Source organism: Bradyrhizobium diversitatis (assembly GCF_016031635.1).
Taxonomy (GTDB): domain Bacteria; phylum Pseudomonadota; class Alphaproteobacteria; order Rhizobiales; family Xanthobacteraceae; genus Bradyrhizobium; species Bradyrhizobium diversitatis.
Genome location: NZ_JACEGD010000045.1, coordinates 1 through 48653 on the forward strand (window position 1 = coordinate 1; position 48653 = coordinate 48653).

48 protein-coding genes and 1 pseudogene are annotated in these 48653 nt (G+C 64.5%); 30 read left to right on the forward strand and 19 right to left on the reverse strand.

The window, feature by feature from the left end; all coding sequences use genetic code 11:
• On the forward strand, window positions 1-503 hold a 503-nt coding region (locus tag H1B27_RS34265; protein WP_197969075.1), incomplete at its 5' end, for a transposase.
• A 92-nt stretch (window positions 504-595) separates the two neighbouring features.
• Here the strand turns inward: H1B27_RS34265 and H1B27_RS34270 are convergent.
• Both H1B27_RS34270 and H1B27_RS34275 read right to left on the reverse strand, forming a co-directional pair.
• Window positions 596-964 carry a hypothetical protein gene (locus tag H1B27_RS34270; protein ID WP_197969076.1) on the reverse strand — a complete coding sequence of 123 codons (369 nt, stop codon included), beginning with the start codon at window positions 962-964 and terminating at the stop codon, window positions 596-598.
• Between the two features lies 1 nt (window position 965).
• The gene (locus H1B27_RS34275) at window positions 966-1115 is read right to left on the reverse strand and encodes a hypothetical protein (RefSeq protein ID WP_197969077.1); all 150 of its coding nucleotides are present in this window, start codon (window positions 1113-1115) and stop codon (window positions 966-968) included.
• A gap of 1100 nt (window positions 1116-2215) precedes the next feature.
• Between H1B27_RS34275 and H1B27_RS34280 the strand changes: the two genes are divergently transcribed.
• Together H1B27_RS34280 and H1B27_RS34285 are read left to right on the forward strand one after the other, a co-directional pair.
• Window positions 2216-2899 carry a response regulator gene (locus H1B27_RS34280; RefSeq protein WP_061882693.1) on the forward strand — a complete coding sequence of 228 codons (684 nt, stop codon included), beginning with the start codon at window positions 2216-2218 and terminating at the stop codon, window positions 2897-2899.
• Window positions 2896-4833 carry a sensor histidine kinase gene (locus H1B27_RS34285; protein ID WP_197969078.1) on the forward strand — a complete coding sequence of 646 codons (1938 nt, stop codon included), beginning with the start codon at window positions 2896-2898 and terminating at the stop codon, window positions 4831-4833. The genes H1B27_RS34280 and H1B27_RS34285 overlap by 4 nt, the downstream gene beginning before the upstream one ends.
• Window positions 4834-5092: 259 nt before the next feature.
• Here the strand turns inward: H1B27_RS34285 and H1B27_RS34290 are convergent, their stop codons facing one another.
• A complete protein-coding gene (locus H1B27_RS34290) occupies window positions 5093-5383 on the reverse strand; it encodes a hypothetical protein (protein ID WP_197969079.1) in 291 nt (96 codons plus the stop codon).
• 414 nt (window positions 5384-5797) lie between these two features.
• Here H1B27_RS34290 and H1B27_RS34295 point away from each other — a divergent pair, with 414 nt between their 5' ends.
• Window positions 5798-6022 (forward strand): hypothetical protein, encoded by a 225-nt coding sequence (locus tag H1B27_RS34295; RefSeq protein WP_061882453.1) that lies wholly within the window; start codon window positions 5798-5800, stop codon window positions 6020-6022.
• A 269-nt stretch (window positions 6023-6291) separates the two neighbouring features.
• Here H1B27_RS34295 and H1B27_RS34300 read toward each other — a convergent pair whose 3' ends face one another.
• On the reverse strand, window positions 6292-6714 hold the full coding sequence (locus H1B27_RS34300; protein ID WP_036040263.1) for a GFA family protein: 423 nt from the start codon (window positions 6712-6714) through the stop codon (window positions 6292-6294).
• Between the two features lie 91 nt (window positions 6715-6805).
• Window positions 6806-7594, reverse strand: a complete 789-nt coding sequence (mddA, locus tag H1B27_RS34305) for a methanethiol S-methyltransferase (RefSeq protein ID WP_197969080.1) — start codon at window positions 7592-7594, stop codon at window positions 6806-6808.
• A gap of 133 nt (window positions 7595-7727) precedes the next feature.
• On the opposite strand from mddA, the gene H1B27_RS34310 reads away from it, so the two are divergent.
• Window positions 7728-9275 (forward strand): winged helix-turn-helix domain-containing tetratricopeptide repeat protein, encoded by a 1548-nt coding sequence (locus H1B27_RS34310; RefSeq protein ID WP_197969081.1) that lies wholly within the window; start codon window positions 7728-7730, stop codon window positions 9273-9275.
• A 9-nt stretch (window positions 9276-9284) separates the two neighbouring features.
• Here the strand turns inward: H1B27_RS34310 and irr are convergent, their stop codons facing one another.
• Together irr and H1B27_RS34320 are read right to left on the reverse strand one after the other, a co-directional pair.
• Entirely contained in the window at window positions 9285-9770 is a 486-nt protein-coding gene (irr, locus tag H1B27_RS34315) for a Fur family transcriptional regulator Irr (protein ID WP_197969082.1), read from the reverse strand.
• A complete protein-coding gene (locus tag H1B27_RS34320) occupies window positions 9736-10158 on the reverse strand; it encodes a hypothetical protein (RefSeq protein WP_197969083.1) in 423 nt (140 codons plus the stop codon). Before H1B27_RS34320 ends, irr begins: the two co-directional genes overlap by 35 nt.
• A gap of 127 nt (window positions 10159-10285) precedes the next feature.
• Between H1B27_RS34320 and H1B27_RS34325 the strand changes: the two genes are divergently transcribed.
• The 11 genes from H1B27_RS34325 to H1B27_RS34375 all read left to right on the forward strand — a co-directional run bounded on the left by H1B27_RS34325 (window position 10286) and on the right by H1B27_RS34375 (window position 22510).
• Entirely contained in the window at window positions 10286-11836 is a 1551-nt protein-coding gene (locus tag H1B27_RS34325; RefSeq protein WP_061882457.1) for an ABC transporter substrate-binding protein, read from the forward strand.
• A 205-nt stretch (window positions 11837-12041) separates the two neighbouring features.
• Complete coding sequence (locus tag H1B27_RS34330; protein ID WP_061882458.1) at window positions 12042-13013, forward strand: ABC transporter permease; 972 nt, start codon at window positions 12042-12044, stop codon at window positions 13011-13013.
• Window positions 13010-13849 (forward strand): ABC transporter permease, encoded by an 840-nt coding sequence (locus tag H1B27_RS34335; protein WP_061882459.1) that lies wholly within the window; start codon window positions 13010-13012, stop codon window positions 13847-13849. Before H1B27_RS34330 ends, H1B27_RS34335 begins: the two co-directional genes overlap by 4 nt.
• A gap of 1 nt (window position 13850) precedes the next feature.
• Window positions 13851-15470: an ABC transporter ATP-binding protein gene (locus H1B27_RS34340; RefSeq protein WP_197969084.1), complete on the forward strand. Its 1620-nt coding sequence runs from the start codon at window positions 13851-13853 to the stop codon at window positions 15468-15470.
• A gap of 363 nt (window positions 15471-15833) precedes the next feature.
• Window positions 15834-16001 carry a hypothetical protein gene (locus H1B27_RS34345; protein ID WP_197488797.1) on the forward strand — a complete coding sequence of 56 codons (168 nt, stop codon included), beginning with the start codon at window positions 15834-15836 and terminating at the stop codon, window positions 15999-16001.
• Between the two features lie 6 nt (window positions 16002-16007).
• Entirely contained in the window at window positions 16008-16217 is a 210-nt protein-coding gene (locus H1B27_RS34350) for a hypothetical protein (protein WP_197969085.1), read from the forward strand.
• Between the two features lie 277 nt (window positions 16218-16494).
• Window positions 16495-17436: an AEC family transporter gene (locus tag H1B27_RS34355; RefSeq protein WP_197969086.1), complete on the forward strand. Its 942-nt coding sequence runs from the start codon at window positions 16495-16497 to the stop codon at window positions 17434-17436.
• 182 nt (window positions 17437-17618) lie between these two features.
• Window positions 17619-17939 carry a helix-turn-helix domain-containing protein gene (locus H1B27_RS34360; RefSeq protein ID WP_131872177.1) on the forward strand — a complete coding sequence of 107 codons (321 nt, stop codon included), beginning with the start codon at window positions 17619-17621 and terminating at the stop codon, window positions 17937-17939.
• Between the two features lie 226 nt (window positions 17940-18165).
• On the forward strand, window positions 18166-18891 hold the full coding sequence (locus tag H1B27_RS34365) for an outer membrane protein (protein ID WP_061882695.1): 726 nt from the start codon (window positions 18166-18168) through the stop codon (window positions 18889-18891).
• A 164-nt stretch (window positions 18892-19055) separates the two neighbouring features.
• The gene (locus H1B27_RS34370; RefSeq protein ID WP_197969087.1) at window positions 19056-21212 is read left to right on the forward strand and encodes a methyl-accepting chemotaxis protein; all 2157 of its coding nucleotides are present in this window, start codon (window positions 19056-19058) and stop codon (window positions 21210-21212) included.
• 236 nt (window positions 21213-21448) lie between these two features.
• Window positions 21449-22510 (forward strand): MBL fold metallo-hydrolase, encoded by a 1062-nt coding sequence (locus H1B27_RS34375; protein WP_061882465.1) that lies wholly within the window; start codon window positions 21449-21451, stop codon window positions 22508-22510.
• Between the two features lie 178 nt (window positions 22511-22688).
• On the opposite strand, the gene aroQ is transcribed toward H1B27_RS34375, so the two are convergent.
• Window positions 22689-23120: a type II 3-dehydroquinate dehydratase gene (gene aroQ, locus H1B27_RS34380; protein ID WP_197969088.1), complete on the reverse strand. Its 432-nt coding sequence runs from the start codon at window positions 23118-23120 to the stop codon at window positions 22689-22691.
• A gap of 336 nt (window positions 23121-23456) precedes the next feature.
• Between aroQ and hemA the strand changes: the two genes are divergently transcribed.
• On the forward strand, window positions 23457-24686 hold the full coding sequence (hemA, locus tag H1B27_RS34385; RefSeq protein ID WP_061882696.1) for a 5-aminolevulinate synthase: 1230 nt from the start codon (window positions 23457-23459) through the stop codon (window positions 24684-24686).
• A 358-nt stretch (window positions 24687-25044) separates the two neighbouring features.
• Window positions 25045-28554 (forward strand): PAS domain-containing hybrid sensor histidine kinase/response regulator, encoded by a 3510-nt coding sequence (locus tag H1B27_RS34390; protein ID WP_197969089.1) that lies wholly within the window; start codon window positions 25045-25047, stop codon window positions 28552-28554.
• Window positions 28555-28564: 10 nt separating this feature from the next.
• Here the strand turns inward: H1B27_RS34390 and H1B27_RS34395 are convergent, their stop codons facing one another.
• From H1B27_RS34395 to H1B27_RS34410, 4 genes are all read right to left on the reverse strand, one after another.
• Window positions 28565-29389: an SDR family NAD(P)-dependent oxidoreductase gene (locus H1B27_RS34395; protein ID WP_061882468.1), complete on the reverse strand. Its 825-nt coding sequence runs from the start codon at window positions 29387-29389 to the stop codon at window positions 28565-28567.
• Between the two features lie 18 nt (window positions 29390-29407).
• The gene (locus H1B27_RS34400) at window positions 29408-29971 is read right to left on the reverse strand and encodes a cytochrome P460 family protein (RefSeq protein WP_156505421.1); all 564 of its coding nucleotides are present in this window, start codon (window positions 29969-29971) and stop codon (window positions 29408-29410) included.
• A gap of 72 nt (window positions 29972-30043) precedes the next feature.
• Entirely contained in the window at window positions 30044-31072 is a 1029-nt protein-coding gene (locus tag H1B27_RS34405) for an alpha/beta fold hydrolase (protein WP_061882469.1), read from the reverse strand.
• A gap of 35 nt (window positions 31073-31107) precedes the next feature.
• Window positions 31108-31527, reverse strand: coding sequence for an organic hydroperoxide resistance protein (locus H1B27_RS34410; RefSeq protein ID WP_061882698.1), 420 nt, complete (start codon window positions 31525-31527; stop codon window positions 31108-31110).
• Between the two features lie 198 nt (window positions 31528-31725).
• Here H1B27_RS34410 and H1B27_RS34415 point away from each other — a divergent pair, with 198 nt between their 5' ends.
• Window positions 31726-34566: an ATP-binding protein gene (locus tag H1B27_RS34415; protein WP_197969090.1), complete on the forward strand. Its 2841-nt coding sequence runs from the start codon at window positions 31726-31728 to the stop codon at window positions 34564-34566.
• Window positions 34567-34571: 5 nt separating this feature from the next.
• Here the strand turns inward: H1B27_RS34415 and H1B27_RS34420 are convergent, their stop codons facing one another.
• The 4 genes and pseudogenes from H1B27_RS34420 to H1B27_RS41310 all read right to left on the reverse strand — a co-directional run bounded on the left by H1B27_RS34420 (window position 34572) and on the right by H1B27_RS41310 (window position 38254).
• On the reverse strand, window positions 34572-35252 hold the full coding sequence (locus tag H1B27_RS34420) for a response regulator transcription factor (protein WP_061882471.1): 681 nt from the start codon (window positions 35250-35252) through the stop codon (window positions 34572-34574).
• Window positions 35253-35437: 185 nt separating this feature from the next.
• Window positions 35438-36949: a DUF294 nucleotidyltransferase-like domain-containing protein gene (locus tag H1B27_RS34425; protein WP_246515893.1), complete on the reverse strand. Its 1512-nt coding sequence runs from the start codon at window positions 36947-36949 to the stop codon at window positions 35438-35440.
• Between the two features lie 162 nt (window positions 36950-37111).
• Window positions 37112-37573 (reverse strand): annotated as a pseudogene (locus tag H1B27_RS41305) (3'-5' exonuclease); the annotation flags it as partial.
• A gap of 72 nt (window positions 37574-37645) precedes the next feature.
• Window positions 37646-38254, reverse strand: a complete 609-nt coding sequence (locus H1B27_RS41310) for a hypothetical protein (RefSeq protein WP_197969092.1) — start codon at window positions 38252-38254, stop codon at window positions 37646-37648.
• A 268-nt stretch (window positions 38255-38522) separates the two neighbouring features.
• On the opposite strand from H1B27_RS41310, the gene H1B27_RS34435 reads away from it, so the two are divergent.
• The 6 genes from H1B27_RS34435 (at window position 38523) to H1B27_RS34460 (ending at window position 43983) form a co-directional block, all read left to right on the forward strand.
• Window positions 38523-38810 carry a DUF4212 domain-containing protein gene (locus H1B27_RS34435; protein ID WP_061882699.1) on the forward strand — a complete coding sequence of 96 codons (288 nt, stop codon included), beginning with the start codon at window positions 38523-38525 and terminating at the stop codon, window positions 38808-38810.
• Window positions 38811-38812: 2 nt separating this feature from the next.
• The gene (locus H1B27_RS34440) at window positions 38813-40798 is read left to right on the forward strand and encodes a sodium:solute symporter family protein (protein WP_061882474.1); all 1986 of its coding nucleotides are present in this window, start codon (window positions 38813-38815) and stop codon (window positions 40796-40798) included.
• 201 nt (window positions 40799-40999) lie between these two features.
• Window positions 41000-41320, forward strand: a complete 321-nt coding sequence (locus H1B27_RS34445) for a YggT family protein (protein ID WP_061882475.1) — start codon at window positions 41000-41002, stop codon at window positions 41318-41320.
• Window positions 41317-41640 (forward strand): hypothetical protein, encoded by a 324-nt coding sequence (locus H1B27_RS34450; protein WP_061882476.1) that lies wholly within the window; start codon window positions 41317-41319, stop codon window positions 41638-41640. Before H1B27_RS34445 ends, H1B27_RS34450 begins: the two co-directional genes overlap by 4 nt.
• Window positions 41641-41742: 102 nt before the next feature.
• Window positions 41743-42111, forward strand: a complete 369-nt coding sequence (locus H1B27_RS34455; RefSeq protein WP_061882477.1) for a hypothetical protein — start codon at window positions 41743-41745, stop codon at window positions 42109-42111.
• Between the two features lie 246 nt (window positions 42112-42357).
• Complete coding sequence (locus H1B27_RS34460) at window positions 42358-43983, forward strand: MFS transporter (protein ID WP_376709019.1); 1626 nt, start codon at window positions 42358-42360, stop codon at window positions 43981-43983.
• Window positions 43984-44144: 161 nt separating this feature from the next.
• On the opposite strand, the gene H1B27_RS34465 is transcribed toward H1B27_RS34460, so the two are convergent.
• Genes H1B27_RS34465 through H1B27_RS34475 form a run of 3 tightly spaced genes read right to left on the reverse strand, consistent with a single transcriptional unit; the run spans window position 44145 to window position 45426 of the window.
• Entirely contained in the window at window positions 44145-44618 is a 474-nt protein-coding gene (locus H1B27_RS34465; protein WP_061882479.1) for a secondary thiamine-phosphate synthase enzyme YjbQ, read from the reverse strand.
• 8 nt (window positions 44619-44626) lie between these two features.
• Window positions 44627-45142 carry a hypothetical protein gene (locus H1B27_RS34470; RefSeq protein ID WP_061882700.1) on the reverse strand — a complete coding sequence of 172 codons (516 nt, stop codon included), beginning with the start codon at window positions 45140-45142 and terminating at the stop codon, window positions 44627-44629.
• Between the two features lie 41 nt (window positions 45143-45183).
• Entirely contained in the window at window positions 45184-45426 is a 243-nt protein-coding gene (locus H1B27_RS34475) for a hypothetical protein (RefSeq protein WP_197488799.1), read from the reverse strand.
• Between the two features lie 75 nt (window positions 45427-45501).
• Between H1B27_RS34475 and H1B27_RS34480 the strand changes: the two genes are divergently transcribed.
• From H1B27_RS34480 to H1B27_RS34500, 5 genes are all read left to right on the forward strand, one after another.
• Window positions 45502-45876 (forward strand): AtpZ/AtpI family protein, encoded by a 375-nt coding sequence (locus H1B27_RS34480; RefSeq protein ID WP_061882480.1) that lies wholly within the window; start codon window positions 45502-45504, stop codon window positions 45874-45876.
• A gap of 111 nt (window positions 45877-45987) precedes the next feature.
• A complete protein-coding gene (locus H1B27_RS34485; protein ID WP_061882481.1) occupies window positions 45988-46737 on the forward strand; it encodes a F0F1 ATP synthase subunit A in 750 nt (249 codons plus the stop codon).
• A 53-nt stretch (window positions 46738-46790) separates the two neighbouring features.
• Window positions 46791-47021, forward strand: coding sequence for a F0F1 ATP synthase subunit C (locus H1B27_RS34490; RefSeq protein WP_007599451.1), 231 nt, complete (start codon window positions 46791-46793; stop codon window positions 47019-47021).
• A gap of 65 nt (window positions 47022-47086) precedes the next feature.
• Window positions 47087-47653: a F0F1 ATP synthase subunit B gene (locus H1B27_RS34495; RefSeq protein WP_061882482.1), complete on the forward strand. Its 567-nt coding sequence runs from the start codon at window positions 47087-47089 to the stop codon at window positions 47651-47653.
• 5 nt (window positions 47654-47658) lie between these two features.
• A complete protein-coding gene (locus H1B27_RS34500) occupies window positions 47659-48144 on the forward strand; it encodes a F0F1 ATP synthase subunit B family protein (RefSeq protein WP_061882483.1) in 486 nt (161 codons plus the stop codon).
• Window positions 48145-48653: the final 509 nt, after the last annotated feature.

The following is a 48653-nucleotide window of genomic DNA, read 5'->3' on the forward strand; positions in this document are numbered from 1 at the left end:
AAGCAGGCATCACAGTAACTCTGCCCAAACCGCTAACGTCCGGCGCTAAGGCAGACGGACGCTTCGGTAAACAGGACTTTGCCTATTTGCCAGAGGAGGACGCCTATCGCTGCCCGGCCGGGGAGCGGCTGTCATATCGCTATACGAATGAAGAAGACGGCAAGGTGCTGCGGCGCTACTGGACGACGGCCTGTCAAAGCTGTTCGCTCAAGACCCAATGCACGCCTGGGTCAGAACGGCGGCTTACGCGATGGGAGCATGAGCATCTGCTCGAGGCTGTGCAGCATCGCCTTGATGCAAACCCGCACGCCATGCGTCAGCGTCGCGAAACAGTCGAACATCCGTTCGGCACCATGAAAGCCCGCATGGGAGCGACACACTTCCTGACCAAAACGCTTCCGAAAGTGGCGGCCGAAATGGCGCTCTCCGTCCTGGCCTACAATCTGACACGGGTCATGAACATCGTCGGGATCAAGCCGCTGATGGCTGCGATCGCGGCCTGACACCAAGCGATCATGACTTCCGCTCGACTGCCTAGCGACCGGCGTTTTTACACGACCAAGACCCAAAGGAGACATGGGCGTTCGGCTCCCGCCTAAAGGCGCTTCCACTCACGAACTACGATCTGGAAGTCGTCCTCATAGATAATCTTTCCTGGGTTCTTCGATCTGAGAAGGCGCACTGCGGTGCCATGCTCCTCGAGCAGAACCGCGATTTCCCACATTTTTTTGATCGAGGGTTCGGCCGTGTCCTTAAACCAAGAAACCGCTTCTGGTCCCCAGTTGCTCGTTGAGAATGGCGGACAAGGTAGATGGGCATTCAGCCACGCATACGCATCTTCCAGCCAAGCCGCTTGATAAGGGGCGAGTTGCCCGCCATCGCGAAGCAGGCGCGCCTCAGTGATGATACCCGTCAGCCATCGGTGATTCTCACGGTCGGTGCCAACTACGAAACGGACAAACATGCTAGTTCGAGAAATCGCCGCCGGGACCTCCACCGGAAAACCTCTCTGGGGTATCATCCGGTTTGACGCTGTCGCCTTTGACGAACCCTACAAAAATGATGGCTAACAAAGCGATCCCACCGAGAACCACTAGCCCTTGGAAGAGCGTCATCGAGCCTCTCCGATAGCAAGACCCAAATCCTTTTAGCCCACTCAAGCTTAAGCTTGTATCCGCTGAGCAATCTCAAGTTTATCTAAAAACTGGACGGCAGATTGTGGCCCGAAGGCGAAGCTCGGTTCCGCTCAGATATATGGTCCCCTGATCGGGCAGACCGGAAGTGATACGGCGCCGGTCAAACCGGCGCTGTTGAGCCATTGCCGCCCACCAGCATCTAGCCTGGGGGCGGGTGCAGATTATGCCATTTTTCGCGAGCGGTTTCCGCTGATCCGCCGCGTCGTATTTCATCTTCTCTAAAATCTTTCCAATATCGGTAGGTGCAATATAGCCCGTAGAGCCAAAGCAAGACGAGCACCAGAACAAGCGGACCAATCGAGCTTTTCACGAACTCGGTTGGACCGAGAATCTTCAGCAAGAAAATCAACGCGAGACATAGAGCTCCAGCAACTGCAAAGCCTCGCGCTCGCAACCGCCAAACTCGGACTTCCTCTGAAACCGTCATCCCTCGTCCTTAGGAGTACGTATGCGCTCGCGCCTAACTGGCTCTGCGGCTTTCGTCTTCGAACCGGGGACGACTGAGGTGTCTCGTGAGCCGCCCTTCAGCGCCCCACCCGCGCCATCTCGCGATCGGGGCCCACAGCAGGCAGGCCAAGTTTAACGCAATCAGTGCGATCAGTAGATAGAGGCCGAAAAACACGTAAATGCAGGACGTGCCCCCAACGATAAGGACGAGCAGAACGGTGGGCGGGATTCTGAAGCGAAACATGCTAGCCATGGTAACACAACGTCGTCTAGGTTCGTGCCTCTCCAGGAATGAGGTTTGCAGACCGTTTAAGTCTGCTGATGTGACAACTCGGACATCTGGTGAGATGCCGTCATGGGCCGGTGTCGGAGGCAGAGTGGATTCATCCGCGCCCTGAGTGCGGCGCGGATGAGTACGCGCTCTAGCCTCGGCGCAACCAACGACCGTCCATCCGCGCCTGACCTCGGGACCAAGTTGTCGCCGCCCCCATGATTATGGGTGTCGCGGCATCCGCGCTGCGGTTAAACTTGCCTCGCGCCGCGGGGGACACGCGGGTCGCGGGACGATGATCATGACCGAACAGGGCGAGACGGGTGAGGCCATCACCATCCTCCTCGTCGAAGACGACGCGCCGACCTGCTGGCGGCTCCAGGATGCGCTGGTCAAGGCCGGTTACGAGGTGCGTAGCGCCGGCACGCTTGCGGAGGCGCGGCAGGCTCTGGGCGTCGGCGCGCCGCGCGTGCTGCTGACCGACCTGCGGCTGCCCGACGGCCACGGCGTCGAGCTGATCCGCGAAACCCGCCAGCGCTTCCCCGACACCGAGATCATGGTGATCTCCGCGCTCGGCGACGAGGAGAGCGTGATCTCAGCGATCACGGTCGGCGCCACCGGCTATCTGCTCAAGGACGCCTTCCCCACCGACATCGCCACCACCGTGCGCGACCTGGTCGCGGGACATTCGCCGATCTCGGCCTCGATCGCCCGTTTCATCGTGCGCAGAACGCAAGGCGTCGCACAGAATTCGGCCGAACCGCCGCCCGGGCCCGCGCTCAATACGGCGAGGCTCACCCCGCGCGAGATCGACATCCTCTGGGGCATCGCGAAGGGCTTCAGCTATGCCGAGATCGCGAGCCATCTCGGCCTGTCCAGGCAGACCGTGCCCGGCCACATCAAGAACATCTATCGCAAGCTCGAAGTGCACACGCGCAGCGAAGCGGTGTTCGAGGCGGTGCAGCAGGGCCTGATCAAGCTGTGAGCGAGACCGCGGCCAAAGCACCGACGGAGGCACCGGCCAAACCCGCGCGGCGCCGGCTGCTGGCCTCGCGCCTCGTGCCCTATCTGCTGTTCCAGGCGCTGATCGTGATCGCCACCATTCTCGGCTTGCGGCTGCTCCAGCCGAGCGACCCCGAGGATTTTGCGCTCGGCGGATTCGCGCTACGGGAGGACGGCGTCACGCGCCCCGTGACGCTGCCGCATTTCACCTCGTCGCGCTACTCCCTGGCCGACCCGCCGTTCTACACCGGCGCCTTCACCTTCCAGAGCGGCGATGCGGCCTCGGGCTGGTCGGTGTTCCTGCCGCGCTTCAGCAACGCGGTCGAGGTCGCCGTCAACGGCGTCGTCGTGCTCGACTCCCGGCGCGACGCCAATGCCAACCGGCCCGACCGCAACACGCCGCAGATCGCATTCATCCCCGCTTCGCTGCTGCGCGAGGGCGGAAACGAGATCACGGTGCGGCTGTTCGTGTGGGGACCGCTCAAGGGCTTCCTCGACACCGTCTATGTCGGGCCGGATGCCGCCTTGCGCCCGGCCTACGAGACACGCACGCTGCTGTTCGTCACGCTGCCGGTGGTGTTCTCCGCCTGGCAGGCGATCCTGGCCGTCATCCTCGCGATCATGTGGCTGATGCGGCGCCGCGAGCCGGTCTATGGCGTGCTGGCGGTGGCGATGGTGCTCGGCGTGGTGCAGGCGTTCGCGCAGGCGCCGGTACCGCCGGCCACCGCATCCCGGCTCGCCGCGGTGCTGCTGGCGTCCGCGCCGATCGAGAGCGCGCTGGTCGTCGTGTTCGGCGTGCTGTTCTTCGGCTGGCGCTGGCCGCGCTACGGCACGCTGCTGTTCGTGCCCGGCATCCTCGTGTTCGTGGTCGGGCTGATCGGGGGCCCGCCGCTGCCGCGGATCCTCTTCCTGGTGCTCGGCATTCCCACCGTCGGGCTCTGCCTGTTCCTGATGGCCTGCGTCACGGCTGCCGCGGTGGTACGGCGGCAGGACGCGGCGAGCTTCATGATCGGCTGCGCGGTGACCATCGTGCTGGTCTGCTGGATCCAGGACATGCTCACGGTGCTCGAGATCGAGACCAACGATCGCATCTTCGTCTCGCGCCTGTCCTATTCGGCGATGCTGGTCGCGATCGGCGCCGGGCTGACCTGGCGCTTTGCCCGCGCGTTGAACCAGGTCGACAGCTTTGCCGGGCAGCTCGTGACGCGGGTGCGCGAAGCCGAGGAACGGCTGAAGGCGAGCTTCGCCCGCGAGGAGGAGCGCGCCCGCGCCGCCGCGCTCGCCAACGAGCGCACGCGCCTGATGCGGGACCTGCACGACGGCCTCGGCGGCCAGCTCGTGAGCATCGTCGCATTGTCCGAGCGCGGCAGTGAGGGCGCGACCATCACGGACGCGGCCCGCGCGGCGCTGAAGGATCTGCGCCTCGTCATCGACTCCATGGACGACATCGGCGGCGACCTGATGCTCGCGCTCGGCTCCTGGCGCGAGCGCGCGACCGCGCAATTGCGGCCGCACGACATCGCGCTCGACTGGCGCGTGGCGACGCCGCAGGGCCTGCCGCTGCATCCCGAGCTGAGGCCATGGCACGTCATCCAGATCGTGCGCATCCTCGACGAGGCCGTGACCAACGCGGCCAAGCACGCACAGGCCCGCCACGTCGCGGTCACCATCGAGACGCATGACGGCGGCCTGGGGCCTTACGGCGTGATCAGCGTGACGGATGACGGCCGGGGCTTTGCGCTGGCCGGCGATTGCGAGGCCGCGGGCACGGGCCAAACCGCGCGCGGCCTGCGCAACATGAGAAGCCGTGCCGCGCGTTGCGGCGCGGTGCTCGACCTGAGCTCGGATGCCTCCGGCACGCGCGTGCGGCTGCAATTGCCGCAGCGTTTTCCCGACAGCGACATGGCTGCGGGCTGAAAAGCCCCCTCTCCGGACGTGTGGGGCGCACGGAGAGAGGGGACGGGCCGGGTGATTGCCTGCGGAGGACGGGGGGTTCTTCCGCAGGCTCCGTTGGCCCGAACTCTTCTCCCTCGCGCCGCTTGCGGGGAGAGGGTCGGGGTGAGGGGGTCTCCGCGAGGACGGACGCAGTTGGACTCGTGGAGAGTCCCCCTCACCCGAATTCGAGCTACGCCCGAATTCGACCTCTCCCCGCAAGCGGGGCGAGGTGAAAGACAGGTCAGCGCACGCCGACGCGATTGACCGGCCCGCCGCGATTCATCGGCGTACCTGCGCGCACGCCGACGCCGGGCGCGCCGACACCGGGGGTCGCCACCGCAGCCCGCGCAACCGGAGCTCCCGGCGCGACCACCACCGCCGCAGTCGGCCGCACCACGCAGCCCTTGGGCACCCCGACGGTCTTGCAATAGACCACCGCTTGCGCCGGGTTCGTGCCCAGCGACACCATCGCCGCGCCCGCCAGGGCCATGATCGTCAGCCCGGCGCTCAGCGCTCCAGCTCTCTTCGACATCTTGTTCTCCTGCTTCCCGTTCGGCGTCCCGATGCAATCACCGGTTTTCGCAGCCGAGGTGCAGCCTGAATGGCAAAAGTCGGTGCTGGGATACATGCCATGAAGATGGGGGTACCGCGGTCGGGCGGGGCTATCGCATATGAGCAGCACACTTTTGGGCACGATAGTCTCCACATCGTCATGGCCGGGCTTGTCCCGGCCATCCACGCCTTGCCACGCAGCACAAGAACGTGGATGCCCGGGACAAGCCCGGGCATGACGACCTCTGGTGAAGGCGCAAATGCGATAGCCCTGCCCGGCCGGAAGGGCTCGCCGCTGCCATGAACATGGCATGGACCGGCGCCCGGCCTTTGCGGAATGGTCCGGCCCGATTGATCCCGGTCGGGACCAACGAGAATTCCAAAGAGGTGCTTTATGAAAATTTCGGTTCTTGCCGCGCTGCTGCTCACTGCTGCCGCCCTGCCGGCTGCTGCACAGTCCGGCCCATCGATCCAGGAGCAAATGGCCTGCCGCGGCGACGCCAGCAAATTCTGCGCCGAGCATATCGGCAAGCCGCCGCAGATGAACGCCTGCCTGCGCGAGAACAAGTCGAAGCTCTCGGATTCCTGCCGCAAGGTCGTTGAATCGCGCGGAGGCTAAAGCGCGATGCGATGAGGCTTGATCGTTGCAACGACGGAGCTGCGCTCCCTCTCCCGCTTGCGGGAGAGGGTTGGGGAGAGGGTTGGGGAGAGGGTGCTTCCGCAATGGGACAGTCCTCAAGAGGAGGAAGCCCTCACCCGGCGCGCGGGACGATGCTTCGCATCGCCCGGACGCGCCGACCTCTCCCGCAAACGGGGGAGGTGACACGAACCGCGGCAGTCGAGTCAACCAAGGATGGCCGCAAGGATCGCCTCCAGATACAGGCGCCGCTACTCCTGCATCATCTCTCCGCTGCCGCCGAACTCGGCCGGAAAATCCTTCAGCTTGGGCAGGCCGTCGCGCATCGGCAGCACGGTCTCGGCATAGTTGACGTGGACGCCGGGCGTGAACGCGAGCGTCGGGATGGTGGCGGCGAAGACGTCGACCAGACCGAGCGGCGGATGGTTGGTCATGAGATGACCACCGCACTTCCTGCAATATTTGCGCTGGCTGAGCGGCGTCTTGACGAAGGTCTCGACATTCTGAGCGCCTTCGGTGATGCGCACTGCCTCGGGCTTCCACAGGCTGAAGGCGTTGACCGGACCGCCCGACCAGGAGCGGCAGGAGCGGCAATGGCAATAGCCCATCGCCTCCGGTGCACCCGTGACCTCGACCGTGACCGCGCCACAGAAGCAGTTTCCGACATGTTTCATTTGGGCGTCTCCGTTCTTTTTTTGGGATCATCATTGCGCGTCGGCGCCCCGCGCGTTCTCCTTTCGGTGGACGCGCGGGGCGAGGCCGAGACTATACCGACCGGCGCCAGGGGATAAGCATGGAGACGCGTTGCCTGTACTGCCGATACTCCTCGCCGAAGAGATCGACGAGATCGTTCTCCTCCAGCGCGATGCCGACGAAGATGTAGAGCGTGGTCACGGCCGCGAACAGCAGGTGGCCAGCGGTCATGGTCGGCGCCGCCCAGAACGCGATGATGAAGCCGAGATAGATCGGATGGCGGACGAACTTGTAGAGCAGCGGCGTCTTGAAGCGCGGCGGCGCCGCCTCCTTGCCGGCGAGATGGTCGGTCACCTGATGCAGTCCGAACAGCTCGAAATGGTTGATCATGAAGGTCGAGGTGAAGACCAGCACCCAGCCGGCGAAGGACAGCGTGACCAGTGTCACGGCAACATCCGGATTCTCGACGCTCCATATGACCGACGGCAGCGGGCGCCATTGCCAGAACAGGAGCAGCAATGACAGGCTCGCGAACAGTACATAGGTCGAGCGCTCAACCGGCTTGGGCACGAATTGCGTCCACCAGGCCTTGAACTGCTTGCGTGCCATCACGCTGTGCTGAAGGGCGAACAGCGACATCAGGAGGAGGTTGACGATGAGGGCCTCGACCGTCGACGAGTCGCTTCCGGTGTCGATGGTCTTGGGCACCATCACCCCCATGACGAAGCCGATGGCGTAGAGAATGGTGACGAAAAACACGAGATATGCCGCAATTCCGTACAGAAAGGCGATGAACTTGAAAATGCGAGAGCCCGTCACCTCCGGGCCGATAGAATGAACCTGTTGATCAAGTTGGGTCATGAAATGCTCCGTTGTGCCGAGACATCGACACAGTTTGGTCGTCGCACCATGCCGGATCGGTCGTCCCGGAACTTTCGCGGAGGGTTGATTTTCGCCTGAGACGACTTTGATTTTTGCTTGAGACGACGGAAACGTGCGATTTTTCTTTGAAAACAACGTGCTGGACGGCGATCTGCGCGAATTGACCTGCGCCGGAGCAGCCGTTCCATTGCAGCCGCAAGTGTTCGATCTCTTGCTTTATCTGGTCACGCAACGCGCGCGTGTGGTCAGCAAGAGTGACCTGATCAGCCAGATCTGGGGCGACCGCATCGTCTCGGATTCCGCCCTGAACAGCCGGATCAACGCCGTGCGCAAGGCGATTGGCGACGACGGCGCGGCCCAGCGGCTGATCAAGACCATTCCTCGCAAGGGCTTTCGTTTCGTCGGCGAGGTCCGGGAAGAAGCGGCAGCCTCGCCCGCCCGGACGGAAGGAAAGCCGGCTCCCCCGCACGTGACGGACCGCCCTGGAATCGCGGTGCTCGCCTTCGAGAACATGAGCGGCGATCCCGCGCAGGACTATTTCGGCGACGGGATCAGCGAAGACATCCTCACCGCACTGTCGAAGCAGCGCTGGTTCATGGTGATCGCCCGCAACTCGTCCTTCACCTACAAGGGGCGCGCGGTCCACATCAGGCAGATCGCCGAGGAGCTCGGCGTCCGCTACGTCGTCGAAGGCAGCGTGCGCAAGGCGGACAAAAGGGTGCGCATCACCGCGCAGCTCAACGACGCCGTGTCGGGAAATCATCTCTGGGCCGAGCGTTATGACCGCGAGCTCGTCGACGTCTTCGCCGTGCAGGACGAAATCACCAACGCGATCGCCGCGGCGATCGAGCCGCAGATCCACGCGGCCGAGAATTTTCGCGCCCATCGCAAGCCGCCCGCGAGCCTGGACGCCTGGGACCTGCTGATGCGTGCGCTGTCGCATTACTGGCGCGTGACCCGGCAGGATCACGACGCCGCCCGGGGGCTGCTCGAGCGCGCAATTGCCATCGATCCGAACTACGGCCAGGCGCTGTCGGTGCTGGCCGTGAACGCCATGTTCGGCGTGCATCTCGGCTGGGCCGAGCTGGCCGCGGTTGCCCCGGTCGCGGAAGCCGCCGCGCTCGCCGCGGTGCGCTGCGACCATGAGGACGCCTGGGCGCATGCCGCGCTCGGCAGCGTCTGCTTCTCGACTCGCAGGCTTGCGGACGCGCTGTCCGAGTTCGAGCAGGCGCTCGCGCTCAATCCGAACTTCTCGCTGGCGCAGGGCTATTACGCGCTGGCGCTGTCCTATGCCGGACGTTCCCGGGATTCGTTCGAGGCCGCGCAAAGGGCGATCCGGCTGTCACCGCGCGATCCGTCACTGGCGATCTATCACGGCATCGCCGCCTATGCCCGCTTCACCGAGCGGCATTATGACGAGGCCATCGCGCTGGCGCGCGAGGCAATCCGCCATCGCGGCGACCTCACCGGCGCCTACCGCGTGCTCGCGGTCTCCGCAGGCATGACGGGTGACGGATCGCTTGCGGAGATGGCGCTCGGCGAGCTCCGTCGCACCCAACCGGGCATCTCGCTGCACTGGATCGCGACGCAACTGCCGTGGGCCAATGACGGGGATCGCGAGCACTATCTGGAGGGATTTCGGCGGGCGGGGTTACGGTAAGGCGCGGCGCTACGTTCTCTTCCGGCGCAGGTGGACGATGACTTCGAGCCGCGCGATCTCGTGGCCGGGAAGCGCCTCGGGCACCTTGGTGAAGGCCAGGCCGTCGGTAACGTCGACCAGCATATCCTCGCCTTCGAGATAGAAGTGCGGATGCACGGACGTGTCGGTGTCGAAGAACGACTTGATGCCGTCGGCCGCGATCCGGCGCAGCAGGCCGGCTTCGGTGAACTGGTTCAGCGTGTTGTAGACGGTCGCGAGCGACAGATACGCGTTCGTCGCCATCGCCTCTTCGTAGAGGCTCTCCGCGGTGACGTGACGGTGGCCGCCCAGGAACAGCAACTGGCCGAGCGCCAGGCGCTGGCGCGTCGGACGCAGGCCGGCATTGTTCAGCAATTGCAGGCAGTGCTGCACGCCCGCCTCCGACGAGAGATCGAGGCCGGCGACGTCAGGCCCGCTATCGTCACCCGCAGGGATCGTCGTTGTCAGAATGTCCATGGATCGTCTCACGGCTCAAGGAAACGGGACGCGCAGTGCCGCGTCCCGCCAGTTGCCATTCGATCGCAACAACGGTGGCTCGGCTTTGATCCGGATCAAATTCGCAGCACATCATGAACTCACCGGCGGCGTCGCGGCCCTTTCCGAGGACGATATTTCGCACCGCGGACAAATTGGAAGAGGTGCTGGCCGGCGCTGCAGCGGGCGCTCGGCGCAGAATGACGGCCTGATGCTTTTGGTCGCAGGCGCAGGCTTGTGCAATCACGACCGGCATTGCCGCGAGGCCGCCTGGTCGCCCGGCGCGAGCCAGCCTGACATCGCAGAAGGACCCGCGGCAGAAACAGGACGCGCTGTACTTTTTTTGTGCGAACACTGTCGAGACTTTCATCTTGCGGCGCCGAACGAGACTGTGTGAGCCTCGATATCGGATGGGGACTGGGATGGGCCGACCGTCGCTTTGCGCGCCAGGACGTTGCGAAGCGTGTGCGGCTGGCCTCGCTTGAGAAAGATACGACATGTCAAAACGAGTGTTGCTTGGTCTTCTCCTGGCTTGCGGCCTTACGGCCCCGGCGCTGGCACAAGCGCCGAAAACAGGGGGCGCGATCAATGCCGTGATCCAGCCCGAGCCACCCGGCCTGATGCTTGCGCAGATCCAGAACGGCCCGACCCAGATGGTGTCGGGCAACATCTTCGAAGGCCTGCTGCGCTACAGCCCCAAGCTCGAGCCGCAGCCGGAGCTTGCCGAGAGCTGGAGCGTCAGCGAGGACGCCAAGACCTACACCTTCAAGCTCAAGAAGGGCGTGACCTGGCATGACGGCAAGCCCTTCACCGCCGCCGACGTTCTGTTTTCGATCGAGATGCTGAAGCAGACCCACGCGCGCGCCCGCAACAATCTCGCGCAGGTCGAGAAGGTCGAGGCGCCCGACGACTACACGGTGGTGTTCACGTTGAAACAGCCGTTCGGGCCCTTCCTCGGCATCTTCGAGGTCGGCTCGATGCCGATGGTGCCGAAGCATCTCTACGAAGGCACCGACTGGAAGACCAATCCCTACAACAACGCGCCTGTCGGCACCGGCCCCTTCATGTTCAAGGAATGGCAGAAGGGCTCGTTCATCCGCCTAGTCAAGAACCCGAACTACCACGAGAAGGGCAAGCCCTATCTCGACGAGATCTACTGGCAGGTCATTCCCGACGCCGCGGCGCGCGCGGTGGCGTATGAGACCGGCAAGGTGGACGTGCTGCCCGGCGGCTCGGTCGAGAATTTCGACGTGCCGCGGCTGTCCAAGCTGAAGGACACCTGCGTCACCGGCGCCGGCTGGGAGTTCTTCTCGCCGCTGGCGTGGCTGTGGCTGAACAACCGCCAGGGGCCGCTCGCGGACAAGCGGGTGCGGCAGGCGATCATGTACGCGATCGACCGCGACTTCGCCAAGGACGTGATCTGGAACGGGCTCGGCAAGGTCGCGACCGGCCCGTCAGCCTCGACCATCAAGTTCTACACCGACGACGTGAAGAAATATCCGTACGATCCGGCCAAGGCCAAGGCGCTGCTGAAGGAAGCCGGCTACAAGGGCGAGAAGATCCGCCTGCTGCCGCTCGCCTATGGCGAGACCTGGCAGCGCTGGGGCGAAGCGGTGAAGCAGAATCTCCAGGACGTCGGCATGACCATCGAGACGATCGCCACCGACGTTGCCGGCGGCAACCAGAAGATCGCCGAGTGGGACTACGACATCGCCTTCACATATCTGTACCAGTATGGCGATCCCGCGCTCGGGGTGGGGCGCAACTACGTCTCCAGTGCCATCGCCAAGGGCCAGATGTTCAACAACGTCGAGGGCTATTCCAACCCGGAGATCGACAAGCTGTTCGCCGACGGCGCGGTCGCGACGCCGGATTCCAAGCGCAAGGAGATCTACGAGAAGGCGCAGAAGATCCTGGTCGAGGACGTGCCGGTGGCCTGGATGCTCGAGCTGCAGTTCCCAACCATCATGCGTTGCAAGGTCAAGAACCTGATCACCACGGGGATCGGGGTCAATGACGGCTTCAAGGACGCATGGCTCGACAAGTGAGGCGCCGCCTTTCACCTTTCCCCGCTTGCGGGGAGAGGTCGAATGTGCGCTTTGCGCGCATTCGGGTGAGGGGGAGTCTCCGCGAGTCCAATTCTCGCCGTCCCCGCGGAGAATCCCCCTCACCCCGACCCTCTCCCCGCAAGCGGGGCGAGGGAGTTCACCGTCACCGTGGCTCTAGGCCACGCTCCAAGACATGACTCTCTAGATGCTCTCCTTTGTTGCCCAGCGTGTCGTGAAGGGCGTGATCGTCCTGCTCGCGATCGTCGTCCTCAATTTCTTCCTGATCCGGCTTGCGCCCGGCGACCCCGCCATGGTGATGGCGGGCGAGGCCGGGGCCACCGATCAGGTCTTCGTCAAGCAGCTCCGGGAAAAGTTCGGGCTCGACAAGCCATTGCCGGAGCAGCTCTTCATCTACGTCAAGGGCGTCGTGACGCTCGACCTTGGCTTCTCCTTCCGCCAGCAGGCGCCAGTCGCAAAGCTGATCGGCGAACGGCTGCCGGCGACGCTGCTGCTGACACTGACCGCCTTCGCGATCTCGCTCGCGCTCGGCGTCCTGTTCGGCACCTTCGCCGCGCGCTTTGCCGGCACCTTCCTCGACACCGCCATCACTGTGTTCGCGCTGATCTTCTACGCCATGCCGATCTTCTGGGTGGCGCTGATGGGCATCCTGCTGTTCTCGGTCACCATGGATTGGTTGCCGAGCTTCGGTTACGAGACGGTCGGCGCCAATCTCACCGGCCCTGCTCATGCGCTCGACGTCGCAAAACACCTGATCATGCCGGCGATGACGCTCGGCCTGTTCTTCATGGCGACCTATACCCGCATGACGCGCGCCTCGATGCTGGAGGTGAAACGGCTCGACTTCGTCAAGACCGCGCGTGCAAAAGGTCTCTCCGACGCCGTGATCCAGCGCCGCCACGTGCTGCGCAACGCGCTGCTTCCCGTCGTGACGCTCGCCGGCGTCCATTCAGGCACGCTGATCGGCGGCGCCGTCATCACCGAGACTGTGTTCGCCTGGCCGGGCATCGGGCGCCTGATGTACGACGCGCTGCTGCAGCGGGACTACAATCTGCTGCTCGGCGTCTTCGTGATCTGCTCCGCCATGGTCCTGATCTTCAACCTCATCACCGACCTGGTCTACCGGCTGGTCGATCCACGCATCGAATTCGCCTCATGAAACAGTTCTGGAAATCGATGCTGAAGAGCCCGAGCGGGGTCATCGGGCTCGTCATCCTCCTGCTTGCGATCTCCGTCGCGGTGTTCGGACCGATGCTGTTCCCGAACTCGCCGTGGCGCATGGTGCAGCGGCCGTTCCTGCCGCCGTTCACGCTCTCGACCGTGCCGCTCGGTACTGACGCGCTCGGCCGCGACGTGTTCGCCGGCATGATCTTCGGCGCACGGGTCTCGCTGCTGGTCGGCCTCGTCTCCACGCTGGTCGCACTGATCGTCGGCGTGCCGATCGGCGCCATGGCCGGCTATTTCGGCGGCAAGGTCGATGACGCCCTGATGCGCTTCACCGAGTTCTTCCAGACCATTCCGAGCTTCGCGCTGGCGATCGTGCTGGTCGCGATCCTGCAGCCCTCGATCTATTCGATCGTGGCCTCGATCGCCATCGTGAGCTGGCCGCCGGTGGCACGCCTCGTCCGCGGCGAGGTGCTGTCGCTGCGCACACGCGAATATGTCCAGGCCGCCGTGGTCACCGGCCAGAGCAACAGCTGGATCATCCTGCGCGAGATCCTGCCGAACGCGCTGTCGCCCGTGATCGTGCTGGCCTCGCTGATGGTGGCGACCGCGATCCTCCTGGAATCCTCGCTGTCGTTCCTCGGCCTCGGCGATCCCAATCTGATTTCCTGGGGCTACATGGTCGGCGCCGGCCGCACCGTGATCCGCCAAGCGTGGTGGATCACGGTATTTCCCGGCGTCGCCATCCTGATCTCGGTGCTCGGCCTCAATCTGATCGGCGAAGGGCTCAACGATGCGCTCAATCCGCGCCTGTCGCGCGAGGGACGCTGACATGACCGCCCCCGCCACCGTCGCGATCAAGAACCTGCGGATCGCGCTGCCCAAGAGCGCCGAACGGCCTTACGCCGTCGACGGCATCTCGCTGGACCTGCGGGCCGGCAAGATCGTCTGCGTGGTCGGCGAATCCGGTTCCGGCAAATCGATGTGCGCGCACGCGCTGATGGGCCTCTTGCCCGATACGGTCGACGTCACGGCCGGCGAGATCATGTTCGAGGGCCGCGACCTGCTCAAGCTCGACGACGACGGCTGGCGCGACCTGCGCGGCCGCCGGCTCGCGATGATCTTCCAGGAGCCGATGACGGCGCTCAATCCCTTGATGCGGATCGGCGACCAGATGGCGGAGATGTTCGAGGCGCACGGCCTGCTGACGCCGAGGGAACGCCGCGCGAGGGCGCTCGCATTGGCACGCGAAGTCGGCCTGCCCGACCCGGAACGAATCGTGCGCGCCTATCCGCACCAGCTCTCCGGCGGCCAGCGCCAGCGCGCCATGATCGCGATGGCCCTCGCGCTCGAGCCGGCCGTGCTGGTCGCGGACGAGCCGACGACCGCGCTCGACGTCACCACGCAGGCGCAGATCCTGAAGCTGATCCGCAATCTCCAGCGCAACCGCAACATGGCGGTGATGTTCATCACCCATGATTTCGGCGTCGTCGCCGACATTGCCGACCAGGTCGTGGTGCTCAGGCACGGCAAGGTCGTCGAGGAAGGTCCCGCCGCGACCGTCTTCAGCGCGCCGCAGCACGACTACACCAAGGCGCTGCTCGCCGCCGTGCCGTCGATGGATCCGCCGGCGCGCGCTCCTCTCGACGATCGGGCCAGGGCCGTCGAGGTGATCGGGCTGGACAAGACCTACGTCACCTCGGGCGGCTGGTTTCGCGAGGACCGCCGCGTCGATGCGGCGCGCGCGGTCAATTTCAGCATCCTCAAGGGCGAGACGCTCGGCCTGGTCGGCGAATCCGGTTCGGGCAAATCGTCCGTGGCGCGCCTGGTGATGCGGCTGATCGAGGCCGACCGCGGCACGGTGCGGATCGGTGAGACCGACCTGACCTCGCTTTCCGGCAAGGCGCTGCGCGCCGAGCGTCATCGCATCCAGATGATCTTTCAGGATCCGTTCGCCTCGCTCAATCCGCGCCGCAAGATCGGTCACATCATCGCCGACGGCCCGATCGCGGCCGGTGTCGATACGAAGGTCGCGTTCGACCGCGCCCGCGATCTCCTCAAGATGGTCGGCCTGGACGCCGGCGCGCTCGAACGCTATCCGCACGAATTCTCCGGCGGCCAGCGTCAGCGCATCGGCATTGCGCGCGCGCTTGCGCTCGAGCCGGAGATCATCGTCGCCGACGAGGCCGTCTCCGCACTCGACGTCTCGGTGCAGGCGCAGGTGTTGAGACTGCTCGAAGACCTCAAGGCGCGTCTCGGCCTCTCGATGCTGTTCATCACCCACGATCTGCGCGTCGCAGCCCAGATCTGCGACCGCATCGCGGTGATGCAACGCGGCGCCATCGTCGAGCTGACGCCGACCGCACAACTGTTCGCCGCGCCCGAGCATGCCTATACGCGCGAGCTGCTCGCGGCGGTGCCGGGACGAAAGGAGCAAGCGCCGGCGGCCTGAGGTACTGGCCGGGGCGGATGCACCGAATTTCGAGATCGTTCCAAAAACTTGGACGCCGCAAGAGGCGAAACATATTCGCTCCGGCAGCATTTGCTTCGTGAGACTTTCCTTGCCGACGGGCGCAAGGACAGGCTGACATAAGCATTCCCCCCGCTCGGCTGCTGGAGCTGCGCAACCGACATGAAGTGGTGGACCAGCCTTGCAACCCAATAAGAACACCGGCACGTTGGGATGTGCGGTCACGCGCTTTTTATTCGGTCGTGACTGACAAGCCGCTTCAAGGTCGACGGCGGCACCATAGATGACGATTGGATGTTTTGCGTCATCTCATGACAGATTCATGAGTTGAGATTTGGAGCGACCATGGGCGAAGTCATTCGATTTGTCTCAAAGTCCGAGCGCGAGCGAGCGCGTCTCATTCAGGAGGCGCGCGCCATCTACGACAGCATCTTTCCTCCGGCGAACTCGGCCGCCGAGGCGCAGGACGAACCGGCGATCGGTCGCACGTTCATCGGCCGCGACGGGGAGTAACGTATCGTGATCAAGATCATCGCCGTGCTTTGCAGCCTCGCCTCTCCCTCTAATTGTCACGAGCAGATCGTCACCACATCGGACTTTGCGCAAATCTCGGTGCAGTCCTGCCTGATGGGCGCGCCGCAACTCGCCGAATGGATGAACCAGCATCCGGCCGAGCGACTCGCTGGATGGCGCTGCGTGATCGGTCAACAGACCGCCCGTGGAATCTGAGCCGGGGCGTCTCGATTCGGCGGAGTAAGCCGTTCTCGTGCCCCGGACGCAGCGCAGCGCTTCCCCCGGCGATGCGAAGCATCGTCCGGTGAAGCGGTGTGCTGCAGAGCCGGGGCCCATCGCAGCGCCGGGCCTTGCAGCCCCTGGGTCCCGGCTCGCGCTTCGCGCGTCCGGGACACGCCACTAGACCTGCTCCTCGCTGAACGTTGGGCAGTGACGTCATTCCATTGCCGGGGTAACCTCTCGTTGCGGTCATTGGCAGCGAGGGGGAAGCCGGATGGAGGTCGCCAGCCTCGTTCTTCCCGTATTCGCGATCATCGTCACCGGCTGGCTCGCGGGTGAGCTTCGCTATCTCTCCCGCTCGCTTGCCGATGCCCTGGTCCACTTTGCCTACAACGTGGCGATGCCGGCGCTGCTGATCGTCACGATCGCCCAGGAGCCGGCGCGCAATCTGTTGGAATGGCGCTTTCTGCTCGCGTTCGGCGGCGGCTCACTCATCTGCTTCGCTTTGGTGTTCCTGCCGGTCCGCACAGGTGGCAAACACGATCTCGCCAGCAGCACCATCCATGGGATGGCAGCCGCGATGACCAACACCGGGTTCGTCGCGCTGCCGATCCTGCATGCGATCTACGGCCAACCCGCCGTCCTGCCCGCGGCTGTCGCGACGGTGTTCGTGGCCGCGGTGATGTTTCCGATCACGGTGATCCTGCTGGAAAAGCGCGATTCTCGCGGGCGGTCCGCGCTTTCTACGGGACTGGCAAAGCAAATCCTGCTCAATCCCATGGTGCTGTCGACGTTCATCGGCCTCGCGTGGGCGATAGCGGGATTGCCGATTCCGGCGCCGGTCGCGGCCTACCTCAACATGATCGCTGCCGCGCTCACGCCGTGCGCGCTGTTTGCCATCGGGCTCGGCCTGTCCGTCGAGGGCCTGCGGTCTAACCTGAAAGCGTCGTTTGCACTCGCGGCGGTGAAACTGGTGGTTATGCCGCTCATCGTGTACGGACTCTGCGTCGTCATGGGCCTCAACCCTCTGTACACGGTTGCGGCGGTCGTCTGCGCCGCCGTACCGACGGCGAAAACCGTGTATGTCCTCGCGCACGAGCACAAGGTGGAGGAGAAGCTGGTTGCGGCCACGGTCTCGATCACGACGATGCTGTCGGTCGCGACATTGCTGATCGCGCTCTATCTGCTCTCCGGACCGGCGAGTGGCGCGGGTTGATCGGCCACCGGGGGTCCCGCCTCGCTCTATCTCGTAGTATTGCTGCAGGTGGAGACCGAGTTGGACATGCCGACCGAGGGCCAATTTCAAGACGGAGCGCGGGGCACGCACCCGCCGCCTTCGGATGGACCCGAATCAGCGCTAGTGCATTGCGTTCAGCCACTTCCCTGGACGCGAGCAGCATGACCGGCCCCGAACTGAAGCAGCTTCGCAGCGACCTCTCCGATGCCCTCGAGCGCAAGCTCTCGGCGGCCGATATGGCGAAGCTGTGCGGATTGCCTGAGAAGGGTGGCGCCGACACCATCCGGCGCTGGGAGGTCAGTGGCCCGACGCCGGCGGCGACCAGGGTACTGCGCGTGCTCGCGATGGCGAGCGAGCGCTATCCAATCCTGGAGAAGTTCGACATCTTCGATCGTCATGACGTGCGCGAGGAAGACCGGCCGGCAAAGCGCGCGGCCTTTCGCGAACAGATGCGCGATGAGGTGCGGCGGCGTCTTGGTTAACAAGAGGCGCGCGCAAGTTACCTGGGTTGCGCGAAGTTAAGCCTTCCTTCATCACTTCTTAAGCCGCCATTAAGCACGAAAATCATTTACAGCCCAATAAGTTAGGTTGGCTGTCGCCGTGCCATGCATGTGACAGCATTTTCATCAAAAGCGAGCTATCTGCAAAACCAACGACGGCGCAGGAAAGCGCGCCTGCCGGGGACCTTACGTGTTGGAGTTCAAGACGATGAAGAAGATTCTGTTTGCGACCGTGGCGCTGCTCGTGGTGGGCGCGGCTGCGCCGGCCGTCGGCGCCGACCTCGGCAACCGCAGCTACTACAAGTCGCCCGCGCCGGCCTACGCCGCGCCGATCTACAATTGGACCGGCTTCTATATCGGCGGCCATGTCGGCGGCGCGTTCTCCAGCGACAACAATTTCAACGGCCTCTCCACCGGCAGCAACGGCAACGGCCGCTTCCTCGGCGGCGTGCAGGTCGGCGCGGACTGGCAGTTCAACCCGAACTTCGTGGTCGGCGTCGAAGGCCAGTATTCCTGGCTCACGGGCAGCGTCGGCGCAGTGTTTCCGGGCGGCATCGCCTATACCAATGACCAGCGCGGCCTCGGCTCGATCACCGGCCGCGTCGGCTATACCTGGGGCCCCGGCCTGCTCTACGTGAAGGGCGGCTACGCCTATTCGGACAACAACGAGAAGGTGACTGTGGGCGGCGTGCCGACCGGCTTCATCATCGATGGCGATCACCGCAACGGCTACACCGTCGGCGCCGGCCTGGAATACATGTTCGCCCCGAACTGGTCGGCCAAGGCCGAGTACCAGTACTACAATTTCGGCGATGCGCACTTCACGGCGGGGCCGCTGGTGGGCACCGGCAACTTCACCACCGACGACCATACCTTCAAGGCAGGTGTCAACTACCGCTTCAACTGGGCAGGCTCGGCGGCCGGGCCCTACTGACCGGTTATCAAAACCTTATCACGATGAAGGGCCGGCCTCGTTGCCGGCCCTTCTTTTTTCGCTCTACGGAACATGCGCAACCAATTGTGCCAAGCGCGATTTTTTAACCGGTGCTGCCGATACTGCGCTCACAAACAGAAGCAAGAACATTGGGGGAATTTTCGATGGCGATCCGTCTGGGCCTTGGCCGTTTCCTTGGCCGTTTCCGTCCTCGTTTCAGAATGCCGAAATGGGGCGTGCGCGGCAGCCTGTTCGCGGCCTTTGCAGTGATCGCGGGCATGGGCCTCGTGATCGCGGCCGGCGCCGGCCTGGCGCTGCAGAATCTCGGCGGACGCATGACCGAACTGAGCGGGCGGGACATTCCGCGCCTTGCCGCCAGCCTGCAACTATCGGCACTGAGCGCCAGCCTTGCGGCCCAGGGGCCTGCCCTGCTAGCGGCGCAAAGCGAGGACGCCCTGAGCGAGCGCACCAAGAAGCTCAAGGAATTGCAGGAGCAGACGCAGCAAAAGCTCAACGAGATCATCGAGCTCGGCGGCGACAAGAGCGTCGTCTCCGGCCTCAGCGACACGATGAAGAGCATCAACGAGGCGGCTCAGAGCCTGGCGAAGGCCGCCCGCGAACGGCTCGACATCGCGGCCCTCCACGACAAACAATATGACGCCCTTCGCGGCGCGCAGGGCGCGTTCGTCGGCGCAGCGAGCCCGGCGATGCTGGACGCGCAGACCCGTGTCAATGCCATTCTCGGTTCAGCCGATCTGTCAGCCGCAGACGCGACCGACGCCGCGCAGACCGTCGGTCAGCTCGGCAACGTCGTCGCCAGCGGCAATCTCGCCGCCGCCAACATGAGCGCCGCGCTGTCGGCGAACACGAGCGACAAGCTCGACGACATCCAGAAGGAGTTCAAGACCGCGCAGGGACGCCTGCGCTCCAACCTCGACCTGCTGCCGGACAACCAGGGCAACAAGATGCTGCGCGAGACGGCGGAAAAGCTGCTCGCGCTCGGCACCGGCAAGACCGGCGTGTTCAATCTGCGCGAGAAGGAGCTCGACTCCATCGACTATGGCCAGACCATCCTGGACGAGACCCGCAAGCTCAATGTCGGTCTCGGCATCAGCGTGCAGCAGCTCGTCGACGGCGTGCAGAAGGAGACCAACGCCTCGACCTTCCAGGCGCGGCAGGAGATTTCGCTCGCGACGTCGGTCATGCTGGCGATGGGCGCGTTGATGCTGGTCGGCTCGGCGCTGTTCGTCTGGCTCTATGTCGGACGCAGCATCCTGCGCCGGATCGGCGCCCTGCATCAGTCGATGCGACTGCTCGCGAACGGCGACCTCGAAACCGACATCTACCGCTCGAAGAACCACAACGACGAGATCTCGGTGATGGCGAACACGCTGCAAGTGTTCCGGGAGAGCATGATCGAGGCCCGTGCGCTGGCGAGCGAGCAGGATAGGGACCGTATCGCCAAGACCGAGCGTGCCGCGCGCATGGAAGCGAAGATCGCCGAATTCGAAAGCGCGGTGCGCTCCGCGCTCGACAATCTGGCGCAGTCAGCCAATTCGATGCAATCGACCGCGCAGAGCATGTCGAACACCGCCGACCAGTCCAACGCGCTCGTGAACGCAGTCGCCTCCGCCGCGGAGGAAACGTCTGTCAACGTGCAGACCGTGTCGGCCGGCACCGAGCAGCTGTCCTCCTCGATCCAGGAGATCAGCCGCCAGGTCGTGACCTCCGCCGAGATCGCCAAGAAGGCGGTCGACGAAGCGGGAGCAACCGACGCCACGGTGCAGAGCCTCGCCGACAGCGCGAGCCGCATCAGCGTCGTCGTCGACCTGATCCAGACCATCGCCTCGCAGACCAACCTGCTCGCGCTCAACGCCACCATCGAGGCCGCACGCGCAGGCGAGGCCGGCCGCGGCTTCGCCGTAGTGGCCTCCGAGGTGAAGAGCCTGGCGAGCCAGACCGCCAAGGCGACAGACGAGATCCGCACCCAGATCGCCAGCATGCAGTCAGTCACGACCTCCGCGGTCGGCGCCATCCAGGGCATCGGCCGGATCATCGGCGAGATCAACGACGTCACCACGACGATCGCAGCCGCTGTCGAGGAACAGGGCGCCGCCACGCGCGAAATCGCCCGCAACATCCAGCATGCCGCCGGCGGCACCAGCGAAGTCTCCAGCAACATCGTCGGCGTCTCCACTGCGTCCGCCGAAGCGGGCGCTGCGGCAGGCGACGTGCTGAGCGCCTCGGACGCGCTGCGGCGCGAGGCCGATATGCTGCGTGGGGAAATCGACGCGTTCCTCAACGACATGCGGGCGGCCTGATCGTCATTCCGGCGACTTCGAAGCGGCGACGCCGGGATCCCGCACCACGATCTCCGGATTCTCAGGTGCGCAACCGCGCACCAGAGGTCGCGCTCATGCGAGCCCGGAAATGACGGCATATTTTGGCGACTTCAAACCGGGAGGCGGAAAACACGGCCGGTATGACGGCCATGCGGCGCCCGCCATGCGTGCTTTTTCGGCTGGCGCCATGCGCGCGCTGGGTTTAAGCGGGTAGCATGAGCTCAAAAACCGACATCGCACAGTCCTCGGCCGAGGCCCTGCGCTATCCCTGGGAACAGCACCCCGGCCCCGAAGAGGTTGTGGAGATCAGGCCCGGCGTGTTGTGGGCGCGGCTGAAACTGCCGTTCCGCCTCAACCACGTGAACATCTACCTGCTCGCCGACGGCGACGGCTATGCGATGATCGATGCCGGGTTCGGCAACGAGGAGACGATCGAGGCCTGGACGAAACTGTTCGAGGGGCCGCTGAAGGGCGTCAACATCACGCGCCTGATCGTCACCCACTCCCACCCGGACCATGTCGGCCTCGCCGGCTGGATCGTCGAGCGCTTCGACTGTCCGCTGGTGATGTCGCAGGTCGAATATCTGCAATCGGTCTATCACCAGAACCGCGGCACCGAGGAGCGGCGCGAGGCGCAGCGGCTGTTCTTCCGCCGTCACGGCATGGACGAGTCGCTGACCGAGAAGCTGCTCGGGCGCGGCCAGGATTATCTCAAGCGCGTCTCGGTGCTGCCGCCGTCCTACCGCCGCATCTCGCATGGCGACGAGGTCGTGATCGGCACGCGCCGCTTCAAGGTGATCACCGGCGGCGGCCACGCGCTCGACCAGGTCATGCTGTATTGCGCCGACGACAAGCTGTTCCTCTCCGCCGACCAGGTGCTGAGCAAGATCTCGCCGAATGTCAGCGTCTGGGCGGTCGAGCCCGACCAGAACTCGCTCGGCGAATACCTGGCCTCGCTCGCGAGCCTCACCACCACCCTGCCCTATGATCTGCTGGTGCTGCCCGGCCATGGCGTGCCGTTCTATGGACTGAAGACCCGCATCAAGCAGCTCGCCGACCATCACGAGGAGCGCTGCCGCCTGATCGCGGAAGCCTGCCGCGAGATGCCGCAGACATCGCGCGCCTTGGTGCCTGTCGTGTTCAACAAGCACGTGCTGGACGAGCACCAGATGGGCTTTGCCGCCGGCGAACTCGTCGCCCACGTCAACTATATGATCGTCGAGGGCCGGCTGACGGCCGAGACAAAGGACGGCGTGCTGCAGTTTCGGACGACGTGAGTTCTTCGCCTCTCCCCGCCTGCGGGGAGAGGCCGGAATGCGCGCGTAGCGCGGATTCCGGGTGAGGGGGACTCTCCACGAACTCAATTCTCACCGTCTCCGCGGAGAGTCCCCCTCACCCCAACCCTCTCCCCGCAAGCGGGGCGAGGGAGCAGACCACCACCGCCGCGGCTACCACTCACTTCATGTTCGCAATCGCGTGCAGCGCCGCGACGTAGCCGAACGGTCCCAGCCCGCAGATCGCGCCGGTCGCCACGAACGAGATCTTGGAGTGCCGGTGATATTCGTCGCGGGCGTGGATGTTGGAGATGTGGACCTCCAGCACCGGGCCCTCGAATGTCTTGATCGCGTCCATGATCGAAACCGAGGTGAAGGAGAGACCGGCCGGGTTGATGACGATGGCATCGGCATCCTGCCGCGCCGACTGGATCAGGTCGACGAGCACGCCCTCGTGGTTGGACTGGTGGAAGGCGAGCTTGAGCCCGAGCTTGGCGGCGGCGTCCTCGCAGCTCGCGTTGATCTCTGCGAGCGTCGTCGTACCGTAGATGTGCGGCTCGCGGATGCCGAGCATGTTGAGGTTGGGACCGTTGAGGATCATGACACGCTTCATCGGGGCTTCCTTTCGCATGGGCTGTCCGACTGACCGGCGCGCAGCCCTAGCCGGGCAAGGCTATGGCGTTGGTGCAGCCAGCTTGGCCATCATGGATGGTGCGCGCGCCATGGACAAAATGTCCACGGCAGCCCTGCCTCCCCCCGGTCGGGCCGGTCGCGGCCGGCAGTCCTGTGCTAGGCGCTTGATCCAAATCAACAATCGCCGCCGGACCGGCGGTTATCAATTGGCACGCTCGCCTTGCCTCAAATGTGTGCTGGCGCATAGACATTGGAGCTTGAAAAGCTCTAAAAAATGAGCGGCCGTCATGGCCGGGTTCCGTTGCAGGTCTTGCCGATGGATTACAACCAGTTCTTCAATTCCGCTCTCGACCGCCTCCACACTGAGCGGCGCTATCGCGTGTTCGCCGACCTCGAACGCACGGCCGGCCGGTTTCCGCACGCGGTGTGGCACTCGTCCAAGGGCAAGCGCGACGTCGTGATCTGGTGCTCCAACGACTATCTCGGCATGGGCCAGCACCCGAAGGTGGTCGGCGCCATGGTCGAGACCGCGACGCGCGTCGGCACCGGTGCCGGCGGCACCCGCAACATTGCCGGCACGCACCATCCGCTGGTCCAACTCGAAGCCGAACTCGCCGACCTCCACGGCAAGGAAGCCGCGCTGCTGTTCACCTCGGGCTATGTCTCGAACCAGACCGGCATCCCCACAATCGCAAAGCTCATTCCGAACTGCCTGATCCTGTCCGACGAGCTCAACCACAATTCGATGATCGAGGGCATCCGGCAGTCCGGCTGCGAGCGGGTCGTGTTCCGCCACAATGACGTTGCGCATCTCGAAGAGCTGTTGAAAGCGGCCGGCCCAAATCGGCCGAAGCTGATCGTCTGCGAGAGTCTCTATTCCATGGACGGCGATGTCGCGCCGCTCGCCAGGATCTGCGATCTCGCCGAGACGTATGGCGCGATGACCTATGTCGACGAGGTCCATGCCGTCGGCATGTACGGCCCGCGCGGCGGCGGCATCGCCGAGCGTGACGGCGTCATGCATCGCATCGACGTTCTCGAGGGCACGCTCGCCAAGGCGTTCGGCTGTCTCGGCGGCTATATCGCCGCCAATGGCCAGATCATCGACGCCGTGCGCTCCTACGCGCCGGGCTTCATCTTCACCACCGCGCTGCCGCCGGCGGTCTGCTCGGCCGCGACTGCCGCGATCCGGCACCTGAAGAGCTCGAACTGGGAGCGCGAGCGCCACCAGGACCGCGCCGCCCGCGTCAAGGCGATCCTCAATGCCGCCGGCCTACCCGTCATGTCGAGCGACACCCACATCGTGCCGCTGTTCGTCGGCGATCCCGAGAAGTGCAAGCAGGCCTCCGACCTCCTGCTCGAAGAGCACGGTATCTACATCCAGCCGATCAACTATCCGACCGTCGCCAAGGGCACCGAGCGCCTGCGCATCACGCCCTCGCCCTATCACGACGACGGCCTGATCGATCAGCTCGCCGAAGCGCTGCTCCAGGTGTGGGACCGCCTCGGCCTGCCGCTGCGCGAGAAGTCGCTGGCAGCGGAGTAGACCCCCTGCCACCCTCCTCCGGATGGCGAGGCGGAGTGCATTTGAGATTTTGCAGAGGTCGTCATGCCCGGGCTTGTCCCGGGCATCCATGTTCTTTGTGCTGCATGGAAGGCGTGGATGGCCGGGACAAGGCCCGGCCATGACGCTGTGGAGACCGTCGGTGCTCCACAAGTCCGCATGTAGCGTTCCCCTGTCCTCCAGTAAGTAAGGGCCACCTCCCGGCCGCACCTTAACGACAACCCCGGTTCCTCGCCCACCCCCGGCATTTCGCTGTCGCTTGCGACCGCTCAACGCGCTAGGTTTGCAGGGAAAATGAGCATGGGCGCGGACAGCGCCCAGGGAGAGAAGCACGCTCACCATGCTGCACGACTGGGGCGTGATCGCCGCCGCGTTCGGTTATATCGGCTTCCTGTTCCTGGTGGCGAGCCATGGCGACCGCCGCTCGCCGGCCGGGCGCGGTCGCGCCTCCGGGCTGATCTATCCGCTGTCGCTGGCGATCTACTGCACCTCCTGGACCTTCTTCGGCTCGGTCGGCTTCGCCACCCGCACCTCGACCGACTTCCTCGCGATCTATCTCGGCCCGATCCTGATGATCGGGTTAGGGGCCGGCGTGCTCCGCCGCGTGATCCAGCTCGCCAAAACCCACAACATCACCTCGATCGCCGACTTCATCGGGGCCCGCTACGGCAAGAGCCAGGCGGTGGCGGCGACCGTCGCGCTGATGGCGATCATCGGCTCGGTGCCCTACATCGCGCTCCAGCTCAAGGCGGTTGCCTCCTCGCTCGAGACGATCCTGAGCGAGGACCAGGCCTTCTCCCACATCCCGATCGTCGGCGACGTGGCGCTGATGGTGACGCTGTCGATGGCCGCCTTCGCGGTGCTGTTCGGCACGCGGCAGACCGATGCCACCGAGCACCAGCACGGCCTGATGCTGGCGGTCGCGACCGAATCCATCATCAAGCTGATCGCCTTCCTCGCCGCCGGCATCTTCGTCACCTTCTGGATGTTCTCGCCGCATGAGCTGATCGAGCGCGCGATGAAGACGCCGGAAGCGGTGCGCGCGATCAACTATTCGCCGTCGATCGGCAACTTCCTGACCATGACGCTGCTGTCGCTGTGCGCGATCATGCTGCTGCCGCGCCAGTTCCACGTCAGCGTGGTGGAGAATTCCTCCGATGCCGAGGTCGGCCGCGCGCGATGGCTGTTCCCGCTCTACCTCGTCGCCATCAATCTGTTCGTGATCCCGATCGCGATCGCCGGCCTCGTGACCTTCCCGTTCGGCGCGGCCGAACCCGACATGTACGTGCTGGCGCTGCCGATGGAAGGCGGCGCCGATCTGCTCAGCGTCGTCATCTTCGTCGGCGGGCTGTCGGCGGCGACCGCGATGGTGATCGTCGAATGCGTCGCGCTCTCCATCATGGTCTCGAACGACCTCGTGGTGCCGCTGGTGCTGAAACGCCGGCCGGAGGGGCGCGCCGGCGGCGCCGATTTCAGCAACTTCCTGCTGCGCTCGCGCCGGCTCGCGATCTTCGCCATCATGGTGATGGCCTATTTCTACTATCGCGCGCTCGGCAATACCCAGCTCGCGGCCATCGGTCTGCTCTCCTTTGCCGCCATCGCCCAGCTTGCACCGAGCTTCTTCGGCGGGCTGCTCTGGCGGCGCGCGACCGCGCGCGGCGCCATCGGCGGCATGCTTGTGGGCTTCGTGGTGTGGCTCTACACGCTGTTCATTCCGAGCTTCATGGATTCCTCGACATCAGGCATCATGCTGCTCCAGCACGGCCCGTTCGGCATCGAGGCGCTGCGGCCTCAGGCGCTGTTCGGCGCCGACCTGCCGCCGCTGATGCACGGCGTCATCTGGTCGCTGTCGCTCAACATCCTGACCTATGTGCTGCTGTCGCTGGCGCGCCAGCCGTCGTCCATCGAGCTGTTGCAGGCCGATCTGTTCGTGCCCAATACGCTCGCACCGATCTCCCCGAGCTTCCGCCGCTGGCGCACCAGCATCACCGTGCAGGACATCCAGACCACGGTGGCGCAATATCTCGGACCCGACCGTGCGCGGCATTCCTTCGAGGCATTCTCGGCGCGGCGAAACGTGCGGCTGGAGCCCGGAGCACCCGCCGATTTCGAGCTGCTGCAGCACGCCGAGCACCTGATCGCGTCCTCGATCGGCGCGGCCTCCTCCCGCCTCGTGATGTCGCTGCTGCTGCGCAAGCGGACGGTCTCGGCCAAGGCCGCGCTGAAGCTGCTCGACGACTCGCACGCGGCGCTGCATTTCAACCGCGAGATCCTCCAGACCGCGCTCAACCACGTGCGCCAGGGCATCGCCGTGTTCGATGCCGATCTGCAACTGATCTGCTCCAACCGGCAGTTCGGCGATCTCCTCAACGTTCCCCCGCATCTGATCCAGTTCGGCACGCCCCTGCGCGAAATCCTGGAATTCATCGGCGTGGGCGATCCGGAGCATCCGCAGGAGAGCGAGGCCCTGCTGGAGCGGCGCCTCGCCGCCTACACCACCGACAGCGAGCCTTATCTCGAACGCCTGCCGGAACGCCACATGGTGATCGAAGTGCTCACCAACCATATGCCCGGCGGCGGCTTCGTCATCACTTTCACCGACGTCACGCCCACTTTCGAAGCCGCGGAAGCCCTGGAGCGCGCCAATGCGACGCTGGAAAAGCGCGTGCGCGACCGCACCGAGGAGCTGACGCGGCTGAACTCCGAGCTGGCACTGGCCAAGAGCGCGGCGGAAGACGCCAGCATCTCCAAGACGCGCTTCCTCGCCGCCGCCAGCCACGACATCCTCCAGCCGCTGAACGCGGCACGGCTCTATGTCACGAGCCTGGTCGAGCGTCAGCACGAAGGCGAGGAGACGCGGCTGGTGGAGAACATCGACGAATCGCTGCAGGCCATCGAGGAGATCCTCGGCGCGCTGCTCGACATCTCCAGGCTCGATGCCGGCGCGATGACGACCTCGATCTCGAGCTTCAAGATGGCCGATCTGATGCGCTCGCTGGAGATCGAGTTCGCGCCGATCGCGCGTGCCAAGGGCCTGGAGCTCAGCTTCGTGCCCTGCTCGCTGCCGGTCGAGTCGGACCGGCTCCTGCTGCGGCGCCTGCTCCAGAACCTGATCTCGAACGCGATCAAGTACACCCCGCGCGGCCGCGTGCTGGTCGGCTGCCGCCGCCGTGGCGCCTCGCTCAAGATCTGCGTCTACGACACCGGCGTCGGCATCCCCCCGGTCAAGCGCGGCGAGATCTTCAAGGAATTCCATCGCCTGGAGCAGGGGGCGCGGATCGCGCGCGGCCTGGGGCTGGGGTTATCGATCGTCGAGCGGCTGGCACGCGTGCTCAAGCACGGCATCGCCATCGACGCCAATGCCAGCGGCGGCTCGGTGTTCTCCGTGACGGTGCCGACGGCCAAGGCAATTACCCATACCGCGGCCGTGACCAGCGCGACGCCGCTGGCGCGCACGCCGATCTCGGGCGCACTGATCGTCTGCATCGAGAACGATGCGGCCATCCTCGACGGCATGCGCACGCTCCTGAAGGCCTGGGACGCCGAGGTGATCGCGGTCGCCGACCCCGAAGGCGCGATCGCCGCAATCGAAACAGCCGGACGGCGCGTCACCGGCCTGCTCGTCGACTATCACCTCGATCGCGGCAACGGCATTGCCGCCATCCGCGAGATCCGCCGCCGCTTCGGCGACGCCATACCCGCGATCCTGATCACCGCCGATCGCAGCCCCGCCGTGCAGGTCGCCGCGCGGGACGAGAAGATCGCGGTGCTCAACAAGCCCGTGAAGCCGGCTTCGCTCCGTGCCCTGCTGGGTCAGTGGCGCACGCAGCAGATGGTGGCGGCGGAGTGAGGCGCAGGGGTCAGTAGTCGGTCGATACGCTGAGCGTTCGCCACCTCTCCAGCTCTTCGAGGCGGAGCCTATCGATCGCAGCGATGGCGTCGACGGCATCGCTTCCGAGCGCAATGCGCAGAGGCGGGCGCTCCATATCGGCAAGCTTCAGCACCACGGCCGCGGCTTTGGCTGGATCGCCGGGCTGCCGGCCGTCGTAATCGCGTTGCATCCTGACGGCAGCGCCGACGACCGCATCGTATTCCGGGCGTCCTTCGCCGGTCCCATGTGCGGCTTGCGCAAAGCCGGTGCGAAAGCCGCCGGGCTCGACGATCGTGACGTTCACGCCGATCAACGCCATCTCCCGCGCCAGCGATTCCGAAAAGCCCTCGATCCCCCATTTCGCGGCCGAATAGCCCGCGCGGGCCGGAGCACCAATGCGCCCACCGACGGATGAGACTTGCACGATGTGGCCGCGGTGCTGCCGACGCAGCACGGGAATCGCCGCCTTGGTGACGATGATGGTGCCGATCAGGTTGACCTCGATCTGATGGCGGAACGTCTCCAGGCTGGTGTCCTCGACCGATCCGAGATCGCCGTAACCTGCGTTGTTCACGACCACATCGACGCCGCCAAATGTCTGTACCGCCAAGCCGACCGCTGCTTGCGCTGCCGCCTCGTCGGTCACGTCGAGGGTTGCAAGCCGAAGCCTTTCACCGAAGCGCTCAAGCAACGGTTCGAGTGGCTCTGGATCCCGGGCCGACGCAAGCACGCGATCTCCCGTCGTGAGCGCGGCTTCCACGATGGCCCGGCCAAGCCCGCGCGAGCTCCCGCTGATGAACCAAGTCTTGGACATGACGGTCTCCGGATGACCTCAGGGCGCCAGGCGCGTGAAGACGTAATCGCGGCTCCTGGCGCGGGCCTCGTGGCAGGCGAAGCAGGTGCGATGCTGGGCCTCGTCCACCGGCCTGCCGTTGATGAAGCGGCCGAAACCCCAGCCGCCGGTGGCAGCGTATTTCTTGGAATCCTTGACCATCACCTGGACCGTGGTGGCGGCGCCGGGAATGGTTGCGGACGCGAACTCCGGCGATTGCTTCCGCTTCCAGGCGCGCTTGACCAGAATGGTGCCGTCCGGGAACGGGAGTGTCCCGGCTTGATAGGCGTCGATTGCGGTCTGGTTGCCGACCACAGCGCGAAGCTCGTCGAGTGGCGCCGCCTCCTCGGCCGGCGCGACCAGCTCCCACTGCTTGTAGCCTTGCGGAATCGTGACGCCGAAGATCGGCGAAGCATCCGCCGCGCTGCGTTCTGCCGGCCCCTCTGCGGAGGCGATCGTGACGAGATACGGCACGCAGGTCAGGAGCACGACAAGCAGGACCACCGTCAGCACGATCATCGTGGCGTAGAAGGACTTCTTCTTTTCAGGTTCGGTTGGCGGCATGACGTTCTTCAAGCTGGGATCAACGGGGCGATCCTCGATCCAGCCGGGCTGGACCGAGGTGCTGACAGATGCTCAGGCGCCATCGGCGTCGATGACGGCCTTGGCAAAGGCTTGCGGTGCTTCCTGCGGCAGATTATGGCCAATGCCGCCGGTGATCAGGCGAAACTCGTAACGGCCCGAGAATTTGCTGGCATAGGCGCTCGGATCGGGATGCGGCGCGCCGTTGGCGTCGCCTTCCATCGTGATCGTCGGCACATCGATCTGAGGGGCTGCGGCCAGCTTCTTTTCGAGATGCTCGTATTTCGCTTCGCCCTCGGCGAGTCCGAGCCGCCAGCGGTAATTGTGGATCGTGATCGCGACGTGATCCTTGTTGTCGAGGGCCGCCGCGCTGCGATTGAAGGTGGCGTCGTCGAACTTCCACTGCGGCGAGGCGAGCTTCCAGATCAGCTTGGCGAAATCGTGCGTGTACTTCTCGTATCCGGCGCGGCCGCGTTCGGTCGCGAAGTAGAACTGGTACCACCATTGCAGCTCCGCCTGCGGCGGCAACGGCGCGTTGCCGGCAGCCTGGCTGGAGATCAGATAGCCGCTGACCGACACCAGCGCGCGGCAGCGGTCCGGCCACAGCGCGGCGATGATGTCGGCGGTCCGCGCACCCCAGTCGAAGCCGGCGACGACGGCCTTCTTGATGTCGAGCTTGTCCATCAGAGCGATGATGTCGGCGGCCATTGCCGCAGGCTCGCCGTTGCGCGGCGTCTCACTGGAGAGGAAATGCGTCGTGCCGTAGCCGCGCAGATAGGGAATGATCACGCGATAGCCGGCCTTCGCCAGGATCGGCGCGACATCGACGAAGGCGTGAATGTCGTAGGGCCAGCCGTGCAGCAGGATCGCGACGGGACCGTTCGAGGGCCCCACCTCCGCATAACCGACGTTGAGAACGCCGGCGTCGATCTGCTTGATCGCCCCGAAGGACGCATTCGACGCGGAGGATCGTAGCGGTTCCGTCTCGGCGCGTGCGAGATCGATCACGCCGAGGCCGACGGCGACGGCTCCTGTGGCGATGCCGAGAAACTGGCGGCGGTGCTCATCGATGATCTGCTTCATGGCGTTGCGACCTCCTGGTGGTTGATGATGCTGCGTCAGACCAGCGCGACCGTGACGTCGATGTTGCCGCGGACGGCCTTGGAGTAGGGGCAGGTTTGATGCGCTTCAGCGACGATGCCCTGTGCGGTCTCGCGATCGAGACCCGGCAGGCTGACATTGAGGCGCGCCCGGAGGGCATAAGTGCCATCATCGAGAAGAAGATCGATTTCCGCATCGATCGCACTTTTCCTGGGAAGCACGATTTTCCGCTTGCGGGCTGCCATTTCCATCGCGCCTTGGAAGCAGGCCGACCAGCCGGCTGCGAACAATTGCTCGGGATTGGTGCCGATGCCTGCGCCACCCGGCGGCGAGAGCTTGACGTCGAGGCGGCCGTCGGAACTGCGCGATATGCCGTCGTGTCGGCCGCCACTGGTGTGGGTCTTGGCCGTGTAGAGTGCTTTTGCCGCTTGCGTCATGAATGTCTCCTTGCCGTCGCGCAACTGACTAGCAGCGGTGACCGCAGGACGCCCGTTTGGACTTGTGAGAAATTGTGAGGTCGCCATGTGCGCGCCTCACAAGGCTTGCATGCGTGGTCTGGTGTCGATGCAGCGGCCCACTTGCCGGATCGCCATCATCTGGCTATCCGGTCCGTTCGAGAGGACCAGGATTTCGTCATGACCGAGCCGGCCGGCACCACGACGGGGACATTGTCGTTCGGACCATTCATCGTGACGCCGCATCAACGGCTCGTAACGCGGGACGGCGTTACGCTGCCGCTCGGCGCAAAAGCCTTCGATATGCTGATCGCGCTGATGTCGCGGCCGAACGAGGTCGTCAGCAAGTGGGATCTGATGGCGCTGGTGTGGCCTGGCCTGACCGTCGAAGAAGCCAGCCTGCGCTTTCACATCGCGGCCCTGCGCAAGGCGCTCGGCGACGGCAAGGACGGCGCGCGATACATCACCACGCTCTCAGGCCGCGGCTATTGCTTCGTGGCGCCGATCTCGCAGGCGAGCCTTCCGGCAGCACGGCGCTCCGCACCGCGGATGGAATTGCCGCCGGTCAAGCTGCCGAACCGGCTGCAACGGATGGTCGGACGCAACGAGGCGATCGTCGCGATCTCCGACAAGCTCCTCACCTCGCGCTTCGTCACGATCGCCGGCCCGGGCGGCGTCGGCAAGACCGCCGTCGCAGTGGCGATCGCCCACGACCTGCTCGAGACATTCTCCGATGCCGCTCACTTCGTGGACCTTGCCGCACTCAGCGATCCCGATCTCGTGATCACCTCGATCCTGCTGATGCTTGGCTTGCCGGCCGAGACCGACGATCCCCTGCCCGCGCTGCTCGCGCATGTCAGGGACAAGCGCATACTGCTGATCCTCGACAATTGCGAGCATGTCATCGCCGCGGCGGCACCGCTTGCCTCGGAGATCTTCCACGCTGCGCCGGATGTCCATATCCTCGCCACCAGCCGCGAAGCCCTGCGCGTCGAGGGCGAGCAGGTCTATCGGCTGGCACCGCTCGCGGTTCCGCCCGACGGCTCCGGTCTGACAGTCGCCGCGGCGCAGACCTACCCCGCACTTCAGCTCTTCCTCGAACGTGCCACGGCCGGCGGCGCGCAGATCGTGCTCGACGATGCCAACGCCGCGATCATCGCGCGGATCTGTCGCAAGCTCGACGGCATGGCTCTGGCGATCGAGCTCGCCGCCGGCCGTGTCGAAGCTTACGGCCTGGAGCAGACCGCCGCGCTGCTCGACGAGCGTCTCAATCTGCTTTGGCAGGGCCAACGCACTGCGCCACCGCGACAGAAGACGTTGCGGGCGACCTTGGACTGGAGCTACGGGCTCCTGTCCGACATCGAGCGCCTCGTGCTGCGAAGGCTGGCGGTCTTCGCAGGTCACTTCACCATCGACGCGGTCCTTGAGGTCGTGCCGGATGAGCGCGCCGACCGCTCCCACTTGTTCGATGCGATCGACAGTCTCGTCGCCAAATCGATGGTCGCACCGCGGCCGATCGGCGCGATGATGCGCTACCGTCTGCTCGATACCACGCGCGCCTATCTGCTCGAGATCGAGCCGAACGACGCCGCGCTCGCCGCCCGCCACGCGAGCTACTACCGGCGATGGCTGGAACAGGCCGGCAGCACATGGACGGCGACACCGAATGCGGACGAACGGGCGATCCACTTCTCCGCGCTTCACAACGTGCGTGCCGCGCTGGACTGGTGTTTTGGCACGGGGGGCGACGCCAACACCGCCATTGCGCTCGCCGCCGCGGCAGCGCCGATCTTCCTCGCGATGTCCCTCTTGATCGAATGCCGGCGCTGGTCGGAACGGGCGCTGCTTGCGATTGCTCCCTCCTCGCGCGGCGGCGCCGAGGAAATGCACATCCAGGCCGCCCTCGGACTGACGCTGATGTTCACGCGCGGCGGTAGCGAGGCGGCGCGCTTGGCTTTGAGCAGGAGTCTTGCGATCGCCGAGGCGCGCGGCGACACGCCGAACCAGCTCCAGCTGCTCGGCCGCATGCATATCTTCCACGAACGGATGGGACAGTTCGACACCGCGCTTGGCTATGCGCAGCAGAGCCTTGCGGTCGCGAGCTCGCTTGGCGATCCCGGTTCGACCGCCCTCGCCCATTCGCTCCTCGGAGTCTCGCTCCACCTGGCCGGCCAGCATCGCGACGCGATGAAGATGCTGGAAGTCGCCTGGCAAGCGCCGGGCACGGAACGAATCAGCACGATTCACGGCTTCGATCATCGCAACCGGGCCGGCATCACGCTGGCGCGTGAATTCTGGTTGCAGGGTCGGCCCGCGGACGCGCTGCAACTGGCGCAACAGACCGTCACCGAGGCCGCGCAGATGGAGCACCCGATCACGCTCTGTATCGCGCTGATCTGGGCGGTCTCGATCTCGCTCTGGGGCGGCGATCTCGACGGCGCGGAAGAGAGCATCGACCAGTTCATCGCCCATGCCGAATCTCGGTCGATGGGTCCCTATCTCGTGGTCGGCCGCGGCGTGAAAGGCGAGCTGGCGATCCGGCGGGGAGACGCCGCGCATGGCGTCGAGACGATCAGGGCTTGCCTGCGCGAGCTCCACGAGGCCGGCTACGAATTGCTCACCACGACCTTCAACATCGCGCTGGTTCAGGGTTCGTTGGCGCTTGGACAGTTCGAGCAGAGCGCGGGCCTGATCGACGACGCGATCCGGCTCGTCGAGCAGAGCGGCGATCATCTCTACATGCCCGAGCTGTTGCGAATGAAGGGCAAGGTCCTGCTGTCGCTGCCGCAGCCCAGGGCTGAGCAAGCAGAGGTCTACCTGATGCAATCCCTGGGTTTGAGCCGCCGCCAAGGCGCCACAGCCTGGGAGCTGCGCGCCGCGATCGATCTTGCCGGACTATTTGCCGAACGCGGGCAGCGCGAGGATGCGAGGCGATTGCTCCAATCGTCCCTCGAGGGCTTTGCCGAGGACTCCGAAACGGCGGATATCAGAGCGGCCAACGTGCTTTTGACCACACTGTAGCGGCCTCACCCCGTCGGCGTGCCCTGGTTCCACTGGCCGCCGGCGATCTTTGACGCGGCAATCACGGCCTGGGTGCGGCTCTCGACGCCGAGCTTTTGCAGGATGGCCGAGACATGCGCCTTGATCGTGGCCTCGGACACGCCGAGCTCGTAGGCGATCTGCTTGTTGAGAAGTCCCTCCGACAGCATCATCAGGACCCGGACCTGCTGCGGCGTCAGCGTTACCAGGCGGTCGCGCAGGCGCGTCATGTCGGGGTCGCTGGCTGCGGACAGGTCGGTGTCCGCGGGAACCCAGACGTCGCCTTCCATCACCTTGAGGATGGCGTCACGCAACGTCTCGACGCCGAAACGCTTTGGAATGAAGCCGGAGGCCCCGAAATCGAGCGAGCGGCGGATCGTGGCGCTGTCGTCGGACGCCGAAACGATCACGACCGGAATCGCCGGGTATTGCGCGCGCAGATAGATCAGGCCGGAAAAGCCGGAGATCCCGGGCATCGAGAGGTCGAGCAGAATCAGGTCGACCTCGGAGGTCTGTTCCAGCAGCCCGGTCAGGTCCTCGAAGGATCCGGCCTCGTCGATCCTGGCCGACGGGAGGACACCTGCCACCGCCTGCCGCAACGCGTCGCGGAACAGCGGATGGTCATCGGCGATGACGAGATGGGTGTTTGCATTGGTTGTTGCAGTCATCTGTTCCGCAGGCCGACGAAAGATCGGGAAAGAATATCAACTCATTGCTGATCAAGCAGCAATTGACGATTGTTCACTGACTGGACCCGTCTTGCAAGGCAACCTTCCGCCCGTAGTCGCAAGGCGGTTAATCACAGGCGCGAACCGGTTGATGCTGCAGCGCAAAAAGCCGCTGACGGGTCTCCTCAATCCCTGAACAGCAGGTCTCGGGTCAAATCATCGATCACGGCGACCGCCTGAAGCGCTGCCCTCAATCGTTCGCGGTCGCGGGCCGACAATCGCTTGACCAACACCGCATTGGAGGGCGGCGTTCCCTGCGCCACATCCGCAATCTGCTGCGACACGATCAGCTCCAGAAAGACACCATGGGCCTCGTCGAGCGCATCAAGATCGGTCTCACCGCGGCCAACCACGGCCTTTACACCTGCGAGTCGCTGCGATGTCGACCGGTCCATCACATGATAGCGAATCGCCATCGCACGCGCTGCAGCGACCAGGCCGAACAGCCCGGCCGCCTTGAGGTCGATGCGACCGCCTTCAGTGCGGATGCCGCCGAAGAATTTCAGGCTCGCGGGGATGCTGATCCCCTCGACCAGAAGCTTGGCGAATGCGACCTGCCCCTCCGCTGCCGCGAAGGCCGCCTGCCTGACGGAGACGGCAAGGCTGCCGTCGCCATGAACGGCCCGCAGATCGAAGAAGATATCCACCGACAGCAGATCCTTTGGACTGGAGCGCCAGACCCACTGCTCGATGCGGTCCTGCCACGTTGCAACCGAGCCTCGCCAGGGCGGGTTTTTCGCCATGACGCCACCCTTGCAATAGGGCACACCGGCCTCGTGCAGAATATCTGCAACATGCGCCCCGAACGCCTCAAACCAGCGATCCTCGTCGCCTCCCGGTTCGCCTTGCGCGAAGATCACGGCATTGTCCTGATCCATCGCCAGCAGGCTTTCGCCGCGCCCGGCAGACCCGAGCACGACCAGGGTGTATGGCGTTGGGGGGTCGCCCTCGCCGCGCTCCCGCATGAGCCGCTCGGCCATCACAGCGGCCTGACGGGTGAGGGCGCAAAGCTCGCTGGAAATCACGTCCGCGATCTGGCGGCCGGACAATCCTTCCGCGAGGAGCACCTCCGCAACCCGCGGCAGCTTCGCCCAGGCCAGCGCCAATGCCTGCGTATCCGCGGCATCCTCGATCTCGTCCCCGAGCGAGATGGCCTCTCCTGCCCGCAGACGCAGCAGGTCCCGCGCGGACAACGCACCGACGACCCGGCCGGCCTCATCGACGACGCCGAGATGACGGGTCTTGAGGCGATTCATCCGGCCAATCGCGCGATAGACGAGCGCGTCCTCGGGAATCGCTGCCAGCGGCCTGCTCATGATCCGGTGCACCGGCAGCTCCAGCGCCGGGGCACCGAGCCGGGCGATCGCCCGCAGCACGTCGCGCTCGGTCACGATCCCGGCCTCGACGGCCTTGACGTCGTCTGCGGCCGCATCCGGCGCGCCGACGTACACAGCCGATATTCTCTCGCTCGTCATTCGCGCCAGGGCGTCGCCTACCAAAACGTCCGCACCGACGAAAATGGCGGGACACCGCATGATGTCGCGGTTGCGGTGGCGATAGGCATAGGCGTCGAACCGCTTCAGCGTTTGTTCTGCATCGATGCGGGCTGTCGCTTCGACCGCCTCGATCCAGCCCATCCGCACCTGATCGTCGAGCACGGCGGTGAGCGCGCGACAGACCCGCTCGGCTTGAACAACGGTCCGGATGCCATGCTCGCGCAGCCTCGGCAGCAGCGCCAGGAAGATCCGTGCCGTCGTGACCGCATCGCCGAGAGCGGAATGCCGGCCTGCCGCTTCGATGCCGAGCCAGGCCGCAAGATTCTCCAGCTGGTATCCGCCGAGGTCCGGCGCAACGATCTCCGCGAGCAGTCTGGTGTCGAGCGTTCGAGGCCGGGACCATGGCAATCCCGCCAGATCGCATTCGCGCTTCAGGACCGCCAGATCGAAACCGATCATGTGCCCGATGACGACAGCCCGGCCGAGGAACGCCTCGAAGCGCGGCCAGACGTCCACGAACAGCGGCGATTCAGCGACCGTGGCATCATCGATGCCGTGAATGCGCGTCGTCTCGGCGGGGATCGGTTGATCGGCCGGCCGCAGCAATTGAACGAACGAACCGCCGTCGACCAGCTTTCCGGCCGACAGACGCACGCCGGCAAGCTCGATCACCCGCGCCTTGCGCGGATCGAGCCCGGTCGTTTCGGCATCGATGACAACGGCGTCGAGCGACAAAAGCGGGGCAGCACCACTCGTCGTATCCATTGTCCTCCCTCGGAAGGCCCGGACCGTGCGATGCCGGCCGGCAAGCCGGGCATTGGCAGAGGCCGGGCGATCCTACGCCAGCAGCGTGTTGGTCACCGCGGCCGCATCGATGCGATCGACCAATTCGTCATGGATGTTGCACAGGCTGACGCGCAGGTAATTGCGTATCGTCTCGAAATCCCGTCCGCGCAGTTTTTCGTGGATCGGCATCATCGCAAAATAGGTTTCCGCCAGCGGCTCGGGAATGTCCATCACGCGCTTGGGCGCATGCCCGCCAACAAGGTCGAGCCGCTGCTCCAACTCGCGCCGGGCCTGAAACCAGCCATCCTCGCCGATCGACGGCGGCACCGGATAGCGGTCGAAAACCGAGAGGACGACGAGGATCATCTGGTCGAGAACCGCCCGGCGCTGCATGCCGGCATGTGGGCGCAATACCCCCTCGACCATCTCGCCGATCATCGCAAGCCCGAGCGGATAAGCCTGCCAGCGCGAACGTTCGACGGCCAGCGCAAACCCTTCCTCGGCAAACAGGACCTTGGAATAATGGCCGGCACGGGCACGCGAATACTCGTAGATGCCCTTTTGCACGATGAACGCAGATTGTGCGTCGATGAAGTCGGCAAGCGCCTCGCGGTCGCCAATCGGCGGCCGGGGACGAAAGAATTTCTGCAGCAGCTTCATCGCAGTCCGATCCTGCCAGACGGAATCGCCGTGCTATCCCGCGCTCGCCGCGCCCGAATTGTCAACGGCCGCGACGCCGTTCGCATCCGCAGCATCGGTTCCCTCCGAAAGTATTAGAAAGACCTCGGCACTCCCAGTGTTAGCCTCCGACATTCCAAATTGGCGAAAGACCGGTTGGAAGGCGGCAGGGGGGGCCGCAACGAAGGGTATGCAACCCCTCGATTCCTCCGGCTCGCATGCCGGAGTGCTGACAGAGGAAATGCAGCCCATGCCTGACTCCCACAATCTCAGAGAACGAGAAGAAGCCCACTGGCGCAAGACCTCGCGCCTGATGCTGATCAACCTCGGCATCTGGTTCTTGTTCGGATACGTCATCCACATGTTCGTGGTTCCGCTCAACACCATCAAGTTGCCGATCCTTGGCTTCCCGCTCGGCTTCTATATGGCCGCGCAGGGTTCGCTGATCGCCTTCGTGGTCATTCTGTTCGTGTTCGCCAGACAGCAGGACAGGATCGACCGTGAATTCGGCTTCGCCGAAGACGATCAGGAGGGTTGAACATGGCTACGCAACAGGCCACAACAACCGGCGGTTCCGACTTTCTCAGCAACCTTGGGCGGATCTACGGCTTCTACACCGGAGGATTCGTCGCGTTTGTCCTTCTGCTCGCCGTCCTCGAGATCATCGGGGTGCCGAACAAGATTCTCGGGTACCTGTTCGTGTTCTTCACGCTCGCGGTCTACGCGATCATCGGCGTTCTGTCGCGAACGGCGCAAGTCTCGGAATACTATGTGGCAGGCCGCAGCGTGCCAGCGTTCTACAACGGCATGGCCACCGGTGCCGACTGGATGTCGGCGGCGTCCTTCGTCGGCATGGCGGGCACGCTGTTCCTGCTTGGCTATGACGGCCTCGCCTGGGTGCTCGGATGGACCGGCGGCTTCGTGCTGGTCTCCATCCTGATCGGACCCTATCTGCGCAAATTCGGCGCCTATACGGTACCCGACTTCCTGTCCTTCCGTTACGGCGGCAATTTCGCCCGGGCGCTGGGCGTGATCGTGCTCGTCGCCTGTTCGTTCACCTATGTGACGGCGCAGATCTACGGCACGGGCATCATTGCCTCGCGCTTCCTCGGAATGCAGTTCGAAATCGCAGTGTTCGCAGGACTGGTCGGCATCCTGGTCTGCTCGATGCTGGGCGGCATGCGAGCGGTGACCTGGACGCAGGTGGCCCAGTACATCGTGCTGATCATAGCCTACCTGACTCCGATCGTGATCCTGTCGACCAAGATCTACGGGATACCGATTCCGCAGCTGACCTATGGACATGCGATCGCGGACATTACGGCGCGCGAACAGGAGATGCTCGCCAACGGACTGGCGGCGGCAGCAAGCCTCAAGCCGCACATTCAGCCCTTCATCAACTACAGTCCGCTGAACTTCTTTGCGATCATCCTGTGCATGATGGTCGGCACGGCCTCGCTGCCGCACATCCTGATGCGCTACTTCACGACACCGTCGGTGCGTGAGGCGCGGCAGTCCGTGGCATGGTCACTGCTGTTCATCTTCCTGCTGTACTTCTCGGCGCCTGCCTACGCAGCGTTCTCCAAGCTGGAGGTGTACACGAACATCATCGGGCGCGATCTGTCCGCGATCAGGCCCTGGCTGTTCAACTGGGGCGAACTCGGGCTGATCCAGATCTGCGGCAAGAACGCCGTCAACATCGACGCCGTCATTGCCGCGTGCAAGGCCGTTGCCGGTCACCCCGGCGTGGTCCGGCTGCAGGACTTCGTCATCAACACGGACGTGATCGTGCTCTCGACACCGGAGATCGCGGGGCTTCCCTACGTCATCTCCGGTCTCGTCGCGGCCGGCGGCCTGGCTGCGGCTCTGTCCACCGCCGACGGGCTGCTGTTGGCAATCGCCAACGCATTGTCGCATGACGTCTACTACAAGATGATCGATCCGAACGCGCCGACGGCACGCCGGCTGATCGTCGCGCGCGTGCTCCTGCTGATAGTCGCGGTGGTCGCCGCGGCGACGGCCGCCACCAAGCCCGGGGATATCCTGGCCATGGTCGGCTGGGCATTCTCCCTGGCGATGGCGGGCAACTTCCCGGCACTCGTGATGGGCGTCTGGTGGAAGCGCACGACGTCCACGGGCGCGGTCTGCGGCATCATCGCCGGGTTCGGGCTCTGCCTGTTCTACCTCGTGACCACGCGCTACTTCCCAGGCGCGGGCGTCAAGTACTTCGGTATGACGTCGTTGCTCAATCCGGCCACCGGCGCACCGCTGGTCGACATCGCCAAGGCCATGGCGTTGCCCAACGCGATGGAAAGTTGGCCGACACTGGCCCACCCGCTTGCCAACAAGGTGGGGTGGTTCAACCTCAGCAACATCGCCTGCGGCTTGCTGGGTGCGCCCTTCGGCTTCGCGGTGATCATCATCGTGAGCCTGCTGGGACGGGCGCCGTCGCGGGAAATGCAGGCTTATGTCGACGAGATTCGCAAGCCGCGAGGCCGCACGGTGCTCGAAGAGAAAACGACCTGAGCGGATCGGATCGATTGCGCCAAACGGGGCCTTGCGAGGCCCCGTTTTTGTTTGCGGCCGGTAGCGCTCGCTTGCCCCGAACCGCCTGCCTTGACATTGTTGCGTGCGGAGGCTGGCGCAGAATGCCCGACGGCGTGGACGGAGCGAACGTCCTCGCAGGACCATACTGCTTCCAGAGCGACGCCCGGAGGAGGACCGATTTTGGACATTGCCGACTCGTTGGCCAGATACTGGTATTTTCACCTGCCGAACTTCGTTCTGGCGGCTCTGATGTACACCATGCTCGGCCGCTTCCTGCTCGGCCTCTTCGTCGACGCCGACTCGCCGAACTATATCTGGCGCTTCTTCTGCCGCCTCACCGATCCGGTGCTCACCGCCATTGCGATCGTCACGCCGAAGGCAGTTCCTCCAGCCGTCGTGTGGCTGTTCGGTTTCGTCTGGATGTTCTGGTTGCGGATCGTGCTCCACTACACATTGCTCGTGCTCAATCTCGCGCCGCGGCTTGCGGGAGGCGGATCATGAACCGCAACTTCTTCCTGATCGGTATTGCCTTCTTCGGAATGATCAATGGCCTCTTCAACCAGCTCTGGCTGATCTTCGCCCTGCTCTATGTCCAGCCGCTCGCAGGCCCTCTTCTGTTCGGAAGCATGTCGCTGACGCTGATGTTCGCCTCGCTGATGGTCTCGACCGCGACCGTCATCCTGGGCGGCATTCCCGCCGCCATCTACGAACGCGTCACCGGCGCACAGGAGTCGAACGGCGTCTCGCTTTGGATCTGGCTGGCCGGCACGGCCATTCTGGCGCTCCCCGCCGCCGGCAATTTCATCAGCATCGGCCTCTGAACGGCGGGCGGGAACCATTGAAGGCAGGCCCCGCAGGGACTACCCTAGGCCGCATCCCGATCCTCTCGACCCCAATGAGCCAGGCGACGGAGTCCCCTCCTCATGGAAGAAATGCGCCGCATCGCCTTTGAAACGGTCCTGCGCGCGTGCGGATTTGCCTCGCTCGCCATATTCTGCGTCATGATCGCCCTTTCGTTTCTGCCGCGCTCCGCGTTTCAGGCGGGAGGCTTTCTGAGCCTGCTCATGACACTGGTGCTGCTCCTGAAGGCGGAGGAGGCGCGGACCAAAGACCACCGGCGCACCGAGATGTGGCTGTATCTTCCAAAAGACAGGCGCCCGCCTCAGCCGCATGCACAAAAAACAGTCTCGGCGGTGATGCGAGAGACCTATCTGGTGTTCGCATACTGGTCTGCGCTGGTGTCCGTCGTGATGTGGATTGTCGCGATGGGCTTTTCCGTCCTTGGACTTTAGTTTGAGGGTTGCGGACCCCACGGTATTTCGCTCTCGCGGCTCCGTGATTTCCCGTCCGATATCTCCGCGGTGCTCCCGATTCGCGTCGAAAGTACTATTGGGCCGGATGCGGTAGGCATGTCATTGCTCGCTCCCGATTGGTGGCGCGCCCACGTGGCGCGGATCGGTTCTTGAAAAGAAAACAAGCGGGAGCGAATCGGAATGACGACAATAACTGCAACATCGGCACCATCTGCCGGCGCCGGGATGACGAAGGACGAACGTTTCGTCATTCTCGCCTCCTCGCTCGGTACCGTGTTCGAGTGGTACGACTTCTATCTCTACGGTTCGCTGGCAAGCATCATCGGCGCCCAGTTCTTCTCGGCCTATCCGCCGGCAACCCGCGACATCTTCGCGTTGCTGGCGTTCGCCGCCGGCTTCCTGGTCCGCCCCTTCGGCGCCATCGTGTTCGGCCGCATCGGCGACATCGTCGGCCGCAAATACACCTTCCTCGTCACCATCCTGATCATGGGTCTGTCGACCTTCATCGTCGGCCTGCTGCCCAACGCCGCGACCATCGGCATCGCGGCGCCGATCATCCTGATCATCTTGCGTCTTGCCCAGGGTCTGGCGCTCGGCGGCGAATACGGCGGCGCTGCGACCTACGTCGCGGAGCATGCGCCGAACGGCAAGCGCGGCTACTACACTTCCTTCATCCAGACCACCGCGACGCTCGGCCTGTTCCTGTCGCTGCTGGTGATCCTGTTCACCCGCACCGCGGTCGGCGAAGCGGACTTCGCGGCCTGGGGCTGGCGCATTCCGTTCCTGGTGTCGGTCCTGCTGCTCGGAATCTCGGTCTGGATCCGGCTTCGCCTCAACGAATCGCCGATCTTCCAGAAGATGAAGGAAGAGGGGAAGGGTTCGAAGGCGCCGCTGACGGAAGCCTTCGGCAACTGGCAGAACGGCAAGCTCGTGCTGCTCGCCCTGCTCGGTGGCGTGATGGGCCAGGGCGTGGTCTGGTACACTGGCCAGTTCTACGCGCTGTTCTTCCTGCAATCGATCCTGAAGGTCGACGGCTATACCGCCAACCTGCTGATCGCCTGGTCGCTGCTGCTCGGCACCGGCTTCTTCATCGTATTCGGCATGCTGTCCGACAAGATCGGCCGCAAGCCGATCATTCTCGGCGGCTGCCTGATCGCGGCGCTGACCTTCTTCCCGATCTTCAAGATGATCACCACCAACGCCAACCCGGCGCTGGAAAAGGCCATCGAGACGGTCAAGGTCGAGGTGGTGGCCGATCCCAAGGGCTGCGGCGACCTGTTCAACCCGGTCGGCACTCGCGTCTTCACCGCGCCTTGCGACACCGCACGCGCCTACCTGTCGCAGTCGTCGGTCAAGTACTCGACCACGCCCGGTGCGGCCGGTTCGGACGTGAAGGTGATGGTCAACGGCAAGGAAGTGCCCTACGCCAATGCCAAGGACGGCAACCCGGCGGTCCTCGCCGCGGTGCAGGCGGCCGGTTATCCGAAGGCGGGTGACGCCGGCATCGTGAAGATGTCGCATCCCTTCGACATCTTCCGTCCGCAGGTGGCGGCGATCGTCGGCCTGCTGTTCATCCTGGTGCTGTTCGTCACCATGGTGTACGGCCCGATCGCGGCGATGCTGGTCGAACTGTTCCCGACCCGCATCCGCTACACCTCGATGTCGCTGCCCTACCACATCGGCAACGGCTGGTTCGGCGGCCTCTTGCCGGCGACCGCCTTCGCCATCGTGGCCTCGACCGGCGACATCTATGCCGGCCTCTGGTACCCGATCATCTTCGCGTCCATCACCGTCGTGATCGGTTTCTTCTTCCTGCCCGAGACCAAGGACGTCGACATCAAGGCGACCTGATCCTAAAGCGCGATGCGATTTGGATGAATCGTCATCGCGCTTCAGGTTGTTGTTTACGCATGATCTTTCCGGAAAACCGCTTCGTACTTTTCCGGATCATGCTTTGGCAGCGATCGACGACACGAACCGGCCGCGGCCTCCGCGGCCGGTTTTGTCTTCGCTTACTGATTGCTGCCGATGAATTGCAGCACGATCTCGCGGCGGTGCGGGCGGCTGCGATGCTCGACCAGATAGATCGCCTGCCAGGTGCCGAGCGCGAGCTTCCCGTTGAGGACCGGGACCTGGCAAGAGGTCCCCGTCAGCATGGTCTTGATGTGCGCGGGCATGTCGTCGGGCCCCTCGGTGTCATGGGTCCACCCGGCGTTCTCCGGTGCGAGCCGTGACAGTGCCGTGGTGAGATCGACCAGCACGGAGGGATCGGCGTTCTCCTGAATGGTCAGCGAGGCCGAGGTGTGGCGGACGAACAGCGTCAGCGCGCCGTCCCGCGCGTGAACGTCCTTGATGAACTTCGCCGCTTCCGCGGTGAGATCGACGAAGGTTCGCCCGGGCGTCGGCACCGTCAACAGGGCGGTACCGATGGCCGTGGCCTGCACGGTCGATGGCACCGAACGCGTCAGCTGTTTCTCAGGCGTCATTCAAACTCTCAAATCTTGCCCGACACGTCCTTCTGCACGCGGTTGGCCATGTCGATCAGCCGCCGCCAGGCCTTTTCCAGGAACGACATCACACGATCGACATCCTGGTCGCTCGGCAGCGGGATCTCGATCTTGCGCTCGCCCTCCACGGCCTTGGGCTCCGCCTTCTTCAACTGGTCGGATTTCGGCAGCGCCTCGTCGACCTTGCCCGACACCGTCGGCCCCGCCGCGAGCTGTCCCTTTAGCCTCTCGACCTCGGCCTGGAGCCTGCCGATCTCGGCGTCGAGTGCGGTCCGCTCGTCGGGCACCGCGTAGCAGGCCCAGCCGGCGCCGTTCTTGGTGCAGGTCGATACCGTGCCGGTGCGCGTGTCGAGCCGCAGCACGCCCTCGGGGATGGGTGTCATGCTGTAGCGACCATTTTCGCCGTCGGGCGCGGATTGCGCGGCCACGAGGCCGCCGCTGACGACCATCACCGCGGCGGCCGCCGCAAGCCATGATGTTGTGGATGACGTCGCTGGTCTCATCGCCCTCTCCGCCACGGCATTGGTGCGGCTTTTGTGCAATTCTACACCCGCGTCAGGCAATCCGCCGCCAAAAACCCGCCTCTGAAATCAACGAACGCGGTGGCTCCTTTGATCCAGGCCGTGAGGCGAAAGGACAGCCGCGTCCGCCGATCGTGAGGAGACCTGCTGCGGTGCGGCGTCACGCTGTGTGCAGCGCTGCCGCGCACGCCGATATCATCAAACAAATCAGATACATAACCGAAAGCGACGCAATCGTGACTTGGCTTGACTTGATTATGGGCCATCAGTATGGTCCGCGCGGCTTTTGAGGGTGACGGGCGCAATTTCCATTCAGCCGCAGCGTTTCGGGTCTTCGTTGCATGACACAGGGCACGGGACACGGCGAGGATGGAGATCGCGATAGATCGCCCGAGGAAGCCGCGCTTTCCGAACGGCTCGGAAGTCTTGATCAGCGGTTGTCCGAATTTCGCGACCGCCGGACCAAGACCGAGCAACCCGCAGGTGACGGTGGAGACAGAGCGGCCAGAGCCTCGGCGATGGCGCTTGGTTTCCGGTTATCCTCGGAGTTGATCGCCGGCGTCGTCGTCGGAGCGGGGATTGGCTGGGGGTTCGACCGCTTGCTGTCGACGTCGCCTTTCGGATTTATCGTGTTCCTGCTGCTGGGCTTCGTGGCTGGCGTGGTGAATGTGGTGAGAACGGCGGGCGCGGGTCAAAACAGGCGCGGCGATTCGTAGCGGATCCCACCAGGAGAGGAATGATCGTGCCGGCTTCGCCGGTACGGGCCGGCCCGGCCGGCAGACCGAGACCCGCCGGCATTGCCCGGCAGACCAAGAGATGCCGCGCCGATGAAAATCGATCCGATCCACCAGTTCAACATCGAGCCTCTCTTCACCCTGGGCCACATCGGCAATCACACGATCGCCTTCACCAATTCGTCGCTCTACATGCTGGTGGCGGTGGCGATCATCTCGCTCCTGATGCTAGCCAGCGGCACGCAGCTGGTTCCCGGACGCCTGCAGTCGGTCGCTGAAATCTCCTACGAATTCGTCGCCTCGACCATCCGTTCGACGGCCGGCGCGGAAGGCATGAAGTTCTTCCCGCTGATCTTCTCGCTGTTCATGTTCATCTGCGTCTCGAACCTGGTCGGCATCATCCCCTACACCTTCACGGTGTCGAGCCATTTGATCGTTACCGCAGCGCTCGCGCTGCTGGTCTTCTTCACGGTCCTGATCTACGGCCTCTACAAGAACGGCCTGAAATTCTTCAAGATCTTCGTTCCCCACGGCGTCCCCATCTACATCCTGCCGCTGGTCATGTTCATCGAGATCCTGTCGTTCTTCCTGCGGCCGGTCTCCCACAGCGTTCGTCTCTTCGCCAACATGCTGGCCGGCCACATCGCGCTGAAGGTGTTCGCGGGCTTCGTCGCCATGCTCGGCTTCTCGCTCGGCGCCATAGGCTGGATCGGCGGCGTGCTGCCGCTGGCGCTCACGGTCGCGCTGACCTCGCTGGAAATCCTGGTCGCGTTCCTCCAGGCCTATGTGTTCGCGATCCTGACCTGCATCTACCTCAACGACGCCATTCATCCGGGACACTGAGCGGTCCGGGGAATTTCCACCCACAACCCCATCTTTCTTCCAAGGAGTCTAAAATGGATCCGGCAGCAGCAAAACTTATCGGCGCGGGCATCGCGTGCATCGGCATGGGCGGTGCGGGCGTCGGCGTGGGCGTGATCTTCGGCAACTACCTCGCCGCAGCCGTGCGCAACCCGTCGGCCGCTCAGGGCCAGTTCGGCAACCTGATCTTCGGCTTCGCCGTGACCGAAGCGCTCGGCATCTTCTCGCTGCTGATCGCGCTGCTGCTGCTGTTCGTTCCGCTCTGAGGACGACGTTTTTCGCGCCGTTCCAGTCCTTGGAACGGCGCGTGTGACAGCAACAGGAGAACTCCATGGCTGAGAGTCATGGCGGCGCGAAAGGTCCGGCGGCGGGCGCTCACACCGAGGCTGACGGTGGTCACCACGGTGGCGGTTTTCCGCCGTTCGAGAGCAGCAGCTTTGCTTCACAGCTGGTGTCGCTCGCGATCTTCTTCGTCCTGCTTTACGTGATCGTGTCCAAGCTCGCCCTGCCGCGCATCGGCGGTGCGATCGAGGCGCGTCAGAACAAGATCGAGGGCGACCTCGCCGAAGCGCAGAAGCTGAAGGACCAGTCCGACGCGGCGCTGAAGGCCTATGAAAGCGAGCTCGCTGCGGCGCGCACGCGGGCGCAGGCAATCGGCAACGAATCCCGCGACAAGGCGAATGCGCAGGCGGACGCCGAGCGCAAGGCGCTGGAAGAACAATTGGCAGCCAAGCTCGCCGGGGCGGAGAAGACCATCGCCTCGACCCGCGCCGCCGCCATGAGCAACGTCCGCGGCATCGCGGCCGATGCGGCAGGTCAGATCGTGCAACAGCTCACCGGGGTCGTTCCGGACGCCGCGTCGGTCAATGCCGCGGTCGATGCGTCCTTGAAGGGTTAGTCGAGATGTTCTTCGAACCTGAATTTTGGGTCGCCGTCGCCTTCGTGATCCTGATGGTCGTGTTCGGCTATCTCGGGGTCTTCAAGACGGCGATGACGGCGCTGGATCATCGCGCCGAACGCATCAAGGCCGAGCTCGACGACGCCGCACGCCTCAAGCAGGAGGCGGCGAAGGTGCTCGCCGACTACAAGTCGCGCAGTGCCACGGCCGAGCGCGAGGCTGCCGACATCATCGCCAACGCCAGGGCCGAAGCCGAGCGCATCGCGACCGAGGCCAAGGCGAAGATGGAAGACTTCGTCGCCCGCCGGACCAAGACCGCGGAGAGCAAGATCGCGCTCGCCGAGGCCCAGGCGCTGGCCGACGTCCGCGCCGCAGCCGCGGAAGCCGCTGTCCAGGCCGCTTCCACGATCCTGTCGCAGTCGGTCAGAGGCCAGGTCGCCGACGACCTGCTCGCCAAGGGCATCAACGAAGTCAGGCAGAAGCTGAACTGAGGGGTGCGCTCTCATCAATCAAAAAGCCGGTGCGATGAGCGCCGGCTTTTTTGTTGGTCGATCTGCAGCCGCAAACTGGGTGTCATCGCCCGCGAAGGCGGGTGATCCAGTACGCCGAGGTTTCTCGGTTCAAGCACCTCGCCCTCTGGAATGCTGGATTGCCCGCCTTCGCGGGCAATGACAGTTGAGATTGCCGCACCACGTCGCCTATCTCGTCGTCCGTGAAGAGCGGCTAAGCGATTGAGCTAGAATCGCATTTGTCTTTGTGGGCTGTTTTGCGATTGCAGGGTTTTGATGCTTGGGGCATCGGAACCTTGCAATTTCATTTTCAGGATTCCGTCGAATCGCCAGTCATGATTCCGTCGTCGCATCGGAGGTGGCGATGCGACCGAAGAAGCACAGGACGACGGAATCGGGCGATCTGTTCCGGGCCAGGCTGGACCAGATCATCAATATGAAGCACGAGCTGGTTCAGCTTGCCGGCAAGGTCGATTGGGACTGGATCGACG

Excerpts from the sequence above, each read along its gene's own strand:
- H1B27_RS34275 (WP_197969077.1), bottom strand. The coding sequence starts at position 1,115 with ATGACGCTCTTCCAAGGGCTAGTGGTTCTCGGTGGGATCGCTTTGTTA.
- H1B27_RS34320 (WP_197969083.1), bottom strand. The coding sequence starts at position 10,158 with ATGAAAGTCTCGACAGTGTTCGCACAAAAAAAGTACAGCGCGTCCTGT.
- H1B27_RS34360 (WP_131872177.1), top strand. The coding sequence starts at position 17,619 with ATGACCGGCCCCGAACTGAAGCAGCTTCGCAGCGACCTCTCCGATGCC.
- H1B27_RS34330 (WP_061882458.1), top strand. The coding sequence starts at position 12,042 with ATGCTCTCCTTTGTTGCCCAGCGTGTCGTGAAGGGCGTGATCGTCCTG.
- hemA (WP_061882696.1), top strand. The coding sequence starts at position 23,457 with ATGGATTACAACCAGTTCTTCAATTCCGCTCTCGACCGCCTCCACACT.
- H1B27_RS34455 (WP_061882477.1), top strand. The coding sequence starts at position 41,743 with ATGGAAGAAATGCGCCGCATCGCCTTTGAAACGGTCCTGCGCGCGTGC.
- H1B27_RS34495 (WP_061882482.1), top strand. The coding sequence starts at position 47,087 with ATGGCTGAGAGTCATGGCGGCGCGAAAGGTCCGGCGGCGGGCGCTCAC.
- H1B27_RS34295 (WP_061882453.1), top strand. The coding sequence starts at position 5,798 with ATGAAAATTTCGGTTCTTGCCGCGCTGCTGCTCACTGCTGCCGCCCTG.
- H1B27_RS34365 (WP_061882695.1), top strand. The coding sequence starts at position 18,166 with ATGAAGAAGATTCTGTTTGCGACCGTGGCGCTGCTCGTGGTGGGCGCG.
- H1B27_RS34400 (WP_156505421.1), bottom strand. The coding sequence starts at position 29,971 with ATGCCGCCAACCGAACCTGAAAAGAAGAAGTCCTTCTACGCCACGATG.
- H1B27_RS34475 (WP_197488799.1), bottom strand. The coding sequence starts at position 45,426 with ATGGCCCATAATCAAGTCAAGCCAAGTCACGATTGCGTCGCTTTCGGT.
- H1B27_RS34370 (WP_197969087.1), top strand. The coding sequence starts at position 19,056 with ATGGCGATCCGTCTGGGCCTTGGCCGTTTCCTTGGCCGTTTCCGTCCT.
- H1B27_RS34450 (WP_061882476.1), top strand. The coding sequence starts at position 41,317 with ATGAACCGCAACTTCTTCCTGATCGGTATTGCCTTCTTCGGAATGATC.
- H1B27_RS34345 (WP_197488797.1), top strand. The coding sequence starts at position 15,834 with ATGGGCGAAGTCATTCGATTTGTCTCAAAGTCCGAGCGCGAGCGAGCG.
- H1B27_RS34390 (WP_197969089.1), top strand. The coding sequence starts at position 25,045 with ATGCTGCACGACTGGGGCGTGATCGCCGCCGCGTTCGGTTATATCGGC.
- H1B27_RS34375 (WP_061882465.1), top strand. The coding sequence starts at position 21,449 with ATGAGCTCAAAAACCGACATCGCACAGTCCTCGGCCGAGGCCCTGCGC.
- aroQ (WP_197969088.1), bottom strand. The coding sequence starts at position 23,120 with ATGAAGCGTGTCATGATCCTCAACGGTCCCAACCTCAACATGCTCGGC.
- H1B27_RS34480 (WP_061882480.1), top strand. The coding sequence starts at position 45,502 with ATGACACAGGGCACGGGACACGGCGAGGATGGAGATCGCGATAGATCG.
- H1B27_RS34280 (WP_061882693.1), top strand. The coding sequence starts at position 2,216 with ATGACCGAACAGGGCGAGACGGGTGAGGCCATCACCATCCTCCTCGTC.
- H1B27_RS34300 (WP_036040263.1), bottom strand. The coding sequence starts at position 6,714 with ATGAAACATGTCGGAAACTGCTTCTGTGGCGCGGTCACGGTCGAGGTC.
- H1B27_RS34435 (WP_061882699.1), top strand. The coding sequence starts at position 38,523 with ATGCCTGACTCCCACAATCTCAGAGAACGAGAAGAAGCCCACTGGCGC.
- H1B27_RS34465 (WP_061882479.1), bottom strand. The coding sequence starts at position 44,618 with ATGACGCCTGAGAAACAGCTGACGCGTTCGGTGCCATCGACCGTGCAG.
- H1B27_RS34460 (WP_376709019.1), top strand. The coding sequence starts at position 42,358 with ATGACGAAGGACGAACGTTTCGTCATTCTCGCCTCCTCGCTCGGTACC.
- irr (WP_197969082.1), bottom strand. The coding sequence starts at position 9,770 with ATGGACATTCTGACAACGACGATCCCTGCGGGTGACGATAGCGGGCCT.
- mddA (WP_197969080.1), bottom strand. The coding sequence starts at position 7,594 with ATGACCCAACTTGATCAACAGGTTCATTCTATCGGCCCGGAGGTGACG.
- H1B27_RS34355 (WP_197969086.1), top strand. The coding sequence starts at position 16,495 with ATGGAGGTCGCCAGCCTCGTTCTTCCCGTATTCGCGATCATCGTCACC.
- H1B27_RS34325 (WP_061882457.1), top strand. The coding sequence starts at position 10,286 with ATGTCAAAACGAGTGTTGCTTGGTCTTCTCCTGGCTTGCGGCCTTACG.
- H1B27_RS34485 (WP_061882481.1), top strand. The coding sequence starts at position 45,988 with ATGAAAATCGATCCGATCCACCAGTTCAACATCGAGCCTCTCTTCACC.
- H1B27_RS34290 (WP_197969079.1), bottom strand. The coding sequence starts at position 5,383 with ATGTCGAAGAGAGCTGGAGCGCTGAGCGCCGGGCTGACGATCATGGCC.
- H1B27_RS34415 (WP_197969090.1), top strand. The coding sequence starts at position 31,726 with ATGACCGAGCCGGCCGGCACCACGACGGGGACATTGTCGTTCGGACCA.
- H1B27_RS34335 (WP_061882459.1), top strand. The coding sequence starts at position 13,010 with ATGAAACAGTTCTGGAAATCGATGCTGAAGAGCCCGAGCGGGGTCATC.
- H1B27_RS34410 (WP_061882698.1), bottom strand. The coding sequence starts at position 31,527 with ATGACGCAAGCGGCAAAAGCACTCTACACGGCCAAGACCCACACCAGT.
- H1B27_RS34420 (WP_061882471.1), bottom strand. The coding sequence starts at position 35,252 with ATGACTGCAACAACCAATGCAAACACCCATCTCGTCATCGCCGATGAC.
- H1B27_RS34425 (WP_246515893.1), bottom strand. The coding sequence starts at position 36,949 with ATGGGCTGGATCGAGGCGGTCGAAGCGACAGCCCGCATCGATGCAGAA.
- H1B27_RS34395 (WP_061882468.1), bottom strand. The coding sequence starts at position 29,389 with ATGTCCAAGACTTGGTTCATCAGCGGGAGCTCGCGCGGGCTTGGCCGG.
- H1B27_RS34270 (WP_197969076.1), bottom strand. The coding sequence starts at position 964 with ATGTTTGTCCGTTTCGTAGTTGGCACCGACCGTGAGAATCACCGATGG.
- H1B27_RS34500 (WP_061882483.1), top strand. The coding sequence starts at position 47,659 with ATGTTCTTCGAACCTGAATTTTGGGTCGCCGTCGCCTTCGTGATCCTG.
- H1B27_RS34340 (WP_197969084.1), top strand. The coding sequence starts at position 13,851 with ATGACCGCCCCCGCCACCGTCGCGATCAAGAACCTGCGGATCGCGCTG.
- H1B27_RS34490 (WP_007599451.1), top strand. The coding sequence starts at position 46,791 with ATGGATCCGGCAGCAGCAAAACTTATCGGCGCGGGCATCGCGTGCATC.
- H1B27_RS34405 (WP_061882469.1), bottom strand. The coding sequence starts at position 31,072 with ATGAAGCAGATCATCGATGAGCACCGCCGCCAGTTTCTCGGCATCGCC.
- H1B27_RS34440 (WP_061882474.1), top strand. The coding sequence starts at position 38,813 with ATGGCTACGCAACAGGCCACAACAACCGGCGGTTCCGACTTTCTCAGC.
- H1B27_RS34470 (WP_061882700.1), bottom strand. The coding sequence starts at position 45,142 with ATGAGACCAGCGACGTCATCCACAACATCATGGCTTGCGGCGGCCGCC.
- H1B27_RS41310 (WP_197969092.1), bottom strand. The coding sequence starts at position 38,254 with ATGAAGCTGCTGCAGAAATTCTTTCGTCCCCGGCCGCCGATTGGCGAC.